Annotated in this window: 39 protein-coding genes, 2 tRNA genes and 1 other RNA gene; 8 read left to right on the forward strand and 34 right to left on the reverse strand. The window is 59.9% G+C overall.

Features of this window, described 5'->3' with window-relative positions:
- Positions 1–73 precede the first annotated feature (73 nt).
- The 17 genes from ADK28_RS18540 to trxA all read right to left on the reverse strand — a co-directional run bounded on the left by ADK28_RS18540 (position 74) and on the right by trxA (position 17,396).
- Positions 74–149 (reverse strand) — tRNA-His (locus ADK28_RS18540).
- Between the two features lie 63 nt (positions 150–212).
- A tRNA-Arg gene (locus ADK28_RS18545) sits at positions 213–289 on the reverse strand.
- Between the two features lie 135 nt (positions 290–424).
- Positions 425–1,828, reverse strand: coding sequence for a bifunctional threonine/serine APC transporter ThrP (gene thrP, locus ADK28_RS18550; protein ID WP_004934226.1), 1,404 nt, complete (start codon positions 1,826–1,828; stop codon positions 425–427).
- 365 nt (positions 1,829–2,193) lie between these two features.
- The gene (wecG, locus tag ADK28_RS18555) at positions 2,194–2,934 is read right to left on the reverse strand and encodes a lipopolysaccharide N-acetylmannosaminouronosyltransferase (protein WP_048796346.1); all 741 of its coding nucleotides are present in this window, start codon (positions 2,932–2,934) and stop codon (positions 2,194–2,196) included.
- A gap of 14 nt (positions 2,935–2,948) precedes the next feature.
- Positions 2,949–4,316 (reverse strand): ECA oligosaccharide polymerase, encoded by a 1,368-nt coding sequence (gene wzyE, locus ADK28_RS18560; protein WP_048796347.1) that lies wholly within the window; start codon positions 4,314–4,316, stop codon positions 2,949–2,951.
- Positions 4,313–5,398 carry a TDP-N-acetylfucosamine:lipid II N-acetylfucosaminyltransferase gene (locus ADK28_RS18565; RefSeq protein WP_048796348.1) on the reverse strand — a complete coding sequence of 362 codons (1,086 nt, stop codon included), beginning with the start codon at positions 5,396–5,398 and terminating at the stop codon, positions 4,313–4,315. The genes wzyE and ADK28_RS18565 overlap by 4 nt, the downstream gene beginning before the upstream one ends.
- Positions 5,395–6,645, reverse strand: coding sequence for a lipid III flippase WzxE (wzxE, locus tag ADK28_RS18570; RefSeq protein ID WP_033639018.1), 1,251 nt, complete (start codon positions 6,643–6,645; stop codon positions 5,395–5,397). The genes ADK28_RS18565 and wzxE overlap by 4 nt, the downstream gene beginning before the upstream one ends.
- Before the next feature lies 1 nt (position 6,646).
- On the reverse strand, positions 6,647–7,777 hold the full coding sequence (gene rffA, locus ADK28_RS18575) for a dTDP-4-amino-4,6-dideoxygalactose transaminase (RefSeq protein ID WP_033639019.1): 1,131 nt from the start codon (positions 7,775–7,777) through the stop codon (positions 6,647–6,649).
- The gene (gene rffC, locus ADK28_RS18580; protein WP_048796349.1) at positions 7,764–8,495 is read right to left on the reverse strand and encodes a dTDP-4-amino-4,6-dideoxy-D-galactose acyltransferase; all 732 of its coding nucleotides are present in this window, start codon (positions 8,493–8,495) and stop codon (positions 7,764–7,766) included. The genes rffA and rffC overlap by 14 nt, the downstream gene beginning before the upstream one ends.
- On the reverse strand, positions 8,473–9,354 hold the full coding sequence (gene rfbA / locus ADK28_RS18585; RefSeq protein WP_048796350.1) for a glucose-1-phosphate thymidylyltransferase RfbA: 882 nt from the start codon (positions 9,352–9,354) through the stop codon (positions 8,473–8,475). Before rfbA ends, rffC begins: the two co-directional genes overlap by 23 nt.
- Positions 9,355–9,402: 48 nt before the next feature.
- On the reverse strand, positions 9,403–10,476 hold the full coding sequence (gene rffG / locus ADK28_RS18590; protein WP_181817238.1) for a dTDP-glucose 4,6-dehydratase: 1,074 nt from the start codon (positions 10,474–10,476) through the stop codon (positions 9,403–9,405).
- Positions 10,467–11,729, reverse strand: coding sequence for a UDP-N-acetyl-D-mannosamine dehydrogenase (wecC, locus tag ADK28_RS18595; protein ID WP_048796351.1), 1,263 nt, complete (start codon positions 11,727–11,729; stop codon positions 10,467–10,469). Before wecC ends, rffG begins: the two co-directional genes overlap by 10 nt.
- Entirely contained in the window at positions 11,726–12,856 is a 1,131-nt protein-coding gene (wecB, locus tag ADK28_RS18600; protein WP_048796352.1) for a non-hydrolyzing UDP-N-acetylglucosamine 2-epimerase, read from the reverse strand. The genes wecC and wecB overlap by 4 nt, the downstream gene beginning before the upstream one ends.
- An 86-nt stretch (positions 12,857–12,942) precedes the next feature.
- Positions 12,943–13,995, reverse strand: a complete 1,053-nt coding sequence (gene wzzE, locus ADK28_RS18605) for an ECA polysaccharide chain length modulation protein (RefSeq protein ID WP_033639024.1) — start codon at positions 13,993–13,995, stop codon at positions 12,943–12,945.
- Between the two features lie 20 nt (positions 13,996–14,015).
- Positions 14,016–15,113 (reverse strand): UDP-N-acetylglucosamine--undecaprenyl-phosphate N-acetylglucosaminephosphotransferase, encoded by a 1,098-nt coding sequence (gene wecA / locus ADK28_RS18610; protein WP_049233749.1) that lies wholly within the window; start codon positions 15,111–15,113, stop codon positions 14,016–14,018.
- A 296-nt stretch (positions 15,114–15,409) separates the two neighbouring features.
- Positions 15,410–16,669 carry a transcription termination factor Rho gene (gene rho / locus ADK28_RS18615; protein ID WP_004934188.1) on the reverse strand — a complete coding sequence of 420 codons (1,260 nt, stop codon included), beginning with the start codon at positions 16,667–16,669 and terminating at the stop codon, positions 15,410–15,412.
- 400 nt (positions 16,670–17,069) lie between these two features.
- On the reverse strand, positions 17,070–17,396 hold the full coding sequence (gene trxA, locus ADK28_RS18620; protein WP_004934187.1) for a thioredoxin TrxA: 327 nt from the start codon (positions 17,394–17,396) through the stop codon (positions 17,070–17,072).
- 131 nt (positions 17,397–17,527) lie between these two features.
- Here trxA and rhlB point away from each other — a divergent pair, with 131 nt between their 5' ends.
- Positions 17,528–18,814 (forward strand): ATP-dependent RNA helicase RhlB, encoded by a 1,287-nt coding sequence (gene rhlB / locus ADK28_RS18625; protein ID WP_015376249.1) that lies wholly within the window; start codon positions 17,528–17,530, stop codon positions 18,812–18,814.
- Between the two features lie 5 nt (positions 18,815–18,819).
- Positions 18,820–20,316 carry an exopolyphosphatase gene (gene ppx, locus ADK28_RS18630; RefSeq protein ID WP_016929512.1) on the forward strand — a complete coding sequence of 499 codons (1,497 nt, stop codon included), beginning with the start codon at positions 18,820–18,822 and terminating at the stop codon, positions 20,314–20,316.
- 32 nt (positions 20,317–20,348) lie between these two features.
- Here ppx and rep read toward each other — a convergent pair whose 3' ends face one another.
- Entirely contained in the window at positions 20,349–22,373 is a 2,025-nt protein-coding gene (gene rep / locus ADK28_RS18635) for a DNA helicase Rep (RefSeq protein ID WP_004934177.1), read from the reverse strand.
- Positions 22,374–22,482: 109 nt separating this feature from the next.
- Here rep and ppiC point away from each other — a divergent pair, with 109 nt between their 5' ends.
- Positions 22,483–22,764, forward strand: a complete 282-nt coding sequence (gene ppiC, locus ADK28_RS18640; RefSeq protein ID WP_004934175.1) for a peptidylprolyl isomerase PpiC — start codon at positions 22,483–22,485, stop codon at positions 22,762–22,764.
- Between the two features lie 26 nt (positions 22,765–22,790).
- Here ppiC and ADK28_RS18645 read toward each other — a convergent pair whose 3' ends face one another.
- From ADK28_RS18645 to bcsR, 9 genes are all read right to left on the reverse strand, one after another.
- Positions 22,791–24,293: a M16 family metallopeptidase gene (locus tag ADK28_RS18645; protein ID WP_033639025.1), complete on the reverse strand. Its 1,503-nt coding sequence runs from the start codon at positions 24,291–24,293 to the stop codon at positions 22,791–22,793.
- 260 nt (positions 24,294–24,553) lie between these two features.
- A complete protein-coding gene (locus ADK28_RS18650; protein WP_016929514.1) occupies positions 24,554–25,840 on the reverse strand; it encodes a dicarboxylate/amino acid:cation symporter in 1,287 nt (428 codons plus the stop codon).
- Between the two features lie 273 nt (positions 25,841–26,113).
- Positions 26,114–28,120, reverse strand: coding sequence for a biofilm formation regulator HmsP (gene hmsP / locus ADK28_RS18655; RefSeq protein ID WP_048796353.1), 2,007 nt, complete (start codon positions 28,118–28,120; stop codon positions 26,114–26,116).
- A 230-nt stretch (positions 28,121–28,350) separates the two neighbouring features.
- A complete protein-coding gene (gene bcsC / locus ADK28_RS18660; RefSeq protein ID WP_048796354.1) occupies positions 28,351–31,824 on the reverse strand; it encodes a cellulose synthase complex outer membrane protein BcsC in 3,474 nt (1,157 codons plus the stop codon).
- On the reverse strand, positions 31,806–32,918 hold the full coding sequence (gene bcsZ / locus ADK28_RS18665) for a cellulose synthase complex periplasmic endoglucanase BcsZ (protein ID WP_080286903.1): 1,113 nt from the start codon (positions 32,916–32,918) through the stop codon (positions 31,806–31,808). The genes bcsC and bcsZ overlap by 19 nt, the downstream gene beginning before the upstream one ends.
- A 5-nt stretch (positions 32,919–32,923) precedes the next feature.
- Complete coding sequence (bcsB, locus tag ADK28_RS18670; protein WP_048796355.1) at positions 32,924–35,230, reverse strand: cellulose biosynthesis cyclic di-GMP-binding regulatory protein BcsB; 2,307 nt, start codon at positions 35,228–35,230, stop codon at positions 32,924–32,926.
- A gap of 62 nt (positions 35,231–35,292) precedes the next feature.
- The gene (gene bcsA, locus ADK28_RS18675) at positions 35,293–37,896 is read right to left on the reverse strand and encodes a UDP-forming cellulose synthase catalytic subunit (protein ID WP_033639028.1); all 2,604 of its coding nucleotides are present in this window, start codon (positions 37,894–37,896) and stop codon (positions 35,293–35,295) included.
- Positions 37,893–38,633, reverse strand: a complete 741-nt coding sequence (gene bcsQ, locus ADK28_RS18680; protein WP_028127819.1) for a cellulose biosynthesis protein BcsQ — start codon at positions 38,631–38,633, stop codon at positions 37,893–37,895. Before bcsQ ends, bcsA begins: the two co-directional genes overlap by 4 nt.
- Positions 38,634–38,636: 3 nt before the next feature.
- A complete protein-coding gene (gene bcsR / locus ADK28_RS18685; RefSeq protein ID WP_048796356.1) occupies positions 38,637–38,828 on the reverse strand; it encodes a cellulose biosynthesis protein BcsR in 192 nt (63 codons plus the stop codon).
- A 189-nt stretch (positions 38,829–39,017) separates the two neighbouring features.
- On the opposite strand from bcsR, the gene bcsE reads away from it, so the two are divergent.
- From bcsE to bcsG, 3 genes are read left to right on the forward strand one after another with little or no spacing between them, the layout of a single operon-like run.
- On the forward strand, positions 39,018–40,586 hold the full coding sequence (bcsE, locus tag ADK28_RS18690) for a cellulose biosynthesis protein BcsE (protein WP_048796357.1): 1,569 nt from the start codon (positions 39,018–39,020) through the stop codon (positions 40,584–40,586).
- Positions 40,573–40,776 carry a cellulose biosynthesis protein BcsF gene (gene bcsF / locus ADK28_RS18695; protein WP_004934139.1) on the forward strand — a complete coding sequence of 68 codons (204 nt, stop codon included), beginning with the start codon at positions 40,573–40,575 and terminating at the stop codon, positions 40,774–40,776. Before bcsE ends, bcsF begins: the two co-directional genes overlap by 14 nt.
- Positions 40,773–42,428 (forward strand): cellulose biosynthesis protein BcsG, encoded by a 1,656-nt coding sequence (bcsG, locus tag ADK28_RS18700; RefSeq protein WP_042706338.1) that lies wholly within the window; start codon positions 40,773–40,775, stop codon positions 42,426–42,428. The genes bcsF and bcsG overlap by 4 nt, the downstream gene beginning before the upstream one ends.
- Before the next feature lie 298 nt (positions 42,429–42,726).
- Here bcsG and dppF read toward each other — a convergent pair whose 3' ends face one another.
- From dppF to ADK28_RS18730, 6 genes are all read right to left on the reverse strand, one after another.
- On the reverse strand, positions 42,727–43,716 hold the full coding sequence (gene dppF / locus ADK28_RS18705; protein ID WP_015376237.1) for a dipeptide ABC transporter ATP-binding subunit DppF: 990 nt from the start codon (positions 43,714–43,716) through the stop codon (positions 42,727–42,729).
- Positions 43,713–44,693 carry a dipeptide ABC transporter ATP-binding protein gene (dppD, locus tag ADK28_RS18710; RefSeq protein ID WP_004934132.1) on the reverse strand — a complete coding sequence of 327 codons (981 nt, stop codon included), beginning with the start codon at positions 44,691–44,693 and terminating at the stop codon, positions 43,713–43,715. The genes dppF and dppD overlap by 4 nt, the downstream gene beginning before the upstream one ends.
- 15 nt (positions 44,694–44,708) lie before the next feature.
- Positions 44,709–45,611: a dipeptide ABC transporter permease DppC gene (dppC, locus tag ADK28_RS18715; protein ID WP_048796358.1), complete on the reverse strand. Its 903-nt coding sequence runs from the start codon at positions 45,609–45,611 to the stop codon at positions 44,709–44,711.
- Between the two features lie 11 nt (positions 45,612–45,622).
- On the reverse strand, positions 45,623–46,642 hold the full coding sequence (gene dppB, locus ADK28_RS18720; protein WP_033634229.1) for a dipeptide ABC transporter permease DppB: 1,020 nt from the start codon (positions 46,640–46,642) through the stop codon (positions 45,623–45,625).
- A gap of 170 nt (positions 46,643–46,812) precedes the next feature.
- Complete coding sequence (dppA, locus tag ADK28_RS18725; protein WP_033639032.1) at positions 46,813–48,420, reverse strand: dipeptide ABC transporter periplasmic-binding protein DppA; 1,608 nt, start codon at positions 48,418–48,420, stop codon at positions 46,813–46,815.
- 601 nt (positions 48,421–49,021) lie between these two features.
- Complete coding sequence (locus ADK28_RS18730; RefSeq protein WP_048796359.1) at positions 49,022–50,713, reverse strand: glycosyl hydrolase family 18 protein; 1,692 nt, start codon at positions 50,711–50,713, stop codon at positions 49,022–49,024.
- Between the two features lie 397 nt (positions 50,714–51,110).
- Here ADK28_RS18730 and ADK28_RS18735 point away from each other — a divergent pair, with 397 nt between their 5' ends.
- On the forward strand, positions 51,111–51,398 hold the full coding sequence (locus tag ADK28_RS18735) for a toxin-antitoxin system TumE family protein (RefSeq protein WP_048796360.1): 288 nt from the start codon (positions 51,111–51,113) through the stop codon (positions 51,396–51,398).
- Entirely contained in the window at positions 51,398–51,745 is a 348-nt protein-coding gene (locus tag ADK28_RS18740) for a glycosyl transferase family 1 (RefSeq protein ID WP_028127802.1), read from the forward strand. The genes ADK28_RS18735 and ADK28_RS18740 overlap by 1 nt, the downstream gene beginning before the upstream one ends.
- 48 nt (positions 51,746–51,793) lie before the next feature.
- Here ADK28_RS18740 and ADK28_RS29480 read toward each other — a convergent pair.
- A non-coding RNA gene (locus ADK28_RS29480) (RtT sRNA) lies at positions 51,794–51,922 on the reverse strand.
- Positions 51,923–51,950: the final 28 nt, after the last annotated feature.

The following is a 51,950-nucleotide window of genomic DNA, read 5'->3' on the forward strand; positions in this document are numbered from 1 at the left end:
GCTAGCGCGTCTACCAATTCCGCCACCTTCGCACTGTCACAAAATACTGCTAAATCTTCACTTCATCAGGAAGTGGGGTGGCTAATGGGACTCGAACCCACGACAACTGGAATCACAATCCAGGGCTCTACCAACTGAGCTATAGCCACCATTACTACTTCTTCTTACTCACGCGGTAATATTACCACCGCAGCTCCTGCGCACAAACTTAATGGCGCGCCCGACAGGATTCGAACCTGAGACCTCTGCCTCCGGAGGGCAGCGCTCTATCCAGCTGAGCTACGGGCGCGTAGCGCCGTTGCGGGAGGGGATACTACGGATTTACGCCAATCCTGTCTAGTGCTTTTTCGCAGAAATGTTGCGTTTGATTACGCTTTGCTCACTCCTGCGCAGGAAAGCGCACTCCGCAGCCCCTTTTCACCGTTTATTGCCGTGTTTCTACCCGATTTTCAGCCGGATGATGTTTCTTATGCATGCCGAAAGCGAAGTAGCACAGGCTGACGCCCGCTAAGAAAATCGCCCCGACCAGCAGGGAAATTCGCGTATCCGGGTTGATTCCCATGCCGACCAGCACGCAAACCAGAAAAGCGATGGTCAGATAGTTCACATACGGGAACATGATCGACTTAAAACTGTGGTTTTTGATCGCTTCCTTGTGCGCGCGGCGGAAATAGAGCTGGCTGATCAGCACCACGAACCACGGCACCATGCCCGGCAACACGCTGGCGCTGTAGACATAGACGAACACCTGCTCCGGATTAGGGATGATGTAGTTCAGCGCGGAGCCCACCAACAGGCAGCCAATGGTGACGGCGATGCAGTTGACCGGCACGCCGCTGGCGGAAAGCTTGGTCAGCGCCGCCGGCAGTTGGCGATTCTTGGCCAGGGCGTACAGCATGCGGCCGCCGCTGTACATGCCGCTGTTGCAGCCGGAAAGCGCGGCGGTCAGTACCACGAAGTTGATGATGCCGGCGGCGGCGACGATGCCGATCTTGGCGAAGGTCAGCACGAACGGGCTGCCGGTGGTGCCGATGCCGTTCCACGGGAAGATGGTCACGATGACGAAGATCGCGCCGACATAGAAGATCAGGATGCGCCACAGGATATTGTTGATCGCGCGTTTCAACGTCACTTGCGGGTTTTTGGCTTCCCCGGCGGTGATGCCCACCAGCTCAACCCCCTGATAGGACGCCACCACGATGCACAGCGCAAACAGGAAGCCCTTCCAGCCGCCGGCAAAGAAGCCGCCGTGCGCCGTCAGATTGGCGAAACCGATAGGTTCACCGCCGTTGCCGAAACCGAAGAAGATCACCCCCAGCCCCACCAGAATCATCACGATGATGGTGGTGACCTTGATCATGGCGAACCAGAACTCCAGCTCACCGTACAGACGTACCGCCGCCAGGTTGGCCAGCGCCACCATCGCCACGGCGATCAGCGCGGGAACCCACTGCGGTATTTCCGGGAACCAGAACTGCACATACACCCCGATGGCGGTGATCTCCGAAATGCCGACGGCGATCCACATAAACCAGTAGCCCCAGGCGGTCAGGTAGCCGAAATAGGGATTCATGTACTTGTGCGCGTAAACGGCGAACGACCCGGCGACCGGCTCAAGGAACAGCATCTCCCCCATCGAACGCATAATGAAGAATACGAACAGCCCGGCGATGATGTAAGCCAGCAGTACCGACGGCCCCGCCCATTTCAGCGTACTGGCCGATCCCATAAACAGGCCGACACCGATGGTGCCCCCGAGAGCGATAAGCTCGATGTGCCGGGCCTCAAGGCCTCGGTGTAGCCCTTGCGGTTTCTCTTTGTGTGCCATAAATCCTCAATAGTTTTTCTCGGGTTGTGTTTGCCTGCCGGCCGCTGCCGGTCGTTATTGTCATTATTAAAAGAATAAATCATCCCCTGCCGTTCGAGTTGGCATCAACGGGTAGTCGGAGCGAAGTTACCGTGAGAAGAACATCGTTCAGCGCTGTCGCATCAGGCTTCAGCGGCCAGGGATAATTTCCGGGCGGTATCGTTTCGCATTTCGCCGCTATAAGCAAACCGCAATTTAAAACTTTATGGAATAAATGCGGCGGCGTTTAGGGCCGAGGGTTATAGATATGCGGGAGAAACGCGCAAAAGCAGATTATTGGTACAGCAGTCCGGAGCGGAACAGCACTTTCCACCCCGGATGAGGGGTTACATCTTGCCGCTGTAGTAGTAGCCGACAAACTTCAACAGCTTCAACTGTCGGCCGATGCGGCTGGGTTGGCTGAGCAGGCGGTAGAGCCATTCCAGACCGAGGTTCTGCCACACCTTGGGCGCACGCTTCACATGCCCGGTAAAGACGTCGTAGGTGCCGCCCACGCCCATATACAGCGCCTGCGGATACACCTTGCGGCAGTCGCGCATCAGGAGCTCCTGCTTCGGCGATCCCATCGCCACCGTCACAATAGCGGCGCCGCTGGCGCGAATACGTTCGAACAGCGCCTCTCGTTGATCCGGTTTGAAATAGCCGTCCTGGCTGCCCACCAGGTTGACATTCCACTGGCTGCGCAGCTTTTGCTCGGTTTCCGCCAAGACTTCCGGCTTGCCGCCGACCAGGAAGACCGGCGTGCCTTCGCGGCCGGCGCGCTGCATCAAGGCTTCCCACAGATCGGCGCCCGCGACGCGCGACACATCCGCCGCCGGGTATTTGCGGCGGATTGAGCGCACCATGCTGATGCCGTCGGCGTACTTGTACTCCGCTTCATCCAGCAACGCATGCAGCGCCTGGTCCTCTTCCGCCTTCAGGATCTTTTCCGCGTTCATCGCCACCAGCGTGCCCTGTTTGACCCGGCCGCCGTCGAACAGAAAGTCCATGCAATGCGCCATATCGCGAAAGCCCCACAGGCTGAAACCGCGCAGCTCATACTGCGGCACCGAAATCTTTGTTTCCATCGTTCTCATTACCCTTACAAAAGACCGTTGGCCCGAGGCGGAGACGCCAGCGCGCGGGCACGCGTCACTCTGGCCTTGATCAGCCCGGCGGTATCGAACAGCCAATACAGCAACTTCGCCAGCACCAGACAGGCGCCGAAAATAATGCAGAAGAACACCACGCGCGACACGAATGAGTCCACCCCTTCGCGCGCCAACACGATCATGTTGAACACCGCGCCAAAGCAGAACCCCTGCAAAATGGCCGCCTTATAGCGGTTCGGCTCGGTTTTGCCCAGCTCATACAGCCAGTCGAACCACTTGATGATCATGCCCACCAGAATCGCGCCGATCGGGATAAACAGCGCGCCGCCCATCACCACCAGCGAACCGATCAGCGTCGGCGAAATCGCCAGCCCGGAGTGGTTGTTCAGCACTTCCCAGGTGAAATAGTTGGCGGAGTTCAGCACCACGTCCGGCCGGCCCGGCCATAGCCAGGTTGGGATAAAGACGTAGAAATCACGCAAGATCGGCGCCAGGCCCTGGAAATCGATCTTGTCGTAATTTTGCAGCAGCAGCGCCAGGTTTTCCCACGGCGAGAAGGTATCGCGGGTCAGATAGAGGAAGGTATAAAACGCTTCCGCGCCGCTGACGTCCAGGCTATAGCGCTTCAACGCCAGCCAGAACATGCCGACCACGCCGAATATGCCCGCCGCCGCCAGCATCCACAGCGTGATCCAGCCGCGCACGATGCCGATAAACAGGAACAGCGCGAAAGCGATGATAATGTTGGCACGGGTGCCGCCGACGATCACGTAAGTCAGAATGCCGAACGCCACCGTCGCCACCAGGAACAAGAACCAGGCGCGCAGATCCTGCCGCAGGAAATAGACCACCAGCATCGACGGAATGAAGAAGTAGAAGAACCGCTTGAGCGCCACGCCGGACACGTCGCTGGAGAAGATCTGGCTGTAGGAATTGAGCTTGAACAGCAGGAAGCCGTTCTGCATGAAGAAGATGCCCACGGTACCGATCGCCACCAGCGCCAGCAGCACCCAGGTCATATGAGTCTCTACCCGGTTCATGGTAAACAGCGCCGCGCGCGGCTGAGTACGGCGCTTGCGCAGCCGGGTCTTGTAGGTGACGTAATAGATGGCGTAAAACGCCGTCGCCGACAGCAGGGCGTACAGCAGAAACTCCACCGGCACCACCTCGACGTCAAACTGAAACACCAGCAGGCAGGTTAACGGGAAGCCGAAATAGAACGTCAGCAAATACAGCAGCGAGAAGAAGACGTTGAAGTTAAAGCGCACGCGCCGAAACTCCTGGTAGGTCAGCGTCAGGATAAACGTCAGGCTGACCAGATAGACGACAAACAGGCCGCCGAATTGCGCCAACGTCATGAATGCTCTCCCGCTGCCAACGCCAGGGCTTGCTGCCAGCCGTCAACATAGTTCGGATTGAAGAAGGCGATCGCCTGTTTATCCACCGCCGCCAGCTGACGCTGCGCTTCGCGCACCACCGCCTCGTCGAGCGAGTCGCCGTAGAACAGCACCGGCAGGTGCTGTTCCGCCAAATCCTGCCAGAACGGGTTCTGCCGGCTGAGCACGAAAGGCACGCCGAACTGAATCAGCAGGCACAGGGTGCCAATCCCCTGCTGGCGATTGAAAATGAAATAGCCGAGATCGCAGGCGCGCAGAATATTGAGGTAGTCCTCAAACGCCACCTGCTGCGTGAGCAGCTGCAGGTTTTTCTCGCCGAACAGCGGCAATCCGGCGGCGCGCACCTGCTCGATGTAAGCATCGTTGTTGGCCGGATAACCCATCGGCAGGATCACGCGCACGTCGGCGCCGAACTGCTGATGAATCGCCTGCAGCGCTTCGATATGCCGATTGCTGCGATCGCCGGAGTTGCCCACCAGAATCGTCATCGGCCCGGCCAGGTTTTTCTCGACGTGAACGTCGGTCAGCGCCGGATCCATGCGGGTCGGGAAGTACAGCAGCGAGGCCGGCACCCGCGCATGGCGCTGCTGGTAGTGAATCACGTCGCCACGGGTAGCAAACACATTCCCTACCCGCCCCTGCGCAATGCGGCGCAGCAGATAGAACAGCCGGAATTTCCAGCTGGCGGCGTCTTCATACAGATCGGCGCCCCAAATATGCCAACTGACCTGACGCGCCTTGATCTTGCCGCTCAGCAGCGCCAACCACAGCCCCGGATTAAACTGGCCGTGTAGGAAGAAGCGCGCAGCGCGATCGGCCTGGGCGCGGGCGATGACCGCCGCCGCCAGGCTTTTCTTATCCGCGTAGGGCTCAATGTTCAGGGCGGGGAAATCTCCCAGTGCCGCCACATCCTTGGCCGCCACCATAAAATGCCGCGTCTGCTCAGCCGGCAGACGCGGCGCCAGCACGTCATTGAAGAAGCGCAGCACCGTCTGGTTATGATGCGGGATATCGGATCCCAGAACGTGAATCAGTGTGGTCATACTCGTCTACGATAAATAAGAAACACGCAGCTACAGAGCGCGAAATACACGATGTAGGTTGCCATATAGGCCTGAGCCGCTCCCAGCGCGCCATGCAGCGGGATCAGCCAGTGCGAGAACAGCGTCAGCAGCAGAAACTGGCTGACTTCCGTCAGGATATAAAAGCGCAGCGACGCTTTGGCGATCACCAAATAGCCGAACACATAGGCCCCGACTTTCAGCACGTCGCCCACCAGCTGCCAGGCAAACAGATCGCGCATGGCGACGAATTTGTCCGAGAACAACAGCCAGATGGCGAAATCACGCAGCAGCCACACCGTAAAGCTCGCCGCCGCTACCGCCGGCAGCACGAATTTCAACGAGCGCACGATCTCCCGCGAGATGGCGCCCTTGTCCGTCAGCCGCGACAGCGTCGGCAGCAGATAGACGGTAAACGAGGCGGTGATGAACTGCAGATAGGCATCGGAAATGCTGCTGACGCCCTGCCAAATCCCCACCTCATCCCAACCGTAATGCGCGGCCAGCAGGTTACGCATCATCACGTAAGCCACCGGCAGCGTCACCGAGGTGATCAACGCCATGAGGGTGAATTTGCCGAGGTTGCCGGCCACGAGTTTGTCCCAACGCGGCGCCAGATAGCGCAACGGCAACGTTTTGCGCCGCCACAGCATCAGCCCGGCAGGCAACACCACCAACGCCGGCACCAGCGCCAGCCCCGCCAGCGCGCCTTCATAGCCCCCCAGCTTGAAGCACAGGTAATAAGCCACCACGCCAATCAGGCTGCCACCGATCACCGCCAGCGCATTGCCCATCGCGTCGCGATAGCCTTTCAGCACCGCCATGAACAGGTTGGCGTAGGCGATGCCCATCTGAATGAAAGCGACGGCGCGCACCACGCCGACGTAATCGGCATGCCCGAACAGCCCGATGCTGATCGGTTCGGCGGCGAACAGAAACACCAGCGCCAGCAAGGTCGAAAAGCCCAGCACGATGCTCGACGCGGTGCCGACCGCCAGGCGCAAACGCTGCGGATCCTGATGGTACTCCGCCACGTATTTGGTGATGCCGTTAAAAATGCCCGCGCCGGACAGCACGCCCAGCACGGTAATCAACTGGCGGAAGTTACCCGCCTGCCCCACCCCGCTGGGGCCAAACGCCACCGCCAGCAGTTTCACCACCAACAGCCCCACGCCGATTTTGATCAGCGTGGAGCCGGCAGTCCATATCGATGCTTTTGCCAACGACATATCAGGCAAAGAAGCTCAGGATGGTATTGATTACCGTACGCTGATTGACATCAGACATATTGTAGAACAGCGGCAAGCGCACCAGACGCGCGCTTTCCTGCGTGGTGTAACGATCTTCGCCGGCAAAGCGGCCAAAGCGTTCACCGGCCGGGCAGTCATGCAGCGGAATATAGTGGAACACGGCCATGATTTCGGCTTCCTTCAGGTAGTCGATAAAGGCCGTGCGCTCTTCGATATCACGCAACTTGATATAGAACATGTGCGCGTTATGCACGCAGTCGGCTGGGATGCTCGGCAGTTCGATGCGGCCGGCCTTCGCCAACGACAGGAAGCTGTCGTAGTACTTCTGCCACAGTGCCAAACGGCGCTGGTTGATGCGTTCCGCCACTTCCAGCTGGCCCCACAGGTAAGCGGCCTGCAGGTCAGACATCAGATAGCTGGAACCGATATCGCGCCAGGTATATTTATCGACCTGGCCACGGAAGAACTGGCTGCGGTTGGTGCCCTTCTCGCGGATGACTTCCGCCCGATCGATCAGGGCCGGATCGTTCACCAGCGTCGCGCCGCCTTCGCCGCCGGCGGTGTAGTTTTTGGTTTCATGGAAGCTGAAGCAGCCGATATGGCCGATGGTGCCCAATGCCTTGCCTTTGTAGGTCGACATCACGCCCTGCGCGGCGTCTTCCACTACGAACAGGTTATATTTCTTCGCCAGCGCCATGATGGTATCCATCTCGCAGGCGACGCCGGCGTAGTGCACCGGTACGATCGCGCGGGTTTTATCGGTGATCGCCGCTTCGATTTTGGTTTCGTCGATGTTCATGGTGTCCGGACGCAGGTCGACGAACACCACTTTGGCGCCGCGCAGCACAAAGGCGTTGGCGGTTGAAACGAAGGTAAAGCTCGGCATGATCACTTCGTCACCCGGCTGAATATCCAGCAGGATGGCGGCCATTTCCAACGACGCGGTGCAGGAAGGCGTCAACAACACTTTCGCGCTGCCGAAACGCTGTTCCATCCACTGCTGGCAGCGACGGGTGAAACCGCCGTCGCCGCACAATTTGCCGCTGCCCATGGCAGCCTGCATATATTCCAGTTCAGTGCCAACAACCGGTGGAGCGTTAAATGGAATCATGTCTACCTCTGTATAACCAGTACGCGGTGCTTTCAATCACGGCACCCTGTCGTTGATAGAGTCGTAATGCGGCGATATTGCCTACCTGGGTCGCGACCCGCAGGCGCTGCATTCCTTGCCGCCGACATTCGGCGATCGCCGCCGTCATCAGCCTGGCGCCCACGCCCCGGCCGAATGCGCCGGGGAAAGCCGCCAACAGGCCGATGCGCGTTTCCTGGCCGCCAATGTCACGCAGGCTGACAAAGCCTTCGGGTTGCCCCCGTTCGTCCAGCGCCAACAGGCACTGATGATCGAAAGTGCCCAGAACGGCCTTTTCGATCCATAAAGCATAAAACCGTCCGCTGTCATCAGGTTGATACCAGGGAGTACGAAAGCGGCTGACGGTGAACGCCTGAGCCGCCGCGGCACGCAATGCCGGGATATCGGCCTCTGTCGCCAGGCGGGAAGTCTGGGCGACGGAACCCGGTTTAACCGCGTGATCGTGCTCAAGAGCCAGAACCAGATCGACTTCGCCCTCAACCAGGCGAAACCCCAAGTCAGCCAGGCCGTCCGCCAACGCAAGGTGCTGAGCGGGGACTTTGGCCTGCACCAGGGTATAAGCCGCCAGATCGGCTTCGGCAAGCGCCGGAGCCGAGGAGGAGAAGCTGAGTTTCGCGCTGTCTAGCGCGAAAAACTCGCTTTCCCATGACAAAGGCTCAATAGTGGCGTGGACGTGCATGCAGCAGATCCAGCAAATACTTGCCGTAGCCCGTTTTGGACAATGCGGTAGCGGCGCGTTTCAACCCCTTGTCATCCAACCAACCGTTGCGCCAGGCAATCTCTTCCAGACAGGCGATTTTAAAGCCCTGACGCTTTTCTACCGTCTGCACAAAGCTGCTGGCTTCCAGCAGACTGTCGTGAGTCCCGGTGTCCAACCAGGCAAAACCGCGCCCCAACAGCTCGACGGTCAGTTCACCGCGCTCCAGATACATCTGGTTGATGCTGGTGATTTCCAGCTCGCCGCGTTCGGAAGGCTTCACCTGCTTGGCAAACTCCACCACCTGGCTATCGTAGAAGTACAGGCCGGTCACCGCCCAATCGGATTTCGGTTTCTTCGGCTTTTCTTCGATCGACAGCGCGCGGAAGTTGTCGTCAAACTCCACGACGCCAAAGCGTTCAGGATCCATGACCTGATAACCGAACACGGTGGCGCCTTCGGTGCGAGCCGCGACCGTTTTTAATTTCGGGCTGAAAGATTGGCCGAAGAAGATGTTATCGCCCAGCACCAGGCAGCAAGAATCGCCGTTGATAAACTCCTCGCCGATCAGAAACGCCTGCGCCAGACCTTCCGGCTTGGGCTGCACCGCATAGCTGAGATTGACGCCGAACTGCTCGCCGTTACCCAACAAACGCTCGAAGGACGGCAGATCTTCCGGGGTCGAGATGATCAAAACATCGCGGATCCCCGCCAGCATCAGCACCGACAACGGATAATAGATCATCGGTTTGTCGTAGATCGGCAGCAGTTGCTTGGACACACCACGAGTAATCGGATGCAGACGCGTGCCGGAACCGCCGGCCAGAATAATACCTTTCATACTTACTCCAAAACCCGCCGCATCGCCGCAGAGCGACGCGGCGTTAAATTAATCTGACAACCCCAAACGCTCGCCGGCATAAGAACCGTCTTGCACCCGGCGCCACCAGGTTTCGTTAGCCAAATACCAGGCTACCGTCTTGCGAATGCCGCTTTCGAAGGTTTCCTGCGGCCGCCAGCCCAACTCACGATCGATTTTGCCGGCGTCGATGGCGTAACGCATATCGTGGCCCGGGCGATCCTTCACGTAAATGATGAGATCGCGGTAGTTCGCCACGCCCTGCGGTTTGTTGGGCGCCAGTTCTTCCAGCAGATCGCAAATGGTCTGCACCACTTCGATATTCTTGCGCTCGTTATGGCCACCAATATTGTAAGTTTCGCCTACTACGCCTTCGGTCACGACCTGATAAAGCGCGCGCGCGTGATCCTCGACATATAACCAGTCACGCACCTGCGCGCCGTTGCCATATACCGGCAGCGGTTTTCCGGCTACCGCATTCAGGATCACCAACGGAATCAACTTCTCTGGGAAGTGATAAGGGCCGTAGTTGTTCGAACAGTTGGTCACGAGGGTCGGCAAACCGTAGGTGCGCAACCAAGCACGCACCAGATGATCGCTCGACGCCTTGGAGGCGGAATACGGACTGCTCGGCGCATATGGCGTGGTTTCGGTGAACAGATCGTCGGTGCCGTGCAGGTCGCCGTACACTTCGTCGGTGGAGATATGATGGAAACGGAAAGCCAGCTTCTTCTCCGCCGCCAACGGCTGCCAGTAATGGCGCGCCGCCTCCAGCATCGTGTAAGTGCCAACCACGTTGGTCTCGATAAAGGCCGCCGGGCCGTCGATAGAACGATCGACGTGGCTTTCCGCCGCCAGGTGCATCACCACGTCCGGCTGATACTGGGCAAATACCCGATCCAGCTCGGCACGATCGCAGATGTCGACCTGTTCGAAAGCATAGCGCTCGCTCTCAGCCACCACCGCCAGCGACTCGAGGTTACCGGCATAGGTCAGCTTATCCACCACCACCACGCTGTCGCCGGTGGCCTCAATGATGTGCCGCACAACTGCGGAGCCAATAAAACCGGCACCACCGGTAACTAAAATACGTTTCAACGCCATACTCCTTTGGTATCAACAACCCATGTTTGTTTTACATCTTCCGGCCGGATGGCCTTGAACTGTTGGTGATCGACCAACATCACGATCACATCGGCCTGCTGCAACGCCTCAGCGATTGGCGTCAACGTCACATGGCCCGCCAGCGACTTCGGCAACTGTTCGACGTTCGGTTCCACCGCCAGCGTTTCGCCGACGTGCCATTCGGCGATCAGGTGCGCCACTTCTACCGCCGGGCTTTCACGCAAATCGTCGATATTCGGCTTGAAGGCCAGGCCGAAGCAGGCAATTTTCACCTCGGACGCGCGCTTATCGGTGGCGGCCAGGCAATCGGCCACCGCCGCTTTCACCCGGTCGACCACCCACAGCGGTTTTCCGTCGTTCACCAGGCGTGCGGTGTGGATCAGGCGCGCCTGCTGCGGATTTTGCGCCACGATAAACCACGGATCGACGGCGATGCAGTGACCACCTACGCCCGGCCCTGGCTGCAAAATATTCACCCGCGGATGGCGGTTCGCCAGCCGGATCAGTTCCCAGACGTTGATCCCCTGTTCGGCGCAGATCAACGACAATTCGTTGGCAAAGGCGATATTCACGTCGCGGAAGCTGTTTTCCGTCAGCTTGCACATCTCGGCAGTGCGCGAGTTGGTGATCACGCATTCGCCCTCGAGGAAAATCTTGTACAGCGCGCTGGCACGTTCCGAGCACTTCGGCGTCATGCCGCCGATCACGCGGTCGTTTTGAATCAGCTCTACCATCACCTGCCCCGGCAGCACGCGCTCCGGGCAGTAGGCGATATTCACGTCCGCCGCTTCGCCCGCTTGCTGCGGGAAGCTGAGATCGCTGCGCGCCTGCGCCAGCCATTCCGCCATCTGTTCGGTGGCGCCCACCGGCGAGGTGGACTCGAGGATCACCAGATCGCCTTTTTTCAGCACCGGCGCCAGCGATTTCGCCGCCGCTTCGACATAGGCCAGATCCGGCTCGTGATCGCCCTTGAACGGCGTAGGCACCGCGATCAGGAATGCATCGGCCGCCAGCGGCTTGGTCACCGCCTGCAGGAAACCGCCGTCGACGGCGGCCTTGACCACTTTGTCCAGATCCGGCTCAACGATGTGGATCGCGCCGCGGTTAATGGTATCTACCGCATGTTGGTTAACATCTACACCCACCACTTTTTTCTTGCGGGAAGCAAACGCCGCCGCCGTTGGCAAGCCGATATAACCCAGGCCGATAACCGAAATAGTGTCAAAACTCATAGTGTCACCTGATGATTCTTTAAAGCTTCGAGGATACGCTGACAGGCATGCCCGTCGCCGTATGGGTTGTGCGCCCGGCTCATCGCGTGATATTCGCTTTCGTCCGTCAACAGCCGGGTCACCGCTTCAACAATTTTGGCCACATCGGTGCCGACCAGGCGCACCGTGCCCGCATCTACCGCCTCAGGGCGCTCGGTGGTGTCGCGCATCACCAGCACCGGCTTGCCTAACGAGGGCGCCTCTTCCTGAATGCCGCCGGAGTCGGTCAGGATCATGTAAGCGTGAGTCATCAGATAGACAAACGGCAAATAATCCTGCGGTTCGATCAGCATGACGTTGTCGATACCTTTCAAAATGCGATTCACCGGCTCACTGACGTTTGGATTGAGATGCACCGGATACACCACCTGCACTTCCGGGTGATTGCTGGCGATCTCCGCCAGCGCGCTGCAAATTCGCTCAAAGCCGCCGCCAAAGCTTTCGCGGCGATGGCCGGTGACCAGGATCAGTTTCTTGTCGGCGTCGAGGAATGGGTAACGCTGCGCCAGACCAGCGCGCAGCGCAGCATCACTCATCACGCGGTCGCGCACCCAGAACAACGCGTCGATCACCGTATTGCCGGTCACGAAAATACGGTTGTCCGGCAGCAGCTCGCGCAACAGGTTTTGGCGCGAGTTCTCGGTTGGCGCGAAATGGTACATCGCCAGATGGCCGGTCAGTTTGCGGTTGGCCTCTTCCGGCCAGGGAGAATACAGATTGCCGGTGCGCAGCCCGGCCTCGACATGCCCAACGGGGATGCGTTGATAGAACGCCGCCAGGCTGGTCGCCAGCGTGGTAGTGGTATCGCCGTGCACCAGCACCACATCCGGTTTGAAGTCTTCCAGCACCCCTTTCAACCCTTCCAGGATGCGACAGGTGATTTCCGTTAGCCCCTGGCCGGGTTTCATGATGTTCAGATCGTAATCCGGCGTGATCTCAAACAACCGCAATACCTGATCCAACATCTCACGATGCTGTGCCGTTACGCAGACTCTTGCTTCAAAAGCCTCATCCTGGGCCAGTGCATGTACCAGCGGTGCCATTTTAATGGCTTCAGGTCTGGTGCCGAAAACAGTCAACACTTTCACAGCGAATCTCTTTTGGTCGGTTAATCGCAGGCCCCGCCTGCGAATGGGGCGCTCACGCGCCCTGCATCAGATTATTATATTATTTTTTAACTACGCGGCCGACGCGCCAAGGCAACACCCGCGCCAACCAAAGCGCCCATCGCGCCCCACAGAATCAGCCAGAATACCCGGCGCGGGCTGTCGCGTTTTACCGGCTCTTCCGGCGTGCGCAAATAACGATAGGTCTGGAACTTCTCATCCAACGTCGGGCCAACGTTCAGCGTCGCCAACATTGCGCGGTTCTGATCGTAATCCAGGTCATAGGTCGGGCCGGAGGCCTGCAGGCCTTCCAGACGCGCCTGCAGCATTGGCCGGCCCAGCAAGAACAGATCCGAATCCGGCAACTGCTCAGCCGGGGTGTCGGTTTGCGTACGGCTGATCCCCTGGCTCTCGGCGATTTTCAACGCCTGCTGCGTGGTGTTCAGCTCGCGCTTGTAAACCGACTCCGCGACCGCTTCCTGGCGCTTGACCTGTGCCTTCATCGAGGTGGTACGAGCGGCCCACGCCCCCTGGATCTCTTCGTTCAGGTGCAGGGCAGCGCGGTGGCTGGCGAAGGCCACGTATTGGCGCAGCAGGCGGTTGGCGTCCGCCGCGGTTTCCGCCGTCAGCTTCACGCCGTCGTTCGGGACTTTTTTGTCGTCGCGCGGCGTGAACAGGATGTTGTTGATCAGCTCATCGAGCAGCGCCGCATCGGCGCGGGCATCCCCTTCCTGACGTTGCTTGTAGTATTCGCTCTGCAGCCAGAAATCGCGACGCGTATCGTAAGCCGCCAGTTGCATGATGAACTCATTGTACGCTTCATCCGCGATGCTCGGCTGATCGCCGGCCGTCGCCGGCAGCGTGCGCACATCCAGATTACGCAGGAACTGCTGCTGGGAGTAGTAACCGCCCAACGCATTCACCGTGGGTTTGTCTGTGATTGCGGTCGCGCTCCACTCTTGCTTAACCAGATAAGAGACGATCAACGCGACCGCCGCAAACAGCACCGCAATGCCGATAATCCACGGTTTGCCGCGCCACAGGGTGCAGCACAGGCCGCGGATATCGAGTTCGTTATCCACCGCCGGGGTATGCTTGTCAGACGTTGTTTCTGGATTCATCACAGCCAAAAAGCCTCTGGTTAAGATACTTGCTTGTTATCGCTCGAACGCCGCAGGCGACGCTTGATACGCTTAATGTACCGCGCAACCCGCCAGGCGCGCTTGATGCAGTAACCGTACAGGAAGAAAGCAAGCAAGAATAATGCCAACATAACCCACTCTGGGATAAAAGTCAGGCGCTCACCGATCACGCCTACCGCCGCCAGCAATGCGGCCGCCAGGGTGATCAATACGAAAGCCTGCCGCGGCGTAAAGCCGGCGCGCATGATCAGGTGGTGGATATGTTGACGATCGGGAGAGAAGGGGCTCATCCCCTTGCGTAAACGACGATACATGATTGCTATCATGTCCATCAGCGGAATAGCGATGATCCACAGCGCGGTCACCGGGTTAATCGAGTGTGCCTTGCCCTGCGAGCTTTGCAACAGTAGCCATATGGCGGTAAAGCCGATCAGGGTGCTGCCGGCGTCCCCCATGAACACCTTATAACGGCGGCCGAGGATGCCGAGGTTGAGCAAAATATAGGGAACGATGGTGGCGATCATCGCAAAGCACCAGAACGCCATCTCATGGTGACCGCTCAGGTACAGCAACAGACCCAGCGCGCCGAAGGAAACGCATGACAGCCCCCCCAGCAGACCATCAATGCCATCGACCATGTTGAAGGCGTTGATCGCCGCCCATACCGCGAATAGCGTGACCAAATAGCCGAATGGCCCCAGCAACATCTCCCAGTCGCCCAGCACATGGCCGAAGCTGCGCAGATACAAACCGGCGAATACCATCATGGCGATGCCGACCAACGCCTGCACCAGGGCGCGGATCTTAACGCTGATGTCAAAACGATCGTCGAGCGCGCCCACAAACACCAGAATGCCGGCGCAGGTGAGGTAAAGCTTGGCGTGCGCGATAGGCTGTTCGGAAATCCAAAATGCGAAACACAATCCGGCATAAACGGAAATACCGCCGACCAGAGGAATCAGCCCCTGATGGCGTTTGCGATAATTGGGTTTATCTACCAGACCAATACGTTTTGCCGCCTTGCGGGCAACAAAGAGAAAAGCCAAAGAAAACAGGAAAACAAATAGAATTTCAGTACTCATAGTGAGTAAGTTCACAGTTAACAGATCTCTGTAGAAGATAAGGCAGCTTACCACGGGCTAAGGCTTGTGCCATCGGCCCCCGCCACCTTTCGGTCATTTCCTATGACAACGGTGATTCATGCCTATTTTCTTCGCATCGGCTGACAAAACGACAGCAGCAAAGCCGACCGACGCAGCGCCGACCGACAAACAAGATGAATTCTCAATAAGTCGCGGAAACAACTTACTTTTCCATTACTGCTACTTATCGTATCCGCCAAAAGCGAAAAACGCCACGACTAGGCGTGGCGTTCAGCGAATTTTTTAACGAATTATGAGCGTTTCATCATATCGAAGAATTCATCGTTGGTTTTGGTCATCGCCAACTTATTAATGAGGAACTCCATCGCGTCAATCTCACCCATCGGGTGAATGATTTTGCGCAGGATCCACATTTTTTGCAGCTCTTCGGAGGTGGTGAGCAGCTCTTCTTTACGGGTACCGGAACGGTTGTAATCGATCGCAGGGAATACGCGTTTCTCGGCGATTTTACGCGCCAGGTGCAATTCCATGTTGCCGGTGCCTTTAAATTCTTCGTAGATCACTTCGTCCATCTTCGAACCGGTATCAACCAGCGCAGTCGCGATGATGGTCAGGCTGCCGCCCTCTTCCACGTTACGCGCCGCACCGAAGAAACGCTTCGGACGGTGTAGGGCGTTGGCGTCCACACCACCGGTCAGCACCTTGCCAGAGGCCGGTACCACGGTGTTGTAGGCGCGCGCCAGACGGGTGATGGAGTCGAGCAGAATGATCACGTCTTTCTTGTGCTCAACCAGGCGCTTGGCCTTCTCGATCACCATTTCGGCCACTTGCACGTGACGCGAAGCCGGCTCGTCGAAGGTCGAGGCGATCACTTCGCCCTTCACCAGACGCTGCATCTCGGTCACTTCTTCCGGACGTTCGTCGATCAGCAGCACCATCAGCACGCAGTCTGGGTGGTTGTAGGCGATACTCTGCGCGATGTTCTGCAGCAGCATGGTTTTACCGGCTTTCGGCGGTGCCACGATCAGGCCACGTTGGCCGCGGCCAATCGGCGCCGCCAGATCCAGTACGCGCGCCGTCAAATCTTCGGTCGAGCCGTTGCCGCGCTCCATCCGCAGACGGGAATTGGCGTGCAGCGGCGTCAAGTTCTCGAACAGGATCTTGCTGCGGGCGTTTTCCGGCTTGTCGTAGTTGACTTCGTTGACTTTCAACAGGGCAAAATAGCGCTCGCCTTCTTTTGGCGGACGAATCTTACCGGAAATGGTGTCACCAGTGCGGAGGTTGAAGCGGCGGATTTGGCTAGGGGATACGTAGATGTCGTCGGGACCGGCGAGGTAGGAACTGTCTCCAGAGCGGAGGAAACCGAATCCATCCTGCAATATCTCGAGCACGCCGTCGCCGAAGATATCTTCTCCGCTTTTCGCATGTTGCTTCAGAATGGAGAAGATAATGTCCTGCTTGCGCATGCGGGCAAGGTTTTCCAGCCCCATATTTTCGCCGAGAGTAATCAGCTCAGAAACCGGCGTATTCTTTAATTCGGTAAGATTCATAGTGGTGGGTTCTTAAACTCGGGGTATGTCTCGAACTTGTATCGTGAATGGTATGGCAGCGAAATGCGTGCCTGTTTACTGGACGTTCGATCACCGGGCGCAGAGCCGTCGCGGTAAGAAATGGCTTACATCGGGCGCACGCATTGACGGTTGAAGATCGAAGGTACCTTAAAAATGATTTTTGCAAAACCGTTTGATTGCCAAAACACGGGCTGAGTTCAGTTTACTTTCAACGCCAGTGGTTCGACACAGAGTATAGCTTTAGATTCAAACTCTTTAGATTTAAAACTTCGGGCAAGTTCTATATGCAGTGTGGTTAAACTTAACACGCTTCTTGGCAGGCGTCTAGCGGTGAATTGAACATCACCGCCAGGCGCCTGATACTGGGCTTCCCGCCCGATTACAGATTCGCGTTCAGGAAATCTTTGAGCTGACCTTTGGACAACGCGCCAACCTTGGTCGCGGCCACTTCACCGTTCTTGAACAGCAACAGCGTAGGGATGCCACGGATACCGTACTTAGGCGCGGTAGCCGGGTTCTGATCGATATTCAGCTTGGTGATGGTCAGTTTGCCTTCGAACTCTTCGGCAATCTCATCCAGAATCGGAGCAATCATCTTGCACGGCCCACACCATTCAGCCCAGAAATCGACCAGGATCGGCCCTTCCGCTTTCAGCACGTCAGCTTCGAAGCTGCTGTCAGTCAGGTGAATAATTTTATCGCTCATGTTCTACTCCACAGGATTATGTCTACCTTGTTGGTGTAGCATTAACCAACTCAAGGTGATTTTATTGCACCGCGTTTATTTCAACGGATGTGCTTTCGTAAAGCAATAGTTAGCTGATATTCTACCACACTATGAGCAAAACACACTTGACCGAACAGAAGTTTTCCGACTTCGCCCTGCACCCGTTAGTCCTTGAAGCCCTTGAGAAAAAAGGGTTTCACAATTGCACGCCCATCCAGGCGTTAGCATTGCCGCTCACGCTCTCCGGGCGTGACGTTGCAGGTCAGGCGCAAACCGGTACCGGAAAGACGCTGGCGTTTTTGGCGTCTACTTTTCACTATTTGCTGACTCACCCGGCGAAACAGGATCGCCAGACCAATCAGCCGCGCGCCTTGATCATGGCGCCTACGCGTGAACTGGCGGTGCAAATCCACTCTGATGCGGAAGCGCTCTCCCAGAGCACCGGCCTGAAACTGGGCCTGGCCTACGGCGGCGACGGCTACGACAAGCAGCTGAAAGTGCTGGAAAGCGGCGTGGACATTCTGATTGGCACCACCGGCCGTTTAATCGATTACACCAAACAGAACTATGTCGATCTCGGCGCGATGCAGGTCGTCGTGCTGGATGAAGCCGATCGCATGTACGATCTTGGCTTTATCAAAGACATCCGTTGGCTGTTCCGCCGCATGCCAGCGGCCGATCAACGCCTGAACATGCTGTTCTCCGCTACCCTGTCCTATCGCGTACGCGAACTGGCCTTCGAGCAGATGAACAACGCCGAATATGTTGAAGTGGAACCGGAACAGAAAACCGGCCACCGCATTAAAGAAGAGCTGTTCTACCCGTCCAACGAAGAAAAAATGCGCCTGCTGCAGACGCTGATCGAAGAAGAGTGGCCGGATCGCGCCATCATCTTCGCCAACACCAAGCACCGCTGCGAAGACATCTGGGGCCATCTGGCCGCCGACGGTCACCGCGTGGGCCTGCTGACCGGCGACGTGGCGCAGAAAAAACGCCTGCGCATCCTCGACGACTTCACCAAAGGCAACCTCGATATTCTGGTCGCCACCGACGTCGCCGCGCGCGGTCTGCACATCCCTTCCGTCACGCACGTCTTCAACTACGATCTGCCTGACGACTGCGAAGACTACGTGCACCGCATCGGCCGTACCGGCCGCGCAGGCGCCAGCGGCCACTCCATCAGCCTGGCGTGCGAAGAGTATGCGCTCAACCTGCCGGCGATCGAGACCTATATCGACCACAGCATTCCGGTGAGCAAGTACAACAGCGATGCGCTGCTGACCGATTTGCCGGCGCCGAAGCGCCTGTCGCGCCCGCGCGGCGGCAACGGCCCACGTCGCAACTCCGCGCCTCGTCGCGGCGGCGCGCCGCGCAACAACCGTAAACGTTCGAGCTGATCGCCATGCTCAGTTCCAGCACGCTTTATGCTGCCATCGATCTCGGCTCCAACAGCTTCCACATGTTGGTCGTACGCGAGGTGGCCGGCAGCATTCAGACTCTGGCGCGGATCAAGCGCAAAGTGCGCCTGGCGGCCGGGCTGGATCAGAACAATCACCTGTCGCATGAGGCCATGCAACGCGGCTGGCAGTGCCTGCGGCTGTTCTCCGAACGCCTGCAGGACATACCGCGCGAGCAGATCCGCGTCGTCGCCACCGCCACGCTGCGTCTGGCGTCCAACGCCGATGAGTTCCTGCAGGCCGCCGAGCAAATCCTCGGCTGCCCGGTACAGGTGATCAGCGGCGAAGAAGAGGCACGGCTGATCTATCACGGCGTCGCGCACACCACCGGCGGGCCGGATCGCCGGCTGGTCGTCGATATCGGCGGCGGCAGCACCGAACTGGTCACCGGCACCGGCGCACAGGCAACGCAGCTGTATAGCCTGTCGATGGGCTGCGTCACCTGGCTGGAACGCTACTTCAGCGATCGCAACCTCGGGCAAGAAAACTTCGAGCGCGCCGAACAGGCCGCGCGCGACATGGTGCGGCCGATCGCACCGCAATTGCGCCAGCAAGGTTGGCAGATCTGCGTCGGCGCTTCCGGCACCGTGCAAGCGCTGCAGGAGATCATGGTGGCGCAGGGCATGGATGAGCGCATCACCCTGCCCAAACTGCGCCAGCTGAAACAGCGCGCCATTCAGTGCGGCAAGCTGGAAGAACTGGAGATCGAAGGGTTGACGCTGGAGCGCGCGCTGGTGTTCCCGAGCGGCCTGTCCATTCTGTTGGCCATTTTCCAGGAGCTGGGCATCGAGAGCATGATGCTGGCCGGCGGGGCGCTGCGTGAAGGCCTGGTTTACGGCATGCTGCATCTGCCGGTGGAGCAGGATATTCGCATCCGCACCATCCGCAACCTGCAGCGCCGTTACCTGATCGACACCGAGCAGGCCGAACGCGTCAGCCAGCTCGCCGCCAACTTCTCGCAGCAAGTCGCCAACGAGTGGCAGTTGGATGCGCGATGTCGCGAGCTGTTGCACAGCGCCAGTCTGATTCACGAACTCGGCCTCAGCGTCGATTTCAAACAGGCGCCGCAACACGCCGCTTACCTGATCCGCCACCTGGACTTACCCGGCTTTACCCCGGCGCAGAAAAAACTGCTGGCCACCCTGCTGCAAAACCAGAGCAACACCCTCGACCTGTCGCTGTTGAACCAGCAAAACGCCCTGCCGCCGCGCACTGCGCAGCGCCTGTGCCGCATTTTGCGCCTGGCGATCATCTTCGCCAGCCGCCGTCGCGACGACACGCTGCCGGCGGTGCGGTTACGCGCCAATCAGGACGATGAACTGACGGTGATCTTGCCGCCGGGTTGGCTGGAACAGCATCCGCTGCGCGCCGAGGCGCTGGAGCAGGAAAGCCACTGGCAGAGCTACGTCCACTGGACGCTGCGGTTGGAAGAACAACGTTGACATGACAAGGGCGCGATGAGCGCCCTTTCTTTTTAATTCCCGCCTTTGGCCTTGGCCAGCTGGGCGCGAATATTGGCCAGATGGCTCTGCCCCTTCTGCATCCGCTCCTGCGGGCTCACCACTTTGCGCTCGGTTTCCCACGCCAAATCGTCCTGCGGCAGCTCCAGCAGGAACCGGCTCGGCTCCGGCCGCACCAGCTCGCCGTACTGACGGCGCTCGCGGCACAGGGTGAAAATCAGCTCTTTTTGCGCGCGGGTGATCCCCACATAGGCCAGACGCCGCTCTTCATCGACATTGTCTTCGTCGATGCTGCTCTGGTGCGGCAGCAGGCCCTCTTCCATGCCCACCAGGAACACGTAAGGGAACTCCAGCCCCTTTGAGGCGTGCAGCGTCATCAGCTGTACCTGATCCAGCTCCTCTTCACTTTCGCCGCGTTCCATCATGTCGCGTAGGGTAAAGCGCGTCACGACCTGGGTCAGCGTCATCGGCTCGTCCAGATCGTTGCCTTCCAGCATTTCCGTCATCCAACCGAACAGCGTGTTGACGTTTTTCATCCGCATTTCGGCGGCCTTCGGGCTGGTCGAGGTTTCAAACAGCCAGCTCTCATAATCCACGCCGCGGATCAGATCGCGCACCGCCGCCACCGGCTCACGCTCCGCCTGCTGGGCGATGCCGCCCAGCCAGTGGGTGAAACGCTGCAGCGATTCCAGCCCGCGCCCGGTCAGATGCTGGCTCAGCCCCAGATCGAAGCTGGCATGGAACAAACTCTTGTTGCGCTGGTTGGCCCACTCGCCAAGCTTCTGCAGCGTCGCCGGGCCGATCTCGCGCTTGGGGGTATTGACGATGCGCAGGAAGGCGCTGTCGTCTTCCGGGTTGGTCAGCACGCGCAGGTAAGCCAGCAGATCCTTGATCTCGGGGCGAGAGAAGAACGACGTGCCGCCGGAAATCTTGTACGGGATGCGGTTCTGCATCAGCATCTTTTCAAACACCCGCGACTGGTGGTTGCCGCGGTACAGGATCGCATAGTCGCCGTAATTGGTCTTTTTCACGAAGTGGTGGGCGATCAGCTCCCCCACCACCCGCTCGGCTTCGTGATCCTCATTGTTGGCGGTCACCACCTTCAGCTCTTCGCCATACCCCAGCTCGGAAAACAGCCGCTTTTCAAACACGTGCGGGTTATTGGCGATCAGAATGTTGGCCGCCTTCAGAATGCGCTCGCTGGAACGGTAGTTTTGTTCCAGCTTGATCACCTGCAGCGCCGGGAAATCTTCCTTCAGCAGCACCAGGTTCTGCGGCCGCGCGCCGCGCCAGGAGTAGATCGACTGGTCGTCGTCGCCCACCACGGTAAAGCGCGCGCGGTTGCCCACCAGCAGCTTCACCAGCTCGTACTGACTGGTGTTGGTATCCTGGTACTCATCCACCAGCAGATAGCGGATGCGCTGCTGCCAGCGTTCGCGCACCTCTTCGTTGCGTTGCAACAGCAGCGTCGGCAACAGGATCAGGTCATCGAAGTCCAGCACGTTGCACGCCCGCATATGGGCGTGGTACAGGCCGTAGCAGTGGGCGAACAGCTTGTCGCGCTCCGAGCGCGCCAGCTCCGCCGCGCGCTGGGGATCGATCAGGTCGTTTTTCCAGTTGGAGATGGTCGAAATCAGCTGCGCCACCAGCGTTTTATCGCTTTCCAGCCACTTTTCGGTCAGCTCTTTCAACAGCGCCAGCTGATCCTGGTCGTCGAACAGCGAGAAGTTGGACTTCATGCCCAGCGCCACATATTCCCGCTTGATGATTTCCAGCCCCAGGGTGTGGAAGGTGGAAATCATCAGCCCGCGCGCCTCTTTGCGCCCCAGGGTTTGCGACACGCGCTCTTTCATCTCGCGCGCGGCTTTGTTGGTAAAGGTCACGGCGGCGATGTGCCGCGCCTGATAGCCGCAATGATGGATAAGGTGGGCTATCTTGTTGGTGATAACGCGCGTCTTGCCGGAACCGGCACCGGCCAACACCAGGCAGGGCCCGGTAACGAATTCGACGGCTTGTTGTTGGCTGGGGTTTAATCGCATGGTGCTGGCTTGCTCGACTGTAAAACGTGGAAGGGAATTGTAGCAGAAAGCGCCGATGAGATTTAGCGGGTATAATCAGCGCAATTTTCGCATCGACAAAGGCAATACCATGGCAAAAACGGCGTGCGCCCTGCACATTCTGGTAGACAATGAAAAGCTGGCCAACGAGCTGCTGGCCAAGCTGAAGCGCGGCGTCAGCTTCGACACGCTGGCGCGCAAATATTCGAGCTGCCCGTCAAAACGCAACGGCGGCTCGCTGGGCGAATTCAACAAGGGCGCGATGGTGCCTGCGTTCGATAAAGCGGTGTTCAGCATCCCGCTGCTCAAACCTTACGGCCCGGTCAAAACCCAGTTCGGTTACCACATCATCAAGGTGCTGTATCGCAACTGAGGGGGCCTGAGCCCCCTGTCGCGATATTACTGCGCGCCGGCGTCCGTCGCCGGCGCAGCCACCGCGGCGTCGGCCGGTTTGGCTTCTTCCGTCACCACCGCCGGCGCCGGCATCATGATACCGTCATAAGTTTCCTGCAGCTGCTTCATGCTCATTTCCGGCTCGCCTTTCGGCTGCATCAGCACCAGCGTCGCCTCCTGAGACAGCTGCAGCTTCAGCGCCTGATTCAACGTCTCCAGCGTCAGGCTGGACAGGAATTCCTGGCGCAGTTTCTGATACAGCTCCGGCGCGATATCCACCACCCCGCTCTGCTGCGAACGCAGGCGCTGGCTCATCAGCACATCGGTGTCGGTGCGGGCGTAGGTGGCGAACAGCTTGCTCAGCTGATCGTTTTTCTGCGCCAGCAGCGCATCGAATTCCTCTTTCGACAGGCCGTTGTCACGCACGTTGGCCAGCTCGCGAGCGATAAAGCCCAGGCTGCCGTTCAGGTTGTTGTTCGGCGTATCCAGATGGATGGCGCACTGCCCGCGCTGGTACTGCACGCGGCAGTCAAAGCCCAGATGCAGGCTCTTCTGGTCGCTTTTTTCCAGCGTCTGCTGAAGATGCCAGAACAGCGCCTCGCGGGCGAGATCGCCACGCCAGTAACGGAGCAAGCTCTGCGAATCGCGGATCGGATGCCACGGCGAATCCCACATGATCGACAGCGTATCCTGTTTCACCTGCTCGCTGATCAGGCTCACAGGCTGCTGTGGCAGCGGCGTCAGGGTCGGCATCGGGGCCGGTGTTTCACGTTTGCCCTGCAACGGCGAGAACGCCTTGTTGATCTGCTCGCCCAGGCTGCGGCTGTCAACCTTGCCGACCACGAACAGCGTCATGGCGTCCGGGGTATACCACTGCTGATAGAATTTCTTCAACTGCTCGAGGTTGACCGGCCGTTTTGCCGGCTGCGCCGGATCGTGCGCCAGCAGCGTCGAGCCTTTCAGGCGGTAACGCCACCAGACATCTTGGGTATTGGGCGGGAAAGTGCCGACCGGATTGATGCTTGAATTCATCACCGCGTGCACCGTATGCTCGTCGATCGCCAGTTTGCCGGTGGTATCTGCCAGCCAGGCCAGCGCTTCTTTCAGCAGGTCGGGCCGGTTGTTCGGCAGGCTGAGGTTATACATGGTGAAATCATACGAGATGATAGCCGGCGGCAGCGGCCGCTCGTTATCCACGCTCTGCTGCCACAGGGCGCGCAGCTGCGGGGCCGTGAAGCTTTCGCTACGCGCCAACGCCAGCCGCGGCAGCAGATGGGCAAAGCCGGTCTGCTGCGAAGACTCCACCAAAGAGCCGGTATTGACGATCAACCGCAGTTCAACGCGGTCACTCGGCCGCTGCGGCGTATCGAGAATCTGCCATGAAAACCCGTTGGCCAGCGCCCCCTGCTGCCAGGCAGGGTCGGGTTGTAGTGCTTCAGCCTGCACGCTGCTACTGGCTGCAGCCAATAGCAACCCACCAACTATAAGATGAATTCTGGTGCCCTGCATGTGAACCCCTACTTAATGACTATCCAATTTCTTATGCAAATGCGTGTATTCCATTCAATGGAATCATAAAAATACGCCCTGAGTTTCACGGTGGGGCGGAAAGCAGAAAGTGTACCACCGTGTTAGACCGCGCGCCTTTGCGGATGTCACTCATTAGAGTGAAAAATAATGGATTGCGGGGTTTTTAATGCAAAAAATCGTTACGAGGCAGGGGAAGAACCTCACCGGCCGCGGATGCGGCCGGTGATTTACCGCCGATATCAGGCGGAAGGCAGCGTTTTGTCCGCGCCGGTGTTTTTGTTGTTCAGCGTGTCTTTCAGCTGTTTTTCATCCAGCTGGTTACACCATTTTGCCACCACCACGGTCGCCACCCCGTTGCCCACCAGGTTGGTCAACGCACGGGCTTCCGACATGAAGCGGTCGATGCCGAGGATCAGCGCCAGGCCGGCCAGCGGCAGGTGGCCGACGGCGGAGATGGTGGCGGCCAACACGATAAAGCCGCTGCCGGTCACGCCCGCCGCCCCTTTGGAGGAGAGCAGCAGCACCACCAGCAGGGTAATCTGATGCATGATGTCCATGTGGGTATTGGTCGCCTGCGCGATAAACACCGCGGCCATGGTCAGGTAGATAGAGGTGCCGTCCAGGTTGAAGGAGTACCCGGTCGGAATAACCAGACCCACCACCGATTTCTTGCAGCCCAGCTTCTCCATTTTATCCAGCATGCGCGGCAGCGCGGATTCGGACGACGAGGTCCCCAGCACGATCAGCAGCTCTTCTTTGATGTAGTTGACGAATTTGAAGATGCTGAAGCCGTTGGCGCGGGCGATGCTGCCCAACACCACCACCACGAACAGGATGCAGGTGATATAGAAGCACACGATCAGTTGGCCGAGTTGCACCAGGGTGCCGACACCGTATTTACCGATGGTAAACGCCATGGCGCCGAAGGCCCCCAGCGGCGCCAGGCGCATGATCATATTGATGATGCCGAAAATCACCCGCGAGAAGCTGTCGATCACGTTGTAGATCAGCTGCCCTTTGTCGCCCAGACGATGCAGGGCGAAGCCGAACAGTACCGCGAACAGCAGCACCTGAAGAATGTTGCCGCTGGCGAACGCGCCGATCACGCTGCCGGGGATGATGTCCAGCAGGAACGGGATGATGCCCTGCTGCTGCGCCTGCTCGGCGTAGACCGCTACCGCTTTGGCGTCCAGCGTGCCGGGATCGACGTTCATGCCGGCGCCCGGTTGCACCAGGTTGACGATCACCAGGCCGATAATCAGCGCGATGGTGCTGACGATTTCAAAATACAGCAGCGCGATGGCGCCGGTGCGCCCTACCGCCTTCATGCTTTCCATGCCGGCGATGCCGGTCACCACGGTGCAGAAGATCACCGGCGCGATGATCATCTTGATCAGTTTGACGAAGCCATCGCCCAGAGGTTTCATCTCGGCGCCGAGGTCAGGGTAGAAATGGCCAAGCAGGATACCCAGCGTGATCGCCGTCAGCACCTGAAAATAGAGGCTCTTAAAGATCGTTGTTTTCATATGAACATCCTATGGGGGGAAGACACGCATCAGGCAGCAGTCTAAAAATCCAGCCTGTTCATCGCTTGCGCGGAAAATAACACCCACTTAACAACATGGAAATAATTTGTTGCACCCACCGTGTGGGGTTGATGTGAATTTAAGAGCTGAAACGCGTCAGTCGGGGTGCAAAGCTGAAAATTGCGTAAGCCTTTGTTTGCACTAACGCAAAAGAGGTAGATAAAGAATGGCGATTTTCGGACGAGGAAAAGTACCGGAAAGGTATCGCGACGCTCACCGCGCCGCGCGGCAAAACTCGGCTTCGAACGCTTCGCGCGGCAGCGGCCGGGCGAACAGGAATCCCTGCCCACTGCGAATGCCGTGCTGCAGCAGCCAGTCGCGCTGTTCGGCGTTTTCCACGCCTTCGGCCATTACCGGCAACGCCAGCACTTCGGAGATCGAACTGACGATGCGCACCATCGCATCGTCGGCCGGCAGCCCCTGAATGAAACTGCGGTCGATCTTAATCAAATCGATCGGCAGGGATTTCAAGCGGTTGAGGTACTCCAGGCTGGAGTAGCCCATGCCGAAGTCGTCCAGCGCGATCGACAGCCCCAGGTCGTGCAGCTCGCGCAGCAGCGCCAGGGCGCGATCGAGATCGTCGATGCGTACCGTCTCGGTGATCTCCAGCAGCAGCTTGCGCGGATCGATCCGATACTGCGCCAGCAGGTTTTTCAGATGCGGGACGAACGCCTCGTCCTGCATCTGAATGCCGGAAACGTTAACCGCCATCGGCAGCGCAATGCCGCGTTGTTGCCAGTCCGCCAGGATGCGGCAAGACTCTTCCAGCACCCAGTTGCCGAGCGGCACGATCACGCCCAGCTCTTCCGCGAGCGGGATAACGTCGGCCGGCAGGGTATAGCTGCCGTCATACTGCTGCCAACGCAGCAGCGCTTCGGCGCCGATCACCTCGTTGGACTGCATGTCGATCTGCGGCTGCAGGAACAGCGTGAAATGCCGCTGCTCGATGCCGTGCAGGATCTCGCTCTCCTGCGTCAGCCGCTTCTGCGTGCGTTCCGTCAGGCTGGGTTCGAAGAACAGGATCTGATTTTTTCCTTCGCGGTGCGCGGACATCATCGCCGAGGTGGCGCTGCGCAGCAGCTGTTCCGCACTCTCCCCCTGATTGAGGTAGTGCGCGATGCCGATGCTGGCGTTGGGCCGCAGCGCCAGGCCTTCCAGCGTCAACGGCGCATTGATCTCCGCCATGATGCGCCGCGCCAGCTGCATGGCGTGGAACGGCCGCTCGATGCCCTTGGCCAGAATGGCGAATTCGGTATTGCTCAGCTGCGCCAACACGCCGTTTTCGTCGATGCAGCCGCGCAGCTTCTTCGCCAGCGCCAGCAGCAGCGCTTCGCGCATCGCCGGGCTCATCACGCCAGACGCTTCATGCAGCGTCTCGATGCCGATCACCAGCAGGTTAAAACGCTCGGGGCGCAGACTGGAGGCGATATGCTGTTCCAGCAACGCGTTCAGCAATGCAGGATTCGGCAGTTCGGTCACCGGGTGGCGGGTGCTCAGGCGGCTCATGTCGGCATGCGCCTTGGCCAGCGTCTGTTGATTGCGGTTGTAATTGCGCACCAGCAGGCCGAGCTCATCATCCTGGTGCAGCGCCGGCAGCATCAGTTGATGATAGGGCGCTTCGTCCTGCGAGATGTTCTCCAGCTCTTTGGCCATCGCGCGCAGCGGATGCACCATCAACCGGTTCATGCACCAGGTGATGGCCACCGACAGGATCAGCGCCAGCAGCAGGTAGGTCGACAGCATGGTCGACAATATGCTGAGGATAAACTGGTACATGCGGAACGAATCGGCCTGCAGCACCAGGTAGGCCAGCGGCTGCTGGTTGGCCGGCACCCGTTCCAGCGAATAGAGCGGCACGGATATTTGGATAGGCAGTTCAAACAGCCGGGCGATCAGCGTCGGCACCGGCCGCTCTGGCGGGAAATTGGCGTGCAGCGCCTGAAACTCGTTCGGCAAGACGATATCCGCCCGGCTGAGAATGCCGACCGGCAACAGCGTGTTCAGCACCCTTTTGGCTTCCGGCACGTCCATGCGCAGCACCGCCTCCGCCAGCGGCTGGCGCACGGAGTGGGCGATATTCTCCAGTTGCTGGGCGTAGTCATCCCTGCGCTGCTGCACAAAGTGGAATAACTGGATCACGATAAAGATGCAGATCGTAACCAGCGCCACGCCGGACACTGTCGCCATCTGCTTAATCGTTAACGAACGCCTGACCCGCAAACCTGCTCTCCGTGAAATCGGGCTGAAACAAAAAAGGGGGCTGACTCTCACCCGCCCCCTCGAACCGGGCTGAGTATACTCGATCATCGGCTGTTTTTATCTGGCTATGCCGCAGGCAAAACCAAGAAAATCGCGGGTTTCAGTCTTTTCCTAAAGCGAACAAACGCGACCCGCACACAGGGTAACAAAACTCCCCGGCGTCCGACACTCCGAATCTTTCCCCCTTCCGGCTACTTGAAGTCGGCGTAAGGCGTCAGCGGCTGCGGCGGCAAATCGAGATCCCCTTGCCAGCCGGCCAGGGAATAACGCAGATAAATCAACGCGTGGCTCGGCGTATAGTCCTTCGCCTGTTGAATGTCTATGCCGGCGCCGAGCGTCCAGTGCGAACTGAGACGGCGTTCGACGATCGCCCGCAGGGTATAACCGACGCCGCTCGAGGAGCTGCCGTCCTCGACGGCGAACTTATCGGGCAACGAATCCGGGATCAGTCCCTGCAGCGGATAGCGGCGCTGGCTGTCGGTTTTGGAATGGGACAGCGAAACCGAACCGCCCAGCTCCCACGACCAGTTCTCGGTGCGCTGACGGTAGTTGACCGGCAGCGACAGCGACAGATATTGCTGCGGGCTGTAATAGCCGCCCTGCCCCAGCGAATAGCCGCTCAAATCCTTCTGGTAGTGCCACAGCATGGTATTGAGCCCGACGCTCAGGCGGCGATTGTCTTCGTTGATCAGCTTGTAGTAGTAACCGGCCATCAACCGCTGCCGCTGGTTGTCCGCCACGTTCTTGCCGGTAATCTGATGCGCGCTGAGATCGGCCCACACGCCGTTCGCCTCGCCGCGATCGTAGCTGGCGCTCAGGCTGACGCCGGTGGCGCGCACGCCGCCCCAGGTGATGCCGGTATTCGGGTCTTTGGCGCCGCCGAACGCCAGCAGCGAGCTGGAAATCGGCCGCCGCGAGGCCGCCAGCGTCCAGCCAATGTGGTTCCAGTCGCCGCTGTAGGCCAGGCCGCCGGTCCAGTCGACCACCTCAAAGCCCATCGGCGTCGTGCCGATGTCGGCGGCCCAGCGATCGTTTTTCCAGCCGGCCGCCACGCTGGTGCCGGTGGTTTTCTGGTGTTCATCGCCGCGGCACCCTTGCGTGTTGCAGGTGCCGAAGGTTTCGTAGTACTTGCCGCTGCCGTCGGTCGAGAAGCGGCCGGCATCCAGCTGCACGGTGTCGGTACGCAAAAAGGCGCGCCCGTCATACAGCGGCATGTCCACCTGCAGCATGGTGTCGTGCGCGTTGAAGTCGGAAATGCCGCCGGTGCCGCTCGAGCGCCAGTAATCGTGATCGAGCGTGACGTTCACGTCTTGCTGTCGATACAGATCCGCGGCGTCGGAGCGGATGCCGCGTTTCAGCCAGTCGTCGCTCGGATTATTGCGCGTCAAATAGGTGTAGCCGTCATTATCCTGCGGCAGCGTCGGCGTGATGCCGCCGGCCACCATCGCCTGGCGGTAATCCTGCTGCGCCCGCTCAGGCTGTTGCTGAGCCCGTTCCAGCCGGGCGGCGTCACGATAAACAAGCGCCTTGGTCTGCCCGGCGGGCTCCGAAGCCGCCGCCGTTTTCAGCCGGCTGAAGAGCGTGTCGGCCTGCTGCGGATCGCCGACCGCGCCCCAGGCGTTGGCGACCCGCCGTTGGCTGTTGAGCGAAGCGTCTTGCGGCTGCGGTTCGGTTTTCAGCCGCTGACGCGCCGCGTCCAGATCCCCCTGCGCCACATAGGCTTCGATCTCGCCCAGCTGCGCATCCGGGTTGTTCGGTTCACGCCGTTTCACCCGCTGATAGTCGTCCAGCGCCGCCGCATACTCCCCGCGCGCCAGCGCCCAGTCGGCGAGCAGCAAATCGATGCGGGTGTCCGCCGGCTGCCGACGCAGATAGGCTTCCGCCGCCGCTTCGTCACCGGCGGCCCGCAGCCGTTCGGCATGCTCGATTACCGCCTGCATTTTCAGCCGCTGCGCCAGTTCGCGCATGTTGTCGTTCCATTGCGCCGCAGGCAGCGTATTGAGCTGCGCCAGCGCCTGCCTGTCGCGATCGCTGCCGGAAAGATAGAGCGCATAGGCGTAGGTCAGCTGCGGATTGGCATGTTGGCGCAGCGCCAGCTGCCGGAACAGAGCGTCCGCCTGCTGCGGCTGCCCGGCCTGACGCAGCGCCTGCGCATAGCGATAGGTCAGCCAGACGTCGTCGGGATCCATCGGCTGAGCGCGGCGATAGATTTCCGCCGCCTGCTGCCACTGCTGCTGTGCCGCCAGCGTCTCCGCCTGCTGCTTCAACATATCGAGCCGCAGTCCGTCGAGGGTGCTGCGCAGCTTGGCCTGTTGGCTGCGCGGCAGGCCGTTGAGGTAGGCCAGCGCTTTTTCCGGCGACTGGCGTTGATAGATATTCACCAGGCCGCGCAGCGCGCTGCCGTTGCCGGGATCGCGCCGCAACGCCTGCTGATAAAACCCTTCCGCCGCGGCGTCATCCTTGCTCGCCACCGCCACATCGCCCAGGCCGATAAACGCATCGCCGTCGCTGTCGTCGAGCTGGCGCGCCTGTTGATATTTCTGCCGAGCCAGCGCGAGATTGCCGGCCTTGAGCGCTTTGTCGCCCTCATCGATCGCCAGCCAGTAGCCGGTGCTCTTGATCAGACTCTGCCATTTGCCGCTGCCGTAGCCGCTCTTGTCGGCGGCCAGCGCCTGGCGAAACAGCTTCAGCGCCTGCGGGCGGTTGCCGGCGCGCGAGTAGGCCTGGCCGAGCGCGCCCAGCACCTCGGCGTCGTTCGGCGCCGCCGCCAGCGCCTTTTGCAACTCTGGAATGGCTGCCCGGCTGCCGCCTTTATCCACCTGCGCCAGACCGCGCACCCGCGCCTGATAAGCCGGATCGGCCAACAGCTTCTGCTGTCTGGCCAGTTCTTCGCGGGCGCGGGTCGCCTGATCGCCGGTGTCGAATACGCCGAGGAAACGGTTGAGCGCCGCTACGCTCTGCGCGCTAACCGGCATCGCTTTGACCTTGTCCAGCCACAGATCGGCGGCGTCGCCGCGCCCGGCCGGATCGGCGGCGATCTTCTGCAGCAGTTCATAGGCCTGCGCGTCCTGGTTCTGACTGAACAGCATACGCGCCAGCGACATGCGCAGCGCCACATTGCCTGAATATTGCTGATCCAGCGCCTGCAGCTGCTTTAACGCCTTCGCCTCCTGCCCCGGCAAACGCGCCACCAGCCGCCAGTATTCTACCGCCAGATCGAGCGTCGGCGGCTCGCCGTGAAACAGCGCATCGTACTGCGCCTTGGCTTCCGGCAACCGGCCGGCGGTCGCCATCAGGCGCGCCTGCTGCAGCTTTTGCCGGGTTTCCGGCTGGGTCAGCAGCATGTTCATTTGCGCCTGGCGATAGGCGCTGGACTGCGGCGCGAGGGTTTTCAGCTTGTCCAACTGCTGCTGCGCCAGCGCCATGTTGCCCTGCCGCAGCGCCAAACGCATGCGCGCGGCGATCACGTCCGGGTTGTTCGGATCCATCAGCTCGAGCCGGTACAGCGACTGGCGCACCAGATCGTCCTTGTTGCCGGCCTCGCCAATGCGCACCTGTTCCAGCAGCCACTGTTCCGGGGCCACGGCCTCCGCAGCGCGCGCCTGCGGCAGCATCGCCAGGCTCAGCGGAATCAAATTCAGCCAGTTTATTTTGAAGTTGTGCATTGGCCGTCCCACGAGGGTTGCAATTCACCCTGACGATTAAAGCGATAACGTTGTTGATCCCATCCCTGACCGAACAGGGTCAGCGAGGCGCTGAAATAGGCGTCATCACCCGGCGGATGCTCGCTGATGCGCTGCCGCTGCACCGCCAGCGCTTCAGCCTGCGTCGCCAGCATCGGCAGCATAGAAGCGGAAAAACCGACCGGGCCGTCGCCGGTAGTTTTGCCGCTGGCGGTATCGGTTTTCTCCGGCGGAACGCCCTGTTTGGCGGTGAGCTGCGCCATCGGCTGGAAGCGTTCAACCAGCGCCGCCTTGTGTTCATCGTCGTCCGCCAGCATGCCGGCCCACAGATAAACCCGAATGGCGTCGTAGCTGCCGACGTTCGGCTTGACGGTGTCCGGCTGCCAACCGGCGCCGACCCGCCACACCACCCAATCCGGCGAGAAGCCGTGCGGCGCGGTGTCCAGCCACAGTCGCTGATTGATCTCGCGCATCGCGCGCCATGGGCCGTTCAGCGCCGCAAAACGCGCCAACAGCTGCGGCGGCAGGTAGCTGGGATTCAGCCGCCAGCGATCTTCCGCCACGAACCCGACTTTGCCCGGCAGCAGCATCAGGCCCAGGCCGGGAATGTCGGCCACTTCCTCGCGGCCGATGCGTTGCAGCAGCAGAGTTCCCAGGGTTTGATAACGCCGGCTTTTCCACAGGCGGCCGGCTTCGAGCAGGTTGTAAGCGATCCACAGGTCGGCGTCCGACGCCGAGTTGGCGTCCAGCACCTTCCACTGCTTATCGTCGCTCTCTCCCCACAGCCAGGCGGGCAAGCGGGCGCTGAGATCGCCCGCCGCCAGATTGTTCTCCGTCCAGGTCAACAACAGGTCGAAGGTCGGCCGGTCGTTGGCCACCAGGGCGAAAAACAGGCCGTAACTCTGTCCCTCGGAGGTGGTGATTTTGTTCGGGCTGCTTGGGTCGATCACCCGCCCCTGCGGGCTGATGTAGAATTGCTTGTACTGTTGCCAGCCCGGCCACTCGCAGGCCGCGGCGGCGCTGAAGGCGCACAGCAGCAGCATGCCGAGCGACAGGCGTTGCAGCATCGCGTTCACCGCCGTCAATCCCGATCTTCAGGCGCCAGACGACGCCGGCTGAAGGCCTTCAGGCCGCGCCACAGCATCAGCCCCAGGATCACCACCAGCACCACCGCGATCACCGCCAGCAGTACCGGATGGGTGGAAAGGGCATACCACAGCCGCTCCCACCACGGCAGGTGGCCGACATAGTAAACATCGCCGACGCGCAAGCTGTTGACCCCCGATTCGCGGATCACCGCCACCGAGCCGAACACCGCGGCGCGCTTGCCGCTGTCCAGCAGGGCATTGTTCAGCAACTCATAGCCGCGCGGGCTGTCCGCCAGCAGCGCCACGATGCTGCGCTGATCGTTGAACGGCGATTGCACGCCGATGATCGCCGACATCGCGCCCTCGGAACTGACGGTGGTCTTGCTGTCCGGCTTGGCGTCCTCCGCCAGCAATTCCGCGCTCGGCAGCGGCGGCTGTCGCGTCGGCTGCTTCACCCAGCTTTGAGTGGCATCCACCAGCAGGCTGATTTTCTTGTCGTCGCGCAGCGCCGGCGGAATGGTGCCGACCATCAGGATATCGTCGTCACGATCCTTGGCCTGCGACCAGTCGTCGCTCAGCGTAAAGGCCAGCGCCGGGTAGCCGGTTTGCGCGCCGATCACGCCAAGCGCGTTCAGCAGCGCGCTGACCTGCGCCGGCTGCGGTTTCTGGTTCACCAACACCAGCGTTTGCGACAGATCCGCCAGGCGGCTGAACGGGAAGCCGGCGTTGGCGAAGGCGCGCAAGTCCGGCATCGCCATAAAGTGGCGATAACCGGAGAAATCGATGGTAGATGCGCCGTCGATCACCGCGTGGTTTTGCGTGAAGGAGTAGGTTTCGCAGCGCCCTTCCGCGCCGCTGGCCAGCAGCGTGGTGTAGTCAAAGTCAAAGCGCAGCTGGTTGGTGGCGCCCAGCCGCAGCGCCGGGATACTGACGTTCTTGTCGGAGTCGAGCAGCCCCTGCGTCAACGGCAGGCGCAGCAGCTGCGCGCCCTGCTCGTGTTCCGGCACCAGCGAGTAAGCCTGCACGAACTGGTTGTTCAGGCTGACGCTCAGCCGCGAACCATCCTGAATGCGCGGCGCGGTATAGCGGTATTTCAGGTGCATATCGATACCGGTGCTGCGGATCAGGAACAGGTCCGGCGGCAGGTTCATGGTCAGCGAAATCGGGCCGGGCTCGATGCCGCTGGTTTGCAGCTGTTCGGCATATTGCTGCAGCTCGGCGAAGGTCATCGGCCGATCGGTGCGCACCCAGTTCGGCGCATCGTAAGGCTGGCGCGGCGCGAGCTGTTCCACCTTGTCCACCGTCACGTTCTGGCCGCGGAACAGGATGTTACCCTGCGCGATGCCTTTCACCGCGGTGATCAAATCGTTGTCGTCACGCCCCTGAATCAACAGCAGTTTGACGTACGGATTGTCGGGGTGGCTGATCATCTCCACCGTCGGGCCGTTGACCGCCGGATAATCGCGCAGGAAATCCGGACGCTGCGAGTTGGTGGCGAACACCACCGCGTGCTGCGTCGGCAGCGCATTGTACAGCGTCGGGAAGGATTGCCCGCGCCACTGCGCCTTGCTGCCGAACCACGAGGCCAGAATGCCCGCCGCGCGCTGCTGGGCGAGATCAGGCTGGCCGGCGAATACCATCGGCAGCGTCAGCGGCCGATTATCGCGGCTGTCGAAGAACGGCTCAGGGAAGTGCGACAGCTCGTTTTTCACCGGCAGCGTCTGGAAACGCAGCTTCAGCGCGCTGGACTTGCTGACGTCGAGCCACAGCGAAGTGCTGGCCGGGTTTTCGCAGATGTTCTGATAATGGCCGACAAACACCAGCCTGACGCGGTTAAAATCGGTGATATAGCGCGGATCGATCGCCATTTGGATGCGATTGGGCTTGCCCAGCTGCTCTTTGGCGAGGGTGGTCACGCCCATCAGTTCGTCGTTCAGATAGACCTTGACGTGCGACTCCACCGGGATCAGCGCCGGCGACGGCGTAAACTCCATATCGAGCATCGCCTGCGAGACCACCTCATCGCTGCGCACGCCGAATTCGATCTGTCCGTCCGGCCGGGTGCCGCGCAGAACAAAGGTGCCCGGCGGCGGCGCTATCTGCGCAAACGGCAGCGATACGTCGCGCACCGGCGCATTCGGATCCTGCGGCGCGGCGGCCGGCGGTGGCGCGGTCGCCGTATCGGCCGCCGCGGCGATCGGCGGCTGAGCCGCCACGGTCGGCGCAGTGGCGGTTTCGGCCTGCGACAGGGTACTGATGCCTAAGGCCAGAGCAGTTAACCAGGTTATTTTTCGCGTCATCGTATCATCATCAATGTTGGAGCCTGTTCACCGGGCGAGTGAGCGGGCGGTTGAACTCGCAGCTAACCCACTGTTTCTTGTTGATCCAAGGTCGGATCCCTGCCGACGCCGCGCGGAATAAACGACACGACCCAGGCGGTCAGCGACGTGACCCCGACCAGCAGACCGCGCACCAGCGGCGGCGCGTAATCCGCCATGCGCACATAGCCCCGGAAGCCCAACGCCAGCACGTCGCGCAGGCTTTCGATCGGCCGGTCTTCAGGGAACCCGTCCTGCCACAGCGCCCAGGTATCGGCGCGGGCGAAGGTGCACTGAATGAAATCGATGTGTTCACGGGTGGAGAGACTGACCAGACGCACCCCCACCTTGTTGCCGAAGGCGCGCGTCACCACACAGGGGAAGCTGTACTCCTGCTGGCCGCGCTTGAGCAGCAGCGAGGCCTTGTCGCCGTCTTTCAACGCGTTTTCCACTCGCATCTCAATGCCCACGCCGCCGTCGGAGTAATCGCGCAGCGTGCAGGGGTAGAGGTGGCCATCGGCACGCGCGATTGCCGCCGGCATGGCGATCTCCACGCGGTGCGCCTGACGCACCTGCTTGGCCTCCACCGCCACCGCCACCGCGCCGCCGAGAATGGTCATGTTGTACAGCACCCACACCAGGCTGATGATCACCGTCATCACCTCGTCCGTCGGGCCATAGGCCAGCCGCCAGGCGCCGAACGCCAGCCCGGCCAGGTTCAGGACCACCAGGAACATGTAAGGCCGGGTGATCACCCAGTCGACATGCTCCTCCTCCACCAGCCCGCCCTTGGCGGTCACGTTGAATTTGCCCTTGTGCGGATTGAACAGCGCCACCGTCGTCGGCCGCGCGATATACCAGGCCAGCACCGTTTCATAGATTTCGCTCCAGAACGAATGGCGGTATTTCCCCTGGATGCGCGAGTTGGTCAGGCTGGCGTGGATCATGTGCGGCAGCACATAAAGCGCGATCGCCAGCGCCGGCGCGAAGATGATGTAGGCATGCAGCAGTAAAAACGCCAGCGGCGCGGTGAGGAAGATCAGCCGCGGAATGCCCGACAGAAAGTGCAGCATGGCGTTGGCGTAGCACAGGCGCTGCGCCAGTTTCAGCCCCTTGCCCAGCAGCGGGTTGTCGAGCCGGAAGATCTGCACCATGCCGCGCGCCCAGCGAATGCGCTGGCCGATGTGCGCCGACAGGCTTTCGGTCGCCAGCCCGGCGGCCTGCGGAATGCGGATATAGGCCGAGGTGTGTCCGCGCCGGTGCAAGCGCAGCGAGGTGTGGGCGTCTTCGGTGACGGTTTCCACCGCGATGCCGCCGATCTCATCCAGCGCGCTGCGGCGCAGGATGGCGCAAGAGCCGCAGAAGAAGGTCGCGTCCCACATGTCGTTGCCGTCCTGCACCAGCCCGTAGAACAAGGTGCCCTCGTTGGGCGTCTGGCGGAAGCGGCCGAGGTTGCGCTCGAACGGATCCGGCGAGAAAAAGTGGTGCGGGGTCTGCAGCATCGCCAGCTTTTTGTCTTTGAAGAACCAGCCCATGGTCAGTTGCAGGAAGGAGCGCGTCGGCACGTGGTCGCAGTCGAAAATCGCCACGAACTCGCCGGTGGCCTGCTTCAGCGCATTGTTGATGTTGCCGGCCTTGGCGTGTTCGTGGGTCGGCCTGGCGATGTATTTCACTCCCACTTCGGCGGCGAACGCCCGGAATTCGGGGCGATTGCCGTCGTCGAGGATATAGATGTTCACTTTCTCTTTCGGCCAGTCGATGCCCAACGCCGCATAGATGGTGGGCTTCACCACCCCGAGATCTTCGTTGTAGGTCGGCACCATCAGATCGATGGTCGGCCAGGTGGCGCTGTCAGCGGGCAACGGCACCGGCTGGCGGTTAAGCGGCCAGACGGTCTGGAAATAGCCCAGCACCAGCACCACCCAGGCGTAGGTTTCCGCCACCAGCAGCAACAGGCCGCACACCAGGCTGAGCGGGTCGTCCCAGTTCAGCGTGGCGGTATAACGCCACCACAGGTAACGACAGGAAACGGTCAGCGACAGCACGATCAGCATCAGCGCAGGCAAACGCCCCGGCACCCGGCGCACCACCATCGCGATCCCCCACAGCAGCACGACGAACACGAACTGCGCCGACAGATCGAACGGTTGCGAGATGCACAGCATGGCGAGGATCGCCGCCAACACGCCGACCAGAATAAACAGCGCGCGTCGCATGCCGCGGTTCATGCGGCCGAGGCGCTCTACCGAACGCTGTTCCACGCCGGCGTTTTTCAGCCGTTGCGGCAGGCTCTGCAGCCAATCGGCGTAGCGCTGCTGCAGCCGCCGCCACCCGGCGAAATAGTCGCGCGGCACCGGCGCGCGGCCGCTGCGAAACAGCAGCAGCCACAGACCCTGCAGCAGATAGCGCAGCGCATCCGCCGGGCGCGGGCGTTCGGCGGACAGATGCGGGAACCAGTAAGCGCGGCCGACGCGCACACGCTGCCAGGCCGGTGACTCGAAGCGCAGCAGCATCCACCCCAGCGCCACCAGTAGCGTGGCGAAAAAGGCGGTCAGCGCCGACGCGCCGTTGCGGCGATAGACGCGGTAGCGCGCCTGCACCGCCTGACGCACCGGCGGCACCAGCAGCAGGCTCAGCACCCGGCTCATGGCGCAACGCCCCGTTTGAGGTTGATCAGGCACCAGTTGGCCAGCGTCAGCACTTCATCCGCCGCCAGGCTCTCGGGGCGATACTCGCCCAACGGCTGTTTGACCGCCAGCGCTTCCGCCAACGCTTCGTCGCGGTGGATCACCACCGGCAGCAGGCCGCTCAGGGTTTGCAGCCACAGCTGATGCAGATCCTGCTGCAGCTGGCTGGCGGAGGAGTAGTGATTGACCAGGAAACGGCAGTCATTCGGCAGCGTCTGTTGATGGAGCCGCACCTGACAGTTGGCGTCGGGGTTCAACAGCACGAACACGCTGTCGGCAAGCTGCAGCGCCTGCTGCGCCAACACGCCGTCCCCGACCGGGACATCCAGCAGGATCCAGCGCTGCGGATCGCCGGCGATCAGTTGGCGCAGGTTGTCGCGCCAGCGTTCCGGCTGTTGACGACACTGGCGCTGCACTTCCAGCCTTTCCGCCCCATTCAGGCGGCCAAAAGGCAGAAAGTCGAGGTTTTCACAATAACGCAGCGCACCTTCCTGCCAAGCGCCGCCATCCTGCTCTGCGCGGGCCCAGCCGCGCGCCAGCTCGAACGGTGTGTTGAAATGCAAGCGCAGCAGATTATCCGGCGTGAAGTCGATCGCCAGCACCGACTCGCCCAGTTGCTGCAACGCCCAGGCGAGCGCCGCCGTGACCGAGGTCGTCCCCATTCCACCCCGCAACCCTTGCAGCGCGAGCACCGGCATAGATCAGTGGCTCCCCGTGGTCTGCGCCAATTCGGCCAACAGTGGCCAGCGCGTCATCATTTGCGTTAACCGCTCCTGCCGTGAAATATCGACATAGCGTAATTTCGGCAATGAAAAAGCCTGGCTGAGCGCCTGCAGGTCATCCTGGCTCTCCCCAGGCGCCGCTGCACGAAAATGGGTGGATGCGTTATTCATTCTTCCGCCTTGGCGAAAATAGGCTATGTTAATTAACTATAGCAACGATACAAAAAGAGACAGGCAATAAGATGATTCTCAACAAATATTGTTGAAGAGCGTCGGAGATTTATTATTGCCAGCGTAAAAATGGCTATCTTTAAATATAAACGCCTTTAGTCGGCTTTCAACGAAAGTAGAACACATCCTATGGCGCACTCTTTTTCTCTAGGCATTCGGCAGATTTGGGAAGAGCTGTCGGTGATGCAGGCCCCCGGGCTTTATTGGATCAATATCGACAGGCAAAGCGACGCCGCGCTGCTGTGTCGCCAGGCCATCGCCGCTCAACCGGCCACCCACAAAGTCGCCCTGATCTGCAGCGGAGACAAGCCCGAGCGCCTGCTGGCCGAGCTGGCTGCGCCCGCGTTGCAGAAGCTGCCGCTGTATCAATTACCGGAGAAAAAAGCTGCGCTGACACAGTTGAGCGACGATCTGATGCGCGCCCTGAGGCCGCAAAATCGCTTACTTATCCTGCTGGCCCACGCCAGCCTGTGGCAAACCTTCACCACCGAAGAGCTGCGCGAGTGGACGCGCACCCTCGCCGCCTGGCTGCGGCGGCAGGGCTGTACGCTGTTGATCCTCAGCCACGGCGGTGGCATCAATAAGCTCAAAGGGCAGCTCAGCGCACAGCACCGCATCCTGAACGGCCTGTCCAGCCTGCAATGGCAGCAGGACAGCGCGCAATACCTGGTGAACTGGTGGAGCACCGAAAACGGCATCAACGCCAATCAGCTGCTGACCTTGTATGCGGCGGAAGGTGGCTGGCAGGGCGAGGATGAAAATAGCCAACCCTCCCCCACCGCCTTGCGCAGCGACGAAAGCCAGTATCTGGCCGAGCGCAGCATCCTCGAAGGCGCGCCGCCGCTGTCCGCCAACTGGCAGCTGCTGGAGAGCAACGATGAACTGGCGCAGCACGGCATGCTGAGACTCTCGGCGACGTTGATTTTCGCGTTGTATCAAAGCGACCAAATCGATCATCTGGCGCACCAGATCCACACCCTGCGCCGCAGCCGCGGCAACGGCCTGAAAATCGCGGTGCGCGAGATGAGCGCCAGCCTGCGCTACAGCGACGAACGGCTGCTGCTGGCCTGCGGCGCCAACCTGATCGTGCCGCACGTCGCGCCGCTGTCGCGTTTTCTGACCATGCTCGAGGGCATCCAGGGGCAACGCTTCTCACGGCATGTGCCCGCCGACATCGATGCGCTGCTGGCCGGGCTGCGTCCGCTGCAGCTCAAAGGCTACATGCGGCCGGAAGCGTTCAGCCAGGCGGTGCTTTCGCTGATGGGCAACACGCTGCTGCCCGAGGATGGCAAAGGCGTGATGGTGGCGCTGCGCCCGGCCACCGGTCTGCGCGCCGAACAGGCGATGACCCTGTGCCACCTGCGGCGGTTCGGCGACGTGATGACCGTGGTGCAAGGGCGGCTGGTGCTGTTCCTTTCCACCTGCCGCATCAACGATCTGGATACCGCGCTGAAGTTCATCTTCCGCCTGCCGGTGGATGAAGCCTTCAGCAACCGGGTGGTGTGGCACCAGGACGTCGATATCATTTCGGAAATCAAACGCATGGCCCAGGGACGCTGGCAGATTTCGGCCACCGGCCCCGCGGGCGCCGCGCCGCGCCCTCGCGTGGCGGCGGCCGAGGTGCCCGCGGAACGGCGGCAGCCGGTCGCCCTCACGCTGCCGCTTGGCCCGCAGGAGGAACCGCATGCTGAACCTTAACGACATCGTGCAACTGATCCTGCTGTGCGCGCTGATCTTCATTCCGCTGGGCTACGCCTTTCACCGGCGTTTTCCGCATTTGCGTCAATACTGGCAAAACCTGTTGTTATCGCCGCGCTATTTGAAATCCGCCGGTTTATGGGTGCGCACAGGCTCCTCCTCCCAGATTAAACGTAAGAAGCAGCCATGACTCGAAACTCGAATACGCAATCCGATAACGCTCTGTGGCGCTACTGGCGCGGGCTGGGTGGCTGGAACCTCTACTTTCTGGCTAAATTCGCCCTGCTGTGGTTCGGCTACCTGAATTTCCACGCGCTGCCGAACCTGGTGTTCATGGCGTTTCTGCTGATGCCGATCCCTTCGCAACGCCTGCATCGCTGGCGCCATTACCTCGCCATCCCGATCGGCATCGCCTTGTTCTACCACGACACCTGGCTGCCGGGCATCAACAGCATCCTCAGCCAGGGCTCACAGCTGGCCGGCTTCAGCGCCCAGTATCTGCTGGAGCTGATCAACCGCTTTATCAACTGGCAGATGATCGGCGCGGCCTTCGTGCTGTTTATCGCCTACCTGTTCGTCGCACAGTGGGTGCGCGTCACGGTGTTCACCGTGGCGGCGCTGGCGTGGCTCAATATCGTCAACATCGCCGGGCCGGCGGTTTCACTGCTGCCCGCCGCTTCCACGGCGGCCGCCGGCGGCGCCAATACCCCGGCCACATCAGCGCCGGCGGCGGGGGACGCGGCGCCGGCAGACAGCCTGCCGCCGACCAGCGCCAACCTGACGGCCTACCTGAACCAGTTCTACGAGCGGGAAAAAGGCCGCGCCACCGCATTCCCGGCCGCCTTGCCCGCCGACGCCCAGCCGTTCGATCTGCTGGTGATCAACATCTGTTCGCTGGCCTGGGCCGATATGGACGCGGTCAACCTGCAGAATCATCCGCTGTGGTCGAAAATGGACATCATGTTCGACAACTTCAACTCGGCCACCGCCTACAGCGGCCCGGCGGCCATCCGCCTGCTGCGCGCCAGCTGCGGCCAGCTTTCGCATCACGATCTGTATCAGCCGGTGAACCAGCAGTGTTACCTGTTCGACAACCTGGCGAAGCTCGGCTTCAAGGAACAGCTGATGCTCGATCACTCCGGGGTGTTCGGCAACTTCCTGAAAGAACTGCGTGAACAGGGCGGCATGCAGGCGCCGCTGATGTCGCAGGCCGGCGTCGGCAACGAGCTGACGTCGTTCGACGGTGAGCCGATTTATAACGATCTCGAATTGCTGACCCGCTGGCTGGATCAGCAGCAAAAAGGCGGTGACGGCCGCACCGCCACCTTCTTCAACGTCATCCCGCTGCACGACGGCAACCGCTTCGTCGGCTCCAACAAAAGCGCCGACTACCAGCCGCGCGCGCAGAAGCTGTTCGATCAGTTGAACACTTTCCTCGATCAGCTGGAGAAATCCGGCCGCAAAGTGGTGGTGGTGATCGTGCCGGAACACGGCGCGGCGTTGGTGGGCGACAAGATGCAGATGTCCGGCCTGCGCGACATCCCGAGCCCGAACATCACCCATACGCCGGTCGGCATCAAACTGGTGGGCATGAAGGCGCCGCATCAGGGCGGCCCGCTGCAAATCAAAACGCCGAGCAGCTATCTGGCGCTGTCTGAACTGGTGTCGCGCCTGGTGGACGGCAAGGTCTTCAGCGAATCCAGCGTCGATTGGCAGACACTGACGCAGGGGCTGCCGCAGACCCCGGTCATCTCTGAAAACGACAACGCCATCGTGATGCAATATCAGGGGAAACCTTACATTCGTCTGAACGGCGGCGATTGGGTGCCTTATCCGCAATAAGCGCGGCCTCATCAACCTAAAGCGCGCCGCCGGCGCGCTTTTTTATTAGGGCTTTTATAATAGATATAGCGAAGCTTATCGGCCAACCTCACGTTATTAATAACAATTCGTTAAATTCAATTATTCGACAACCATTAACATACGAAGATTCTTAGAAAAATAACTCTTATAAGCATTTAATTAGGGAGGTAATTAAAATGGCGGACTGTGGTAGTTTTCTAATTATTAACCCTTTGATTGAGTAATAAAAAACGCCGGCGTGATGCCGGCGTGAATTTAAGCGATGACGTTCGACGCTTTACGCCCCCGGATGTTCGTCCTGATCGACCGCAAAGCAGGCCACCATCTGCTCACCGTACTGTTTGAGCTGCGGCTGCAGCTGCACGCAGGTGCCGAAAGCGCGGCGGCAGCGGGCATTGAACGCACAGCCCGGCGGCGGATTCATCGGGCTGGGCAGTTCGCCGGTCAGCTTGATACGCTCGCGGCGCATATCCGGGTTCAACCGCGGCGTCGCCGACAGCAGCGCCTGGGTGTACGGATGACGCGGGTTGTTGAAGATCGCCTCTTTGCTGCCCTTTTCCACGCAGCGGCCGAGGTACATCACCATCACCTCGTCGGCGATGTGTTCCACCACCGACAGATCGTGCGAGATGAACACATAGGACAGCCCCAGCTCCTGCTGCAGATCCATCATCAGGTTCAGCACCTGAGCGCGCACCGACACGTCCAATGCCGACACCGGTTCATCGGCGATCACCACGTCCGGATTCAACATCAGCCCGCGGGCGATGGCGATACGCTGGCGCTGGCCGCCGGAGAACATGTGCGGGTAGCGGTCGTAATGCTCGGTCTTCAGGCCGACCTTCGCCATCATCTCCAGCGCTTTTTCCCGCCGTTCGGCGGCGCTGAGAGACGTGTTGATCAACAGCGGCTCCTCGAGGATCTGCCCGACCTTCTTGCGGGGGTTGAGCGATCCGTAAGGATTCTGGAACACGATTTGGATCTTCTGCCGCCGCAGCTTCTCGGCCGAGACGTCCGGCTTCAGCAGATCCTGCCCCTGGTAATACAACTCGCCGCCGGTCGGCACTTCAATCATCGTCAGCAGGCGGCCGAGCGTTGATTTGCCGCAGCCCGACTCACCGACCACCGCCAGCGTTTTGCCGCGCTCCAGGGTGAAGGACACGCCGTCGAGCGCCTTGACCAGCCGCTCCGGCGCGAACAGGCCCTTTTTCACCGGGTAATGCTTCTTCAGGTCAATCGCCTGCAGTAAAGGTTGATTCTGGCTCATACGGTCGGCCTCCCCGCATCATCCAGCGGTGTGTGACATTTAACCTGACGGCCGGGAATGCTGCGCAGTTCCGGCTCCTCGTTACGGCAGCGTTCGTTGGCGTACGGACAACGCGGGTTGAGCAGGCAACCGGTCGGGCGATCGTATTTGCCCGGCACCACGCCCGGCAGCGAAGCCAGCCGCGCCTTGTCGGCGGCGAACTCCGGCAGCGCGCGCAGCAGCGCCTGAGTGTACGGGTGGCGCGGCGCGCGGAAAATCTCCGCCGCCTTGCCGGATTCCACCACCTGGCCGGCGTACATCACGATGATGTGATGCGCCGCTTCCGCCACCAGCGCCAGATCGTGAGTGATCAGCAGCAGCGCCATGTTTTCGCGCTGTTGCAGGTCCAGCAGCAGTTCGATGATCTGCGCCTGGATAGTCACGTCGAGCGCGGTCGTCGGCTCGTCGGCGATCAGCAGCTTCGGCCGACAGGCGATGGCCATGGCGATCATCACGCGCTGGCTCATGCCGCCGGAAAGCTGGTGCGGGTATACGTCCAGCCGCGAAGCCGGATCGGGGATGCCCACCTGGGTCAGCAGGTCGATAGCGCGCTGGCGGCGAGTGCGGCGATTGCCGCCCTGATGCACCTTCAGCGCCTCCATGATTTGGTAACCGACGGTATAGCACGGGTTCAGGCTGGTCATCGGATCCTGGAAGATCATCGCCACTTCGGAGCCCACCAGCTGGCGGCGCTCTTTTTCGGAGATCTTGCGCAGATCCTGGCCGTTGAACTCCAGCTTGTCGGCCATCACCTTGCCGGGGAAATCGATCAGGCCCATGATCGCCAGCGAGCTGACGGATTTGCCGGAGCCGGATTCACCGACGATGCCGACCACCTGACCTTGCTCCACGCTGTAACTGATGCGGTCTACCGCGCGGAACGGGGTGCCTTCGTCACCGAAGTGCACCGAAAGCTTGTCTACATTCAATAACGCCATCTCTCTCGTCCTCTGTTACTGCTTGAGTTTGGGGTCGAGAGCGTCACGCAAACCGTCCCCCATCAGGTTGAATGCCAGCACCGTCAGCAGGATCGCCACGCCGGGGAAGGTCACCACCCACCAGGCGCTTTGCGCGAACTGCAGCACGTCGGAGAGCATGGTGCCCCACTCCGGCGTCGGCGGCTGCGCGCCCGTGCCCAGAAAGCCGAGAGCGGCCATATCCAGAATGGCGTTCGAGAAACCGAGAGAAGCCTGCACGATCAAAGGCGCCAGGCAGTTAGGCAGAATATTGACGAACATCTGGCGCAGCGCGCCGGCGCCCGCCACCCGTGAAGCGGTGACGTAGTCGCGGTTGACCTCCACCAGCACCGCCGCGCGCGTCAGACGCACATAGTGCGGCAGGGCGACGAAGGTCAGCGCCAGCGAGGCGTTGACGATCGACGGCCCGAATACCGCCACCAGCACCAGCGCCAGCAACAGGCTCGGCAGAGCCAGCATGATGTCGACGACGCGCATGATAATCGCGTCCACCACGCCGCCGAAATAACCGGCCAGCAGGCCGAATATCACGCCCATGATCAGCGACAGCACCACCACCAGGCAGCCGACCAACAGCGACAGCCGTGCGCCGTACATCAGGCGCGACAGCACGTCGCGGCCCACGTCGTCGGTGCCGAGGATATATTGCCAACTGCCGCCTTCTTGCCACACCGGCGGCTTGAGCAGCGCGTCGCGGAACTGATCCGCCGGCGCATGCGGCGCCAGCACGCCGGCGCCGAGCGCTATCACCAGCATCAGAACGATATACACCAGGCCGACCACGGCCCCTTTATTGCGCTTGAAATAGTGCCAAAACTCCTGAAACGGGGTCATCGGCTTCGGCGCACCTTTAACTGCAGACTCAGTGATTTGAGACATGAGAGCGCCCCTTATTTCTTGTGGCGAATACGCGGGTTGACCACGCCGTAGAGCACGTCTACCAGCAGGTTAACCAGAATGATCATACAGGCGACCAGCAACACCCCGCCCTGCACCACCGGGTAATCGCGGCGCTGCAGCGCGTCGATCAGCCAGCGGCCCAGCCCCGGCCAGGAGAAGATGGTTTCGGTCAGAATGGCGCCGGCCAGCATGGTGCCGACCTGCAGCCCGATCACCGTCACCACCGGCAGCAGCGCGTTGCGCAGCGCGTGGACGACGATCACTCGCATGCGGCTCACGCCCTTGGCGCGCGCGGTGCGGATATAGTCTTCGCCCAACACTTCAAGCATCGAGGAACGGGTCATGCGCACGATCACCGCCAGCGGGATGGTGCCCAGTACGATGGCCGGCAGGATCATGTGCATCACCGCGTCGACGAAGTCGCCCGGCTCGCCCCAGATCAGGGTGTCTATCAGCATGAAGCCGGTCAGCGGCTGGCTGTCGTCGAGGAATACCGTGTCGCTGATGCGCCCCGACACCGGCGTCAGGTTAAGCTGCACCGACACCAGCATGATCAGCATCATGCCCCACCAGAAAATCGGCATCGAATAGCCGGTCAGCGAGATGCCCACCGCGGTGTGGTCGAAGATCGAGCCGCGTTTGACCGCCGCCAGCACCCCGACCGGGATGCCTACCAGCACCGCGAAGATCATCGCGCAAATGCCCAGCTCCAGCGTAGCCTGAAAGCGCGGAACGAACTCGCTCCAGACGGAGATGCGGCTTTTAAGCGAGGTGCCCAGATCGCCGTGCAGCACGTTGGACACGTAGGAGAAATATTGTTGATAGAGCGGCTTGTCCAGCCCCATTTCCGCCATCAGCTGCGCGTGGCGCTCGGCGGAGATACCGCGTTCCCCGGCCATGATGGTCACCGGGTCGCCGGGGATCATATGGACGAATGCAAAAGTCAGCAATGTAATGCCGATAAACGTTGGGATAACTAACCCCAAACGTCGGAGTATGAACTGCAACATATCCCGAACTCTCTGTATCAATGCCCGGCAGCTCATCGTCCGCCAGGCTTATTAACGCTCACATGCCTTTGAACGATTCGACGGCCATACGCCGGAGACTGGTCAGCAGGGGCGCAAACCTGTTGCGCCCCTGCAAGTCCATTCGTGCGTCTCCGGTAAAGCGGTCGAAATCAGTCTACAGAGACATTCTCGAAGTGATGCTTACCGAGCGGATCCACGACGTAGCCTTTCACTTCCTTACGCACAGGCTCGTACACGGTGGAGTGTGCGACAATCAGCGCCGGAGCCTGATCGTGCATCACCACCTGCGCCTGCTTGTACAGTTCGATGCGCTTGTCGTGGTTGGATTCGGCGCGCGCCGGTTGAATCAGATCTTCAAACGGCTTGTAGCACCAGCGGGAGTAGTTGGAACCGTCTTTCGCCGCCGCGCAGCTGAACAGCGTGGCGAAGAAGTTGTCCGGATCCCCGTTGTCGCCGGTCCAGCCCATCATCACCGTCTGGTGCTCGCCCGCTTTGGCGCGCTTGAGGTATTCACCCCACTCATAAGTGACGATTTTGGCTTTCACGCCGATCTTGGCCCAGTCGGCCTGGATCATTTCCGCCATGCGGCGCGCGTTCGGGTTGTATGGACGTTGCACCGGCATTGCCCACATGTCGATGCTGAAACCGTCGGCCATGCCCGCTTCTTTCAGCAGCTCTTTCGCCTTGGCCGGATCGTAAGCGTAATCCTGCACCGCGTCGTTATAGCCCCACATGGTCGGCGGGATCAGGTTCTTGGCCGCCTGACCCGCGCCCTGATAAACCGCGTCGATGATCGCCTGTTTGTTGACCGCCATGGTCAACGCCTGGCGCACCTTCACGTTATCCAGCGGTTTTTTCTCGGTGTTGAACGACAGATAGCCCACGTTCAGCCCCGGTTTCTCCAGCAGGTTGATGGCTTTGTCTTGTTTCATGCGGGCGATGTCGGCCGGATTCGGGTACGGCATTACCTGGCATTCGTTTTTCTGCAGTTTGGCGTAGCGCACGGAGGCGTCAGGCGTGATGGAAAACACCAGGCGATCGATCTTCGGCTTGGTGCCCCAGAAACCGTCGAACGCCTTGTACAGGATCTTGGAGTCTTTCTGGTATTGCAGCAGCTGGAATGGGCCGGTGCCGATCGGGTTCAGATCGACTTTCTCCGGCGTGCCGGCTTTCATCATCACGTCAGCGTATTCGGCGGACAGAATGGACGCGAAGTCCATGCCCAGGTCAGCCAGGAACGGCGCCTCCGGGCGGTTCAGCACGAAGCGCACGGTGTTGTCGTCCACTTTTTCGATCTTGGCGATCAGCTTCGGCATGTCCATGCCTTCAAAGTATTCGTAACTGCCGCCCGACACTTTGTGATAGGCGTTGTTCGCATCCAACTGGCGTTCAAAGGAGAACACCACGTCGTCGGCGTTGAAATCGCGCGTCGGTTTGAAGTCTTTGCTGCTCTGCCACTTCACGCCTTTGCGCAGGTGGAAGGTGTAGGTTTTGCCGTCTTCGCTGACGTCCCACTTCTCAGCCAGGCCCGGCTGCAGTTCGGTGGTGCCGGTCTTGAATTCGACCAGCCGGTTGTAGATCGGTACCGAGCTGGCGTCATAGGTGGTGCCGGAGGTAAACAGCTGCGGGTTGAACCCTTCCGGGGAACCTTCAGAACAGTAAACCAACGTCTTGGCCTGTACGCTGGCCGCCACGGTCAGCGCGATCAGCCCAATACCGAATTTCAGAATCCCCGATTTACCCAAGGAACGTGTCATCGTTAGTGCTCCATTGTGTGATGTGATGTGTGTAATTGCCGCCAGGCCTGTATTTTTTATTGCGTGGCCTGTGCGATCGGCGCCCGAAGGCAGAAGGCGTACGAGAAGAGAATGCCGGATGGAACGCATCGCGGCGGGGACGTCTGAGCGCGTGGAATTCACTCAAACAACTCTCGCTCTTACCCCTGAGGCTATCAAGTTGCCAACTGTTTGGGGTGTCGTCAATATAACCAGTGGGGATTTACGCAGACTGTGAGAAACAGCAAACAAACATAAAAAAAACCTTTTGTTAACAGTTCCAGCATGAAAATTTATGCTAAGCGGACATTTTTAGCGCATTGGTCTGACCCTCACAAACTTACTGGTTTTTAACTCCGTTAAAAAACGCCAAAACTTTGTTGCTGAATGATGAATATCTGAACGGTTATTTTTGTGATCGCCGTTAAAGACAGGAGGAAATGCTGAAGGATTACCCAAAAGGGTGAGTCCGATGAGCGCGTTTTGCTCCGGGCAGGCCCACAATCTGTGCGGCGTAAAAAAACTTTCGGCGGTGAAAAAACCGGGGGCGAAAGGATATCCCCCGGCAACGCACTGCAACCGATTATTGAGCGCCGGCGCTGTTGCCCAGGCTGGCGTTCATGCTGTTGAGAATATCGCCGTTGTCCGCGTCGATCTCCCAGGAGAACAGGCCGCCCAGCTGTTTATCCAGCACGTACTTGCCTTTAGCCTGCACCGAGCGGGCATCGTCGAAGGTGATCAGATCGCCGGTGGAAGGTTTGAACACGTAAGGCGCTTCCGCCGTGGCGTCGTAGGTATACTGCCACTCGCCGCTCATGAACTGGCTGGCGATTTGGCGGTAGTCCACGATGCCGTTCTCCCAGGTGCCTTTAACCGGCCCGGTGGCGGTACCGGTGAACGGAATGTTGTTCTGGTAGCCGTTCACCCCGGTCCAGCCGCGGCCATACATGGCGGTGCCGACCACGATTTTGCCCGGCTTGACGCCCTGCGCCAGCAGCGCATTGACGCCGTTCACCGTGGTGTAAGCGGTGTCCGGCTTCCAGGCCGGCGCATTCAGCGCGGTCTGATGCCCCAGGTTCTTCAGATCGAAGGCGCCATAGAAGTCGTAGCTCATCAGGAAGATGTGATCCATCGAGTTCTGCGCAACGTTGTAAGCCACCTTGTCGATCTTGTCCTTACCGGCGCTGATGGCGGAGGTCAGCTCATACTTGCGGCCGGTTTCCGCCGACAGCTGATCCAGCATCGCCCGCAGCTCCTTCATCAGCAGCACATAGGTTTCCCCGTCTTGCGGGCTGCCCAGGTTAGGGTTGGCGCCTTTGCCGCCCGGGAACTCCCAGTCGATATCCACGCCGTCGAAGAACTTCCAGGTCTGCAGGAACTCTTTCACCGAACCGACGAAGCGATCGCGCTTCACCTTGTCGCCCATGAAGAAGAACGGGTCGGACAGCGTCCAGCCGCCGATCGACGGCAGGATTTTCAGGTCAGGATGCGCCTGCTTCAGCGCCATCAGCTGGCCGAAGTTGCCCTTGTAGGGGTCATCCCAGGCGGTCACGCCCTTCTGCGCTTTTTGCAGCGCGGCGAACGGATCGTGGATCGAGACTTTGAAGTCCTCGCGGCCCTGGCAGGAGCGCTGCAACGCCTGGAAGCTGCCTTCAATCTCTTTCAGGCTGTCGTTGATGCCATTGCCGCCGCAGATCGGGATAAAGCCGTACAGCAGGTGGGTCAGGTTTTGCGCCGGGATCTTGTCGACGGTGAAATTGCGCCCGTAAACGCCCCACTCGACGAAATAAGAACCGACCACTTTGCCGGAGTTCTGTTTATACGGTTTATTCTTTTCCAGCAGCGGCTCTTTCAACGGCGCCAAATGGCTGCCGTCGGTGTCGGCCACCACAATTTCGGTGGCGTCACTGGCGGTGCAGCCGTCGGCATTGCACAATGCCACCTGCATTTGATAACGGCCGCCTTTATTCACTTTAAAATTCGCCGTACCGGAAGATCCGGTTGAAGGACCACTCCACGCCTCTTTACCATTTAATAAAATCTTGGCCGTCGTGCCCGCGTCGCCATTCCATAAATTCCAGGAGACGGAAACATCGGCGGCATTTTTTACCTTCACCAAATTATTATAAGCGGTAGCCGCCTGGTCAACTTCAACGATGGCGAACTTGGTGTTGCCCCAGGCGATGGTCGGCTTGCCCGGCGCGGCGGCCTGCGCCGCGGAACACAGCGTGCTGCCGATCAACAGCGCCAACAGCGGTTTATTAAATTTGCGCATAACTGATTCCTTTATTCCGAGAGGATAAACATAAAAGAGTTAATCGTCGCGATGCATTGCCGAAGCGAAAAAATTCCGCAATAATCCGCGAAGGTTAAAATCAATAAATAACAACAGCGTCTTTCCACGTGGCGAAATAATCATTCCCACCGCGTACATTCAGACTATAAATAAAAAAGGCGCAAAAACAAGAGCGCTATCAACTGGGTTTTATTCAGCAAGCGTGAATTTATTTTCATATAAATAAAAGAAAGCATGACAAATAAGGATAGTGAATTTTCTATTAAGGAAAGATAAATATTTATCAGTATTGCACCACACTCTTCAGCCAGGGTGTTGTCATTATTGACAACACCCTGGCTGTGTTGGTAATGTGAACAACACTTAAGGAAAGAGCATGCCTTCGCAGCTAATCTACCAAGACAGGATACCTCTGGCACCTGCAGCATTTGCGCAGCTCGTCATTTGGCGGGTGGTGCCGCCCGTCAGGGCCAGCGGCCACTGTTATAAATACCGATTTGCTTATGTAAAAGACGGCATTTGTCGACTGCGCTATGACAATGAAGCGGGTAAAGGCGATCACAAACATATCGATGGAAAAGAAGAGCCGCTTAATTTCACGACCATTGATGCCTTGCTCGACAGTTTCTGGCGCGAGGTTATGCAGCTTACAGAGGAGTCATGATGAACACAGTCACTATTCGGGTCGCTTCAGTCGAAGAAATGAAACTTGCACTGAAGGAAGCCACAACAGGTCATCAAAGCGCTCAAGGGCAATACATCACATTCCTGGATTGGGAGAGTCTGTGGAAAACCTTATCACCCAAGAAAATGCATATCTTGCATACCATGACCGGCGCCGGCGAACTTTCCATTCGGGAAATCGCGCGCCGAGTGAAGCGCGATGTGAAAGCGGTGCATACCGATCTGCAGTCGCTGTTAGGCTGTGGCATCGTCGATAGAGGTGAACAAGGCGTGATTTTCCCCTATGACGAAATCCATTTTGACTTCGTCGTAGGCAAAGCCGCCTAAACGACGGGCGAAAAAAAACCTGCTTTAAAAAGCAGGTTTTTCGAATGGTGGTCGGCGAGAGAGGATTACGCGCATCGTTGATGCGCGCCCTGCGGGCCGTTGCTAAAGCAACGTTGTCTCGCTTCGCGAGGCTCGAACCTCCTGCGGAGGTACTCATCCTCATAAACTGCAGGCGAAAAAAAACCTGCTTTAAAAAGCAGGTTTT

Source organism: Serratia sp. 506_PEND, from assembly GCF_001076875.1.
Classification (GTDB): Bacteria; Pseudomonadota; Gammaproteobacteria; order Enterobacterales; family Enterobacteriaceae; genus Serratia; species Serratia marcescens.

Excerpts from the sequence above, each read along its gene's own strand:
- rfbA (WP_048796350.1), bottom strand. The coding sequence starts at position 9,354 with ATGAAAGGTATTATTCTGGCCGGCGGTTCCGGCACGCGTCTGCATCCG.
- ADK28_RS18650 (WP_016929514.1), bottom strand. The coding sequence starts at position 25,840 with ATGAAAACAACGATCTTTAAGAGCCTCTATTTTCAGGTGCTGACGGCG.
- bcsF (WP_004934139.1), top strand. The coding sequence starts at position 40,573 with ATGCTGAACCTTAACGACATCGTGCAACTGATCCTGCTGTGCGCGCTG.
- thrP (WP_004934226.1), bottom strand. The coding sequence starts at position 1,828 with ATGGCACACAAAGAGAAACCGCAAGGGCTACACCGAGGCCTTGAGGCC.
- dppA (WP_033639032.1), bottom strand. The coding sequence starts at position 48,420 with ATGACACGTTCCTTGGGTAAATCGGGGATTCTGAAATTCGGTATTGGG.
- rffG (WP_181817238.1), bottom strand. The coding sequence starts at position 10,476 with ATGGCGTTGAAACGTATTTTAGTTACCGGTGGTGCCGGTTTTATTGGC.
- rffA (WP_033639019.1), bottom strand. The coding sequence starts at position 7,777 with ATGATTCCATTTAACGCTCCACCGGTTGTTGGCACTGAACTGGAATAT.
- wecG (WP_048796346.1), bottom strand. The coding sequence starts at position 2,934 with ATGGAAACAAAGATTTCGGTGCCGCAGTATGAGCTGCGCGGTTTCAGC.
- ADK28_RS18730 (WP_048796359.1), bottom strand. The coding sequence starts at position 50,713 with ATGCGCAAATTTAATAAACCGCTGTTGGCGCTGTTGATCGGCAGCACG.
- bcsA (WP_033639028.1), bottom strand. The coding sequence starts at position 37,896 with ATGAGCCGGGTGCTGAGCCTGCTGCTGGTGCCGCCGGTGCGTCAGGCG.
- wecC (WP_048796351.1), bottom strand. The coding sequence starts at position 11,729 with ATGAGTTTTGACACTATTTCGGTTATCGGCCTGGGTTATATCGGCTTG.
- bcsR (WP_048796356.1), bottom strand. The coding sequence starts at position 38,828 with ATGAATAACGCATCCACCCATTTTCGTGCAGCGGCGCCTGGGGAGAGC.
- bcsG (WP_042706338.1), top strand. The coding sequence starts at position 40,773 with ATGACTCGAAACTCGAATACGCAATCCGATAACGCTCTGTGGCGCTAC.
- ADK28_RS18565 (WP_048796348.1), bottom strand. The coding sequence starts at position 5,398 with ATGACCACACTGATTCACGTTCTGGGATCCGATATCCCGCATCATAAC.
- dppC (WP_048796358.1), bottom strand. The coding sequence starts at position 45,611 with ATGTCTCAAATCACTGAGTCTGCAGTTAAAGGTGCGCCGAAGCCGATG.
- wzyE (WP_048796347.1), bottom strand. The coding sequence starts at position 4,316 with ATGACGTTGGCGCAATTCGGCGGCCTGTTTGTCGTCTATCTGGTCAGC.
- ADK28_RS18740 (WP_028127802.1), top strand. The coding sequence starts at position 51,398 with ATGAACACAGTCACTATTCGGGTCGCTTCAGTCGAAGAAATGAAACTT.
- bcsQ (WP_028127819.1), bottom strand. The coding sequence starts at position 38,633 with ATGCCGGTGCTCGCGCTGCAAGGGTTGCGGGGTGGAATGGGGACGACC.
- bcsC (WP_048796354.1), bottom strand. The coding sequence starts at position 31,824 with ATGCACAACTTCAAAATAAACTGGCTGAATTTGATTCCGCTGAGCCTG.
- ppiC (WP_004934175.1), top strand. The coding sequence starts at position 22,483 with ATGGCAAAAACGGCGTGCGCCCTGCACATTCTGGTAGACAATGAAAAG.
- wzxE (WP_033639018.1), bottom strand. The coding sequence starts at position 6,645 with ATGTCGTTGGCAAAAGCATCGATATGGACTGCCGGCTCCACGCTGATC.
- ADK28_RS18645 (WP_033639025.1), bottom strand. The coding sequence starts at position 24,293 with ATGCAGGGCACCAGAATTCATCTTATAGTTGGTGGGTTGCTATTGGCT.
- rep (WP_004934177.1), bottom strand. The coding sequence starts at position 22,373 with ATGCGATTAAACCCCAGCCAACAACAAGCCGTCGAATTCGTTACCGGG.
- dppD (WP_004934132.1), bottom strand. The coding sequence starts at position 44,693 with ATGGCGTTATTGAATGTAGACAAGCTTTCGGTGCACTTCGGTGACGAA.
- rffC (WP_048796349.1), bottom strand. The coding sequence starts at position 8,495 with ATGCACGTCCACGCCACTATTGAGCCTTTGTCATGGGAAAGCGAGTTT.
- dppF (WP_015376237.1), bottom strand. The coding sequence starts at position 43,716 with ATGAGCCAGAATCAACCTTTACTGCAGGCGATTGACCTGAAGAAGCAT.
- wzzE (WP_033639024.1), bottom strand. The coding sequence starts at position 13,995 with ATGAATCCAGAAACAACGTCTGACAAGCATACCCCGGCGGTGGATAAC.
- bcsB (WP_048796355.1), bottom strand. The coding sequence starts at position 35,230 with ATGACGCGAAAAATAACCTGGTTAACTGCTCTGGCCTTAGGCATCAGT.
- dppB (WP_033634229.1), bottom strand. The coding sequence starts at position 46,642 with ATGTTGCAGTTCATACTCCGACGTTTGGGGTTAGTTATCCCAACGTTT.
- rho (WP_004934188.1), bottom strand. The coding sequence starts at position 16,669 with ATGAATCTTACCGAATTAAAGAATACGCCGGTTTCTGAGCTGATTACT.
- rhlB (WP_015376249.1), top strand. The coding sequence starts at position 17,528 with ATGAGCAAAACACACTTGACCGAACAGAAGTTTTCCGACTTCGCCCTG.
- ADK28_RS18735 (WP_048796360.1), top strand. The coding sequence starts at position 51,111 with ATGCCTTCGCAGCTAATCTACCAAGACAGGATACCTCTGGCACCTGCA.
- trxA (WP_004934187.1), bottom strand. The coding sequence starts at position 17,396 with ATGAGCGATAAAATTATTCACCTGACTGACAGCAGCTTCGAAGCTGAC.
- bcsE (WP_048796357.1), top strand. The coding sequence starts at position 39,018 with ATGGCGCACTCTTTTTCTCTAGGCATTCGGCAGATTTGGGAAGAGCTG.
- ppx (WP_016929512.1), top strand. The coding sequence starts at position 18,820 with ATGCTCAGTTCCAGCACGCTTTATGCTGCCATCGATCTCGGCTCCAAC.